The 55,330-nt window shown below is 70.4% G+C and carries 62 protein-coding genes (1 of these 62 cut by a window edge); 11 read left to right on the top strand and 51 right to left on the bottom strand.

Annotation, left to right across the window (positions count from 1 at the left end; translation table 11 throughout):
• The 3 genes from alr to QSK36_RS04730 all read right to left on the bottom strand — a co-directional run.
• A protein-coding gene (gene alr / locus QSK36_RS04740) for an alanine racemase (protein ID WP_183534292.1) crosses the window boundary here: on the bottom strand, positions 1–592 show its 5' portion. It extends 554 nt beyond the left edge of the window; only the first 592 of its 1,146 coding nucleotides appear in the window; its start codon is at positions 590–592; the stop codon falls past the left edge of the window.
• Between the two features lie 54 nt (positions 593–646).
• The gene (locus QSK36_RS04735) at positions 647–2,149 is read right to left on the bottom strand and encodes an NAD(P)H-hydrate dehydratase (protein ID WP_285781469.1); all 1,503 of its coding nucleotides are present in this window, start codon (positions 2,147–2,149) and stop codon (positions 647–649) included.
• A 106-nt stretch (positions 2,150–2,255) separates the two neighbouring features.
• Positions 2,256–3,110 carry a haloalkane dehalogenase gene (locus QSK36_RS04730; protein ID WP_285781468.1) on the bottom strand — a complete coding sequence of 285 codons (855 nt, stop codon included), beginning with the start codon at positions 3,108–3,110 and terminating at the stop codon, positions 2,256–2,258.
• Between the two features lie 93 nt (positions 3,111–3,203).
• Here QSK36_RS04730 and QSK36_RS04725 point away from each other — a divergent pair, with 93 nt between their 5' ends.
• Positions 3,204–3,698, top strand: a complete 495-nt coding sequence (locus QSK36_RS04725) for a MarR family winged helix-turn-helix transcriptional regulator (RefSeq protein WP_225897802.1) — start codon at positions 3,204–3,206, stop codon at positions 3,696–3,698.
• A gap of 30 nt (positions 3,699–3,728) precedes the next feature.
• Here QSK36_RS04725 and QSK36_RS04720 read toward each other — a convergent pair whose 3' ends face one another.
• A complete protein-coding gene (locus tag QSK36_RS04720; RefSeq protein WP_139573634.1) occupies positions 3,729–4,079 on the bottom strand; it encodes a holo-ACP synthase in 351 nt (116 codons plus the stop codon).
• Positions 4,080–4,202: 123 nt separating this feature from the next.
• On the opposite strand from QSK36_RS04720, the gene coaA reads away from it, so the two are divergent.
• From coaA to QSK36_RS04690, 6 genes are all read left to right on the top strand, one after another.
• Positions 4,203–5,144, top strand: a complete 942-nt coding sequence (gene coaA, locus QSK36_RS04715; RefSeq protein WP_183534286.1) for a type I pantothenate kinase — start codon at positions 4,203–4,205, stop codon at positions 5,142–5,144.
• A gap of 29 nt (positions 5,145–5,173) precedes the next feature.
• Positions 5,174–6,124 (top strand): DUF389 domain-containing protein, encoded by a 951-nt coding sequence (locus QSK36_RS04710; protein WP_285781467.1) that lies wholly within the window; start codon positions 5,174–5,176, stop codon positions 6,122–6,124.
• 64 nt (positions 6,125–6,188) lie between these two features.
• Positions 6,189–7,115: an ABC transporter ATP-binding protein gene (locus QSK36_RS04705; RefSeq protein WP_183534282.1), complete on the top strand. Its 927-nt coding sequence runs from the start codon at positions 6,189–6,191 to the stop codon at positions 7,113–7,115.
• Positions 7,112–7,978 (top strand): ABC transporter permease, encoded by an 867-nt coding sequence (locus QSK36_RS04700; RefSeq protein ID WP_285781466.1) that lies wholly within the window; start codon positions 7,112–7,114, stop codon positions 7,976–7,978. Before QSK36_RS04705 ends, QSK36_RS04700 begins: the two co-directional genes overlap by 4 nt.
• Positions 7,975–8,928, top strand: coding sequence for an ABC transporter ATP-binding protein (locus QSK36_RS04695; protein ID WP_285781465.1), 954 nt, complete (start codon positions 7,975–7,977; stop codon positions 8,926–8,928). The genes QSK36_RS04700 and QSK36_RS04695 overlap by 4 nt, the downstream gene beginning before the upstream one ends.
• Complete coding sequence (locus tag QSK36_RS04690) at positions 8,925–9,641, top strand: ABC transporter permease subunit (protein ID WP_183534278.1); 717 nt, start codon at positions 8,925–8,927, stop codon at positions 9,639–9,641. Before QSK36_RS04695 ends, QSK36_RS04690 begins: the two co-directional genes overlap by 4 nt.
• Before the next feature lie 21 nt (positions 9,642–9,662).
• On the opposite strand, the gene QSK36_RS04685 is transcribed toward QSK36_RS04690, so the two are convergent.
• Positions 9,663–10,622 (bottom strand): alpha/beta hydrolase, encoded by a 960-nt coding sequence (locus QSK36_RS04685; RefSeq protein ID WP_285781464.1) that lies wholly within the window; start codon positions 10,620–10,622, stop codon positions 9,663–9,665.
• A 73-nt stretch (positions 10,623–10,695) separates the two neighbouring features.
• Complete coding sequence (locus QSK36_RS04680; RefSeq protein WP_183534274.1) at positions 10,696–10,965, bottom strand: putative quinol monooxygenase; 270 nt, start codon at positions 10,963–10,965, stop codon at positions 10,696–10,698.
• Positions 10,966–11,018: 53 nt separating this feature from the next.
• Here QSK36_RS04680 and QSK36_RS04675 point away from each other — a divergent pair, with 53 nt between their 5' ends.
• A complete protein-coding gene (locus tag QSK36_RS04675) occupies positions 11,019–11,822 on the top strand; it encodes an AraC family transcriptional regulator (protein ID WP_285781840.1) in 804 nt (267 codons plus the stop codon).
• Positions 11,823–11,963: 141 nt separating this feature from the next.
• Here the strand turns inward: QSK36_RS04675 and QSK36_RS04670 are convergent, their stop codons facing one another.
• The 7 genes from QSK36_RS04670 to rplM all read right to left on the bottom strand — a co-directional run bounded on the left by QSK36_RS04670 (position 11,964) and on the right by rplM (position 21,305).
• Positions 11,964–13,223 (bottom strand): alpha/beta hydrolase, encoded by a 1,260-nt coding sequence (locus QSK36_RS04670; protein WP_285781463.1) that lies wholly within the window; start codon positions 13,221–13,223, stop codon positions 11,964–11,966.
• 77 nt (positions 13,224–13,300) lie between these two features.
• Complete coding sequence (locus tag QSK36_RS04665) at positions 13,301–13,954, bottom strand: response regulator (RefSeq protein ID WP_285781462.1); 654 nt, start codon at positions 13,952–13,954, stop codon at positions 13,301–13,303.
• The gene (locus QSK36_RS04660; protein ID WP_285781839.1) at positions 13,951–15,939 is read right to left on the bottom strand and encodes a sensor histidine kinase; all 1,989 of its coding nucleotides are present in this window, start codon (positions 15,937–15,939) and stop codon (positions 13,951–13,953) included. The genes QSK36_RS04665 and QSK36_RS04660 overlap by 4 nt, the downstream gene beginning before the upstream one ends.
• A gap of 102 nt (positions 15,940–16,041) precedes the next feature.
• Positions 16,042–18,819 carry a helix-turn-helix transcriptional regulator gene (locus QSK36_RS04655; protein WP_285781461.1) on the bottom strand — a complete coding sequence of 926 codons (2,778 nt, stop codon included), beginning with the start codon at positions 18,817–18,819 and terminating at the stop codon, positions 16,042–16,044.
• Between the two features lie 105 nt (positions 18,820–18,924).
• Positions 18,925–20,310, bottom strand: coding sequence for a phosphoglucosamine mutase (gene glmM / locus QSK36_RS04650; RefSeq protein WP_285781460.1), 1,386 nt, complete (start codon positions 20,308–20,310; stop codon positions 18,925–18,927).
• Entirely contained in the window at positions 20,310–20,831 is a 522-nt protein-coding gene (rpsI, locus tag QSK36_RS04645; protein ID WP_139573642.1) for a 30S ribosomal protein S9, read from the bottom strand. The genes glmM and rpsI overlap by 1 nt, the downstream gene beginning before the upstream one ends.
• A 30-nt stretch (positions 20,832–20,861) precedes the next feature.
• Positions 20,862–21,305: a 50S ribosomal protein L13 gene (rplM, locus tag QSK36_RS04640; protein WP_139573643.1), complete on the bottom strand. Its 444-nt coding sequence runs from the start codon at positions 21,303–21,305 to the stop codon at positions 20,862–20,864.
• Between the two features lie 337 nt (positions 21,306–21,642).
• Between rplM and QSK36_RS04635 the strand changes: the two genes are divergently transcribed.
• The 3 genes from QSK36_RS04635 (at position 21,643) to QSK36_RS04625 (ending at position 27,348) form a co-directional block, all read left to right on the top strand.
• A complete protein-coding gene (locus QSK36_RS04635) occupies positions 21,643–22,368 on the top strand; it encodes a CAP domain-containing protein (RefSeq protein ID WP_285781459.1) in 726 nt (241 codons plus the stop codon).
• A 41-nt stretch (positions 22,369–22,409) separates the two neighbouring features.
• Positions 22,410–23,567: a hypothetical protein gene (locus QSK36_RS04630; protein ID WP_285781458.1), complete on the top strand. Its 1,158-nt coding sequence runs from the start codon at positions 22,410–22,412 to the stop codon at positions 23,565–23,567.
• Between the two features lie 106 nt (positions 23,568–23,673).
• Entirely contained in the window at positions 23,674–27,348 is a 3,675-nt protein-coding gene (locus QSK36_RS04625; protein WP_285781457.1) for a hypothetical protein, read from the top strand.
• A gap of 121 nt (positions 27,349–27,469) precedes the next feature.
• Here the strand turns inward: QSK36_RS04625 and truA are convergent, their stop codons facing one another.
• From truA to QSK36_RS04435, 38 genes are all read right to left on the bottom strand, one after another.
• On the bottom strand, positions 27,470–28,360 hold the full coding sequence (truA, locus tag QSK36_RS04620; protein ID WP_183534261.1) for a tRNA pseudouridine(38-40) synthase TruA: 891 nt from the start codon (positions 28,358–28,360) through the stop codon (positions 27,470–27,472).
• Positions 28,361–28,454: 94 nt separating this feature from the next.
• Entirely contained in the window at positions 28,455–28,979 is a 525-nt protein-coding gene (gene rplQ, locus QSK36_RS04615) for a 50S ribosomal protein L17 (RefSeq protein WP_183534260.1), read from the bottom strand.
• A 148-nt stretch (positions 28,980–29,127) separates the two neighbouring features.
• Entirely contained in the window at positions 29,128–30,144 is a 1,017-nt protein-coding gene (locus QSK36_RS04610; protein ID WP_139573649.1) for a DNA-directed RNA polymerase subunit alpha, read from the bottom strand.
• Positions 30,145–30,299: 155 nt separating this feature from the next.
• Positions 30,300–30,926 carry a 30S ribosomal protein S4 gene (gene rpsD / locus QSK36_RS04605; protein WP_139573650.1) on the bottom strand — a complete coding sequence of 209 codons (627 nt, stop codon included), beginning with the start codon at positions 30,924–30,926 and terminating at the stop codon, positions 30,300–30,302.
• A gap of 20 nt (positions 30,927–30,946) precedes the next feature.
• Complete coding sequence (rpsK, locus tag QSK36_RS04600) at positions 30,947–31,351, bottom strand: 30S ribosomal protein S11 (protein ID WP_020542285.1); 405 nt, start codon at positions 31,349–31,351, stop codon at positions 30,947–30,949.
• A 36-nt stretch (positions 31,352–31,387) separates the two neighbouring features.
• A complete protein-coding gene (gene rpsM / locus QSK36_RS04595; RefSeq protein ID WP_139573651.1) occupies positions 31,388–31,768 on the bottom strand; it encodes a 30S ribosomal protein S13 in 381 nt (126 codons plus the stop codon).
• Positions 31,769–31,990: 222 nt separating this feature from the next.
• Positions 31,991–32,104, bottom strand: a complete 114-nt coding sequence (gene rpmJ, locus QSK36_RS04590; protein WP_003956441.1) for a 50S ribosomal protein L36 — start codon at positions 32,102–32,104, stop codon at positions 31,991–31,993.
• A gap of 45 nt (positions 32,105–32,149) precedes the next feature.
• Positions 32,150–32,371, bottom strand: coding sequence for a translation initiation factor IF-1 (infA, locus tag QSK36_RS04585; protein WP_030508344.1), 222 nt, complete (start codon positions 32,369–32,371; stop codon positions 32,150–32,152).
• Between the two features lie 420 nt (positions 32,372–32,791).
• Positions 32,792–33,241: a DUF1707 SHOCT-like domain-containing protein gene (locus QSK36_RS04580; protein ID WP_285781456.1), complete on the bottom strand. Its 450-nt coding sequence runs from the start codon at positions 33,239–33,241 to the stop codon at positions 32,792–32,794.
• Positions 33,242–33,310: 69 nt separating this feature from the next.
• Positions 33,311–34,141, bottom strand: a complete 831-nt coding sequence (gene map / locus QSK36_RS04575; RefSeq protein ID WP_183534258.1) for a type I methionyl aminopeptidase — start codon at positions 34,139–34,141, stop codon at positions 33,311–33,313.
• Between the two features lie 86 nt (positions 34,142–34,227).
• The gene (locus QSK36_RS04570) at positions 34,228–34,881 is read right to left on the bottom strand and encodes an adenylate kinase (protein ID WP_139573654.1); all 654 of its coding nucleotides are present in this window, start codon (positions 34,879–34,881) and stop codon (positions 34,228–34,230) included.
• Entirely contained in the window at positions 34,881–36,188 is a 1,308-nt protein-coding gene (secY, locus tag QSK36_RS04565) for a preprotein translocase subunit SecY (protein ID WP_183534257.1), read from the bottom strand. Before secY ends, QSK36_RS04570 begins: the two co-directional genes overlap by 1 nt.
• Positions 36,189–36,369: 181 nt before the next feature.
• Positions 36,370–36,825, bottom strand: coding sequence for a 50S ribosomal protein L15 (gene rplO, locus QSK36_RS04560; protein ID WP_183534256.1), 456 nt, complete (start codon positions 36,823–36,825; stop codon positions 36,370–36,372).
• A gap of 2 nt (positions 36,826–36,827) precedes the next feature.
• Positions 36,828–37,010 carry a 50S ribosomal protein L30 gene (gene rpmD / locus QSK36_RS04555; protein ID WP_079319858.1) on the bottom strand — a complete coding sequence of 61 codons (183 nt, stop codon included), beginning with the start codon at positions 37,008–37,010 and terminating at the stop codon, positions 36,828–36,830.
• Positions 37,011–37,012: 2 nt separating this feature from the next.
• The gene (rpsE, locus tag QSK36_RS04550) at positions 37,013–37,645 is read right to left on the bottom strand and encodes a 30S ribosomal protein S5 (protein WP_030508336.1); all 633 of its coding nucleotides are present in this window, start codon (positions 37,643–37,645) and stop codon (positions 37,013–37,015) included.
• 64 nt (positions 37,646–37,709) lie between these two features.
• Positions 37,710–38,093, bottom strand: a complete 384-nt coding sequence (gene rplR / locus QSK36_RS04545) for a 50S ribosomal protein L18 (RefSeq protein WP_079319860.1) — start codon at positions 38,091–38,093, stop codon at positions 37,710–37,712.
• Positions 38,094–38,095: 2 nt separating this feature from the next.
• On the bottom strand, positions 38,096–38,638 hold the full coding sequence (gene rplF / locus QSK36_RS04540; RefSeq protein WP_142563124.1) for a 50S ribosomal protein L6: 543 nt from the start codon (positions 38,636–38,638) through the stop codon (positions 38,096–38,098).
• 18 nt (positions 38,639–38,656) lie between these two features.
• Positions 38,657–39,055 carry a 30S ribosomal protein S8 gene (gene rpsH / locus QSK36_RS04535; protein ID WP_139573658.1) on the bottom strand — a complete coding sequence of 133 codons (399 nt, stop codon included), beginning with the start codon at positions 39,053–39,055 and terminating at the stop codon, positions 38,657–38,659.
• A gap of 111 nt (positions 39,056–39,166) precedes the next feature.
• The gene (locus QSK36_RS04530) at positions 39,167–39,352 is read right to left on the bottom strand and encodes a type Z 30S ribosomal protein S14 (RefSeq protein WP_030451489.1); all 186 of its coding nucleotides are present in this window, start codon (positions 39,350–39,352) and stop codon (positions 39,167–39,169) included.
• Between the two features lie 2 nt (positions 39,353–39,354).
• On the bottom strand, positions 39,355–39,927 hold the full coding sequence (gene rplE, locus QSK36_RS04525) for a 50S ribosomal protein L5 (protein WP_139573659.1): 573 nt from the start codon (positions 39,925–39,927) through the stop codon (positions 39,355–39,357).
• On the bottom strand, positions 39,927–40,226 hold the full coding sequence (gene rplX, locus QSK36_RS04520; RefSeq protein WP_143734084.1) for a 50S ribosomal protein L24: 300 nt from the start codon (positions 40,224–40,226) through the stop codon (positions 39,927–39,929). The genes rplE and rplX overlap by 1 nt, the downstream gene beginning before the upstream one ends.
• 8 nt (positions 40,227–40,234) lie before the next feature.
• Positions 40,235–40,603: a 50S ribosomal protein L14 gene (gene rplN / locus QSK36_RS04515; protein ID WP_030508330.1), complete on the bottom strand. Its 369-nt coding sequence runs from the start codon at positions 40,601–40,603 to the stop codon at positions 40,235–40,237.
• A gap of 188 nt (positions 40,604–40,791) precedes the next feature.
• Positions 40,792–41,079, bottom strand: coding sequence for a 30S ribosomal protein S17 (gene rpsQ / locus QSK36_RS04510; RefSeq protein ID WP_079319862.1), 288 nt, complete (start codon positions 41,077–41,079; stop codon positions 40,792–40,794).
• Positions 41,072–41,308 carry a 50S ribosomal protein L29 gene (gene rpmC, locus QSK36_RS04505; RefSeq protein WP_030508328.1) on the bottom strand — a complete coding sequence of 79 codons (237 nt, stop codon included), beginning with the start codon at positions 41,306–41,308 and terminating at the stop codon, positions 41,072–41,074. Before rpmC ends, rpsQ begins: the two co-directional genes overlap by 8 nt.
• Positions 41,308–41,727, bottom strand: a complete 420-nt coding sequence (gene rplP, locus QSK36_RS04500) for a 50S ribosomal protein L16 (RefSeq protein WP_030508327.1) — start codon at positions 41,725–41,727, stop codon at positions 41,308–41,310. Before rplP ends, rpmC begins: the two co-directional genes overlap by 1 nt.
• A 2-nt stretch (positions 41,728–41,729) precedes the next feature.
• Entirely contained in the window at positions 41,730–42,581 is an 852-nt protein-coding gene (rpsC, locus tag QSK36_RS04495; RefSeq protein WP_183534254.1) for a 30S ribosomal protein S3, read from the bottom strand.
• Positions 42,581–42,934 (bottom strand): 50S ribosomal protein L22, encoded by a 354-nt coding sequence (rplV, locus tag QSK36_RS04490; RefSeq protein WP_030508325.1) that lies wholly within the window; start codon positions 42,932–42,934, stop codon positions 42,581–42,583. The genes rpsC and rplV overlap by 1 nt, the downstream gene beginning before the upstream one ends.
• Positions 42,935–42,967: 33 nt before the next feature.
• On the bottom strand, positions 42,968–43,246 hold the full coding sequence (rpsS, locus tag QSK36_RS04485) for a 30S ribosomal protein S19 (RefSeq protein ID WP_182898488.1): 279 nt from the start codon (positions 43,244–43,246) through the stop codon (positions 42,968–42,970).
• Positions 43,247–43,257: 11 nt separating this feature from the next.
• Positions 43,258–44,094, bottom strand: coding sequence for a 50S ribosomal protein L2 (gene rplB, locus QSK36_RS04480; RefSeq protein WP_111699908.1), 837 nt, complete (start codon positions 44,092–44,094; stop codon positions 43,258–43,260).
• Positions 44,095–44,226: 132 nt separating this feature from the next.
• A complete protein-coding gene (gene rplW, locus QSK36_RS04475) occupies positions 44,227–44,529 on the bottom strand; it encodes a 50S ribosomal protein L23 (RefSeq protein ID WP_139573662.1) in 303 nt (100 codons plus the stop codon).
• Positions 44,529–45,179: a 50S ribosomal protein L4 gene (gene rplD / locus QSK36_RS04470; RefSeq protein ID WP_183534252.1), complete on the bottom strand. Its 651-nt coding sequence runs from the start codon at positions 45,177–45,179 to the stop codon at positions 44,529–44,531. Before rplD ends, rplW begins: the two co-directional genes overlap by 1 nt.
• Positions 45,176–45,832: a 50S ribosomal protein L3 gene (rplC, locus tag QSK36_RS04465; RefSeq protein ID WP_183534250.1), complete on the bottom strand. Its 657-nt coding sequence runs from the start codon at positions 45,830–45,832 to the stop codon at positions 45,176–45,178. The genes rplD and rplC overlap by 4 nt, the downstream gene beginning before the upstream one ends.
• A gap of 13 nt (positions 45,833–45,845) precedes the next feature.
• On the bottom strand, positions 45,846–46,154 hold the full coding sequence (gene rpsJ, locus QSK36_RS04460) for a 30S ribosomal protein S10 (protein ID WP_012887830.1): 309 nt from the start codon (positions 46,152–46,154) through the stop codon (positions 45,846–45,848).
• A gap of 245 nt (positions 46,155–46,399) precedes the next feature.
• Positions 46,400–47,593: an elongation factor Tu gene (tuf, locus tag QSK36_RS04455; protein ID WP_036328531.1), complete on the bottom strand. Its 1,194-nt coding sequence runs from the start codon at positions 47,591–47,593 to the stop codon at positions 46,400–46,402.
• A gap of 161 nt (positions 47,594–47,754) precedes the next feature.
• Positions 47,755–49,803 carry an elongation factor G gene (fusA, locus tag QSK36_RS04450; protein ID WP_221263494.1) on the bottom strand — a complete coding sequence of 683 codons (2,049 nt, stop codon included), beginning with the start codon at positions 49,801–49,803 and terminating at the stop codon, positions 47,755–47,757.
• An 84-nt stretch (positions 49,804–49,887) separates the two neighbouring features.
• On the bottom strand, positions 49,888–50,358 hold the full coding sequence (gene rpsG / locus QSK36_RS04445) for a 30S ribosomal protein S7 (protein ID WP_079319871.1): 471 nt from the start codon (positions 50,356–50,358) through the stop codon (positions 49,888–49,890).
• A gap of 1 nt (position 50,359) precedes the next feature.
• Positions 50,360–50,734, bottom strand: coding sequence for a 30S ribosomal protein S12 (gene rpsL, locus QSK36_RS04440; protein WP_030508316.1), 375 nt, complete (start codon positions 50,732–50,734; stop codon positions 50,360–50,362).
• Between the two features lie 559 nt (positions 50,735–51,293).
• Positions 51,294–55,169: a DNA-directed RNA polymerase subunit beta' gene (locus tag QSK36_RS04435; RefSeq protein ID WP_182898484.1), complete on the bottom strand. Its 3,876-nt coding sequence runs from the start codon at positions 55,167–55,169 to the stop codon at positions 51,294–51,296.
• Between the last annotated feature and the right edge of the window lie 161 nt (positions 55,170–55,330).

Below are 55,330 nucleotides of genomic sequence, written 5' to 3'. Positions count from 1 at the left end.
CGACGGCGAGCGCCTCCTCGAACGTCGCGAGCTGGCTCTCGATCGAGGGATGGCCCGGGATGTCCGCGCAGGCGAAGTGCGACCACAGCCCGGCGATCTCGATGGCCCCGCTCGCCCGCGCGGCGAGCGCGTGCTCGACCAGCGACGGCCAGTCCGCCGCCGTCGCGCCGCCGCGGGAGTTGCCGGTGTCGGCCTTCAGGTGCACGCGGGCGGTGCGCCCGGTGCGCCGGGCGGCCTCGACGATGTCGTCCACGACCCACGTCGCCCCGGCCGACAGCTCGACGTCCGCGAGCAGCGCGGCGTCCAGCGGCTCGCCGGGTGTGATGAGCCACGACATGACCGGCGCGGTGACGCCCGCCTCGCGCAGCGCCAGCGCCTCGCGGACGAAGGCCGTCCCGAGCCGGCTCGCGCCCGCCTCCAGGCACGCCTTCGCCACCGGCGCCGCGCCGTGACCGTACGCGTCGGCCTTGACGACGGCCATCATCTCGGCACCGGCGGCCGACTCGGCGAGCAGCCGCACGTTGTGCGTGATGGCGGACAGGTCCACGCGTGCCTCGGCCGGGGTGGCGGAGCGCACCGTTGAGAAGCTCATTTTTCCAGTGTGTCAGGTGGACCCGGGTGGATGCGCCCATCCTGACACCGCACGTCAGAGCGTACGCAGGGCCTCGGGCAGCGCCTGGGCGACGTCGAGGGCGGCGATCGGGGCCTGTCCGCCTCCCGCGACCCCGCCTCCGGCGGCCGTCCGCGCCGCCAGCCCGTGGACGTACGCCGCGCACGAGGCCGCGTCGTAGCCCGTCAGCCCGGCGGCGAGCAGGGCGCCCGCGATGCCCGACAGGACGTCGCCCGTGCCGCCCGTCGCCAGCCAGGGCGTCCCCGTGGTGTTGACCCGCACCGGCCTGTGCTCCTCCGCGACGAGCGTGGTCGAGCCCTTGAGCAGCACCGTCGCCCCCAGCTCCGCGGCGGCCCTGCGCACGTGTTCGAGCCGCCCGGCCTCGATGCGCTCGCGCGGCACGCCGAGCAGCCGCGACAGCTCCCCCGCGTGCGGCGTGAGCACGGTGGGAGCGGCCCGGCGCAGCAGCGTGCGGTCCTTGGCGACCAGCGTCAGCCCGTCGGCGTCCACCAGCACGGGCACCCCGGTGGACAGCACCGCGCGGGCCACCGCGTGCGCCTCCGGGCCCGTCCCGAGCCCGGGGCCGAGCACCCACGCCTGCACCCGGCCGACCTCGTCCAGCGAGCTCTTCAGCACCAGCGACGGGTCGAGCACGGTCGTGACGGCCTCCGGCCAGCGGGCCCTGACCAGCCGCACCGGCTCGGCGGAACTCGCGAAGCGGACCATCCCCGCGCCGGCGCGCACCGCGCCGCCGACCGAGAGCACGGCGGCCCCGGTGTACCTGTCGCTGCCCGCGGCGATCCCGACGACGCCCCGCCGGTACTTGTCGCTCTCCGCGCCCGGGCGGGGCAGCAGGTCGGCCACGTCGTCGGCGGTCAGCGCCGCCACCTCGGGATCCGGCAGGAAGGGCCCGAGGCCGATGTCCACCGGCTCGACCGCGCCCGCGTGGGCGGCGCCGGGATCGACCAGCAGACCGGCCTTGTACGCGCCGAACGTCACCGTCAGGTGCGCGCGGACCGCCGGTCCCTCGACCCGTCCGCTGCTCGCGTCCACCCCGCTCGGCACGTCGACCGCGACGACCAGGCCGCCGGCCTCGGCGGTCAGCTCCGCGAGCGTGCCGTACGGCTCCCGCAACGCCCCGCTGCCCCCGATGCCGACGAGGCCGTCCATGACGAGGTCGGCGTCGGCCAGCAGCTCGCGCGCCCCCGCGGCGTCGTAGGGATGCGCCCGGCCGCCCGCCTCCCGCAACGCGGCCAGGCCGCCCTCGTGGGTGCGCGAGCCGGCGAGGACCGCCTCCACCCGCGCTCCCCTGCGGGCCAGCCGGGCTCCGGCGTACAGGGCGTCGCCGCCGTTGTCGCCGCTGCCGATCAGCAGCGCCACGCGGGAGCCGTACACCCGGCCGCAGGAGCCGGTGAGCAGGTGCGCGCAGACCGCGGCGAGCCCGGCGGCGGCCCTGTCCATCAGCGTCCCCTCGGGGAGCCTCGCCATCAGCGCGAGCTCGGCGGAGCGGATCTGGTCGGAGGTGTAGGCGGTCCGCATGCGTCCGACGGTAGCCTGCCGGGTCGGCGATGGCGATCACCGTACGCCGGGCATCGGCGGGGAAATGCCGCTGCGGCACAAACGGCGGTCTTTCCCGCGGCCAGGCCTACAGCCCGTGCCGCTCCGTCCACGCGTTGATCGCCGCGGCGATGGCCTCCGGCCGGTCCTCCGGCGCGTGGTGGCCCGCCGGTCCGCAGTGCTCGACCTCCAGCCCCGCGATGTTCGCCGCGCACCAGGCGGCCATCTCCGGCCCGATGAGCAGGGTCGGCGAAGAGTCGAAGGTGAGCAGCAGTTTGGGAACGTCGTGGCTGCTCGCGAGCCACCCGCCGTACGTGCCGACGCGCTCGGCGACGTCGGCGGGCTCACCGTCGAGCGGCATCGAACGCGCCCACTCCAGCAGCGGGCGACGGCTGTCGCGCGTGGGGTACGGCTCCAGGTAGGGCCGCATGTCCTCCTCGCCGAGCGGCGTCAGCACCCCTCCGGTGAAGGCGGTCTCCACCATGAAGTTCCGGTCGAGCACGAGCGGCTCGCCCTCGAGGCTTCGGATGGCCCGCGCGCGGGCGCGCGGCGCCTCGCCCAGCTCGCTCCACGACATCGTGCGGACGATCGTCTCGAAGAAGGCGACGCCGCGGACCCGACCGGGGTGGCGGGCCGCCCAGTCGAAGGCGAGCGCCCCGCCCCAGTCGTGTCCGACGAGCACCACGTCCTCCAGCTCAAGCCGGTCGAACCAGGCGTCGAGGTAACGGGCGTGATCGGCGAATCGGTACGGCACATCGGGCTTGCCCGAGCGGCCCATGCCGATGAGGTCGGGGGCGAGCAGGCGGGCGCCGGCGCGGATCCCGGGTAGGACCTTGCGCCACAGGTGGGACGAGGCGGGGTTGCCGTGCAGGAAGACGAAGGGAGCACCGCTGCCGGTCTCCTCGTGGTACATGGCCGAGTCGAGCACGTCGATCGAAGGCATGGGAGGTCCTCACATTTCGTTCGTCCAACTAACGTTAGTAACACGAACAGATTAGATCGTTAGTCGGACTAATGCAATCGGTAAGATGAGGACATGAGCAGCGAGCCCGATATGGCCCCTCCCACGGCCCCCCGCATGGACGGGAGGACGGGAGCGGCCCGGTTGCGGAGCCTGCCGACCCGGCTTCTGTCACTGGCGGCGACGCACTCCGACCGCCTCGTCAACGAAGGACTCGCCGCCGCCGACGCCCGCAAGTGGCACTACGCGGTGCTCGCGACGCTGGAGGAGTCGGGCCCGGCCAGCCAGGCGGAACTGAGCCGCCGCACCGGCATCTACCGCAGCGACCTGGTCTCCGTCATCAACGAGCTGACCGATCGGGGCCTGGTGGAGCGCGCGCCGGACCCCGCGGACCGGCGCCGCAACGTCATCACGATGACCGAGCGGGGGCGCGCTCGCTTCGCCCGGCTCGACGAACTGCTCACCGAGCTGGAAGACGAGGTGCTCGCGCCGCTCGGCCCGGCCGAGCGCGACCAGCTCGCCCAGTTGCTCACCCGCATCGTGGACCACCACGCGCGCCGGGACGGCTGACTCCCCGGGATCCTCGCCCAGCGTTCCCGCTCAGGACTCGGCGACGACGTAGGCGACCGCCATGCCGCCGTCGTGCGACAGGGAGACGTGCCACCTGCGCACGCCGAGGTCACGGGCCACCTCGGCCGCCCGGCCCGTGATCCTCAGCTCGGGCCGGCCGTGTCCGCCGCGCACGACCTCCGCGTCCAGGTGCCGCAGGCCCGGCGGAACCCCGAGGGCCTTGGCCACCGCCTCCTTCGCGGCGAACCGCACGGCCAGCGACTCCAGCGGCAGCGCGCCCTCGGCATCGGTGAACAGCCGCCTCCGCAGCGCGGGCGTGCGCTCCAGGGCCGCGCCCAGGCGCGCCACCTCGACCACGTCCACCCCGATGCCCACGATCACAGCGCCAGCGTACGGCGCGACCAGTGACATGAAGTGAACGTCCTTCCCCGCCGCGCACCGAAGTAATCCATCGATTTTTGTCCACAGGCTGTGCACGACCCCGGGTGGGGGCACGGAAACGCCATGGCTACGCTTGCCGTCGTGGCAGATGGGGACGCGTACGTCGAGCTGAGCCGGGAGCAGTGGCGTGACCTGCGCAAGAACACACCGCTCACGCTCACCGAGGCGGAGCTGGAGGAACTGCGCGGCGTCCACGACCCGATCGACCTGTCCGAGGTCACCGACATCTACCTGCCGCTCACCCGGCTGCTGAACCTGCACTTCACCGGTTCGCGGCAGCGCGGCGCGGCCGTCGGCGCGTTCCTCGGCGAGCAGGACGCGCCTCCGCCGTACGTGCTGGGCATCGCGGGCAGCGTCGCGGTCGGCAAGTCGACCACGGCGCGGCTGCTGCACACGCTGCTCGCCCGCTGGCCCGAGCACCCCCGGGTCGACCTGATCACCACCGACAGCTTCCTGTACCCCAACAAGGTGCTCGAAGAGCGCGGGATCATGCACCGCAAGGGCTTCCCGGAGAGCTACGACCGGCGGGCGCTGGTGAGCTTCGTGGCCGACGTGAAGGCGGGCCGTCCCTCGGTGGAGGCGCCGGTCTACAGCCACCTGGAGTACGACATCGTGCCCGGCGCCGCGCAGACGGTGGACCGGCCGGACATCCTCATCGTCGAGGGGCTCAACGTCCTGCAGCCCGCGCCGCCGGACGCCCTGGCGGTCTACGACTACTTCGACTTCTCCATCTACGTGGACGCGCGGATGGAGGACATCCGCACCTGGTACGTGGAGCGCTTCCACAAGCTGCGCCGCACTGCCTTCTCCGACCCGAAGTCCTACTTCCGCCACATCGCGGCGCTGTCGCACGAGGAGGCGACGACGTTCGCCGAGAACGTCTGGCGGGAGATCAACGAACGCAACCTGGTGGAGAACATCGCCCCCACCCGTCACCGGGCCGGCCTGATCCTGCACAAGGGCTCCGGCCACTCCGTAAGACGGGTGCGGCTGCGCAGAACCTAAGTCGTGTCAGACACTCCTAGGATGCAGCCGTGCTGCATCTGCGGGTCATCTCCCCGTTCCAGCGGACCGACCAGGTCGTCGAGGTGTTCGACCGTACGCCGGGAGTCACGAACGTCGTGCTCCTGGCCAAGGCGGCCAGGAAACCGGAGGGCGACGTCGTGCTCGCCGACGTCGCCAGGGAGGCCGCCAACACGGTCATCGGCCGGCTCAAGGCGCTCGGCCTGGAGCAGGACGGCTCGATCACGGCCGAGGACATCGAGCTGTCGATCTCCCGGGGCGCGGCCGAGGCGGAGGAGCGGGCGCCCGGAGAGGGCGACGACGCGGTCGTGTGGGACCACTTCGAGCAGCGTGTGGCCCTCGACAGCCGCATCACGTGGGCGTTCCTGGCGTTCCTCGCCATCGCCACGCAGATCGCCGCGATCGGCGTCCTCATCCCCTCGCAGATCCTGATCGTCGGCGCGATGGTCCTCGGGCCGGAGTTCGGCGCGGTGGCGGCCGTCTCGTTCGGCCTGCTCCGCCGCCGGTGGCCGCTCGTCGGCACCGCGGCCCGCACGCTCGCCCTGGGCTTCGCGGCCGCGATCGCCGTCACCCTGGCCTGTGCCCTCGTCTCGCGGGGCCTCGGCTGGATCTCCCCCGACAGCCTGCGGCACCACGACGAGGTGCGCTTCATCGTGACGCCCGACCGGTGGTCGTTCATCGTGGCGCTGCTCGCCGGCGCGGCCGGGGTGCTCTCGATCACGGCGGGCAAGTCCTCCGCGCTGGTGGGAGTCTTCATCTCCGTCACCACCGTCCCCGCGGCAGGCTACATGGCCGTGGCCCTGGCGCTGTGGCGCTGGGACGAGGTCGGCGGCTCGGCGCTGCAGCTTCTCGTCAACATCGCCGGGATGGTCGTCGCCGGCACGCTGACGCTGTTCCTCCAGCGCGCGCTGTGGTCCCGGTATGGCGGCGGTCGGGCGACGGGCGCGACGAGGCATACCTGAGGCGTAGGCGGGTTCCTCCATCAGACGGAGGCCCGGCGGACGTCACGCCCAGTAGGGTCGGATCATGACAGCGAGCGCGACCCCATGCTTCGCGACCGAGGGGCTGACCAAGCGCTTCCCCCGCGTCACGGCGCTCGACGACCTCACGGTCGCCGCCGGAACCGGCGTGACCGGCCTGGTGGGCGCCAACGGCGCGGGCAAGTCGACGTTGATCAAGATCCTGCTCGGCCTGCTCCCCCCGACCTCCGGGCGTGCCTCGGTGCTCGGCTTGGACACGGCCACCCAGGGACTGGAGATCCGGCGCGTGGTCGGCTACATGCCCGAGCACGACTGCCTGCCCCCGGACATATCGGCGACCGAGTTCGTGGTGCACATGGCCCAGATGTCCGGGCTGCCGCGTACGGCGGCCCGCGAGCGCGCCGCCGACACCCTGCGTCACGTCGGGCTGGACGAGGAGCGCTACCGCCCGATGGGCGGCTACTCCACCGGCATGCGGCAGCGGGTCAAGCTCGCCCAGGCCCTCGTCCACGACCCGAAGCTGGTCTTCCTCGACGAGCCCACCAACGGGCTCGACCCGCAGGGCCGCGACGACATGCTCGCGCTGATCCGGCGCGTCGGCACCGAGTTCGGCATCAGCGTGCTGGTCACCTCCCACCTGCTCGGCGAGCTCGAGCGGGTGTGCGACCACGTCATCGTCATCGACGGCGGGCGGCTGCTGCGCTCCTCGGCGATCCGGGAGTTCACCCGGGCCGAGCAGACCATCGCGGTGGAGGTCGAGGAAGGGCAGCAGCGGCTCGCCGAGCGTCTGACCGCGGGCGGCGAGACGGTCGCCGCGCAGGGCAGGCTGCTGACGGTCCAGGTGTCCGCCGACGACCCCGGCCGCACCTACGACGCCGTACGCGACGCCGTCTGCGACCTCGGCCTCAGCCTCCTGCGGCTGGAGCAGCGCCGGGGCCGCATCGAGGACGTCTTCAAGGAGCCGGTGGCATGACGACAGAGCCGACCGCGGTCATCCACGACATCGGATACCGCCACTACGACGGCGTACGGCTGGGACGCGGCCGGGCGACGCTCGCCCTCGGCGTGCAGAGCCTGCGCGGCGTGTTCGGGCTCGGCCGCACGGTCCGCGCCAAGATCATGCCGTTGCTGCTAGTCGCGATCATGCTGATGCCGACGGTCGTGTCGATCGGCGTGATGGCGCTCGCCAAGCAGTTCGTCATGCCCTATCCGAACTACGCGGTCTTCATGCAGGCGGTGATCGCGGTCTTCCTGGCCGCACAGTCGCCGTACCTGGTCGCGCCGGACCTGCGCTTCCGTGTGCTGCCGCTGTATCTGTCCCGCCCGCTGACCGTGACCGACTACGTCCTGGCGAAGCTGGCCGCGCTCGCGGTCGCGCTGTTCGGCCTGCTGGCCGTGCCGCTGACGATCGAGTTCGTCGGCGAACTCCTGGTGGACCTGCCCGGGCCCCCGCACACCGCCGATTACCTCGGCGCTCTGGGCGGCGCGGTCCTCCACGCGGTGCTGCTGTCCTCGGTGGGCATCGCCCTCGCGTCGTTCACCCCGCGCCGCGGTCTCGGCGTCGCGTCGGTGATCGCGTTCTACATGTTCACCGCCGCCGTCTCGGGGATCTTCGCCGGCGTGCTGATCTCGTCGGGACGCGACGATGTCGCCGGATGGGCCCTGCTCCTCAACCCGTTCTTCCTCGTCGACTACGCCCAGTCGGCCCTGTTCGGCACCGAGCCCGTCAACACAGAGATGGCTCCGCCCGGCATCGCATCCTGCCTCATCCTGCTGGCCGTGGTCGTCCTGGCCGTGACGGGCGTCCTCCTGCGCTACCGGAAGGCGGCGTCGTGACCACCACAAGCTCTCCCGTGACCACCCGTCAGGGCGTGCTCGAACTCGCCCAGGTGTCCCGCTGGTACGGCAACGTCGTGGCGGTCAACGACGTCACGATGACGATCGGGCCCGGCGTCACCGGCCTGCTCGGGCCGAACGGCGCGGGCAAGTCGACGCTGCTGCACATGATGGCCGGGTTCCTCGCGCCGTCCAACGGCACGGCGACCCTCGACGGCCGGCGCATCTGGCACAACCACGAGATCTACCGGCAGATCGGCCTGGTCCCCGAGAAGGAGGCCGTGTACGGCTTCCTCACCGGATGGCAGTTCGTGCTGTCGTCGGCCCGGCTGCACGGCCTGCCCTCGCCCGCCGACGCGGCCCGGCGGGCCCTCGATCTGGTGGAGATGACGGACGCCTCCGGCCGCCGCGTCGAGACGTACTCCAAGGGCATGCGGCAGCGGGTCAAGGTCGCGGCGGCCCTCGTCCACGACCCCCAGGTGCTGCTCCTGGACGAGCCGTTCAACGGCATGGACCCCCGGCAGCGGCTCCACCTCATGGACCTCGTGCGCCGCATGGGCGAGGAGGGCCGGACGATCCTGTTCAGCTCGCACATCCTCGAAGAGGTCGAGCGGGTGGCCCACCACATCGAGGTCCTGGTCGCGGGGCGGCACGCCGCGTCGGGCGACTACCGCGAGATCCGGCGCCGCATGGCCGACCGGCCCCATCTGTTCCGGGTCAGGTCGAGCGACGACCGGCGCCTGGCCGCCGCGCTCATCGGCGACCCCTCCTCCAGCGCGGTCTCGCTGACCGAGCAGGGCGTCGAGGTCCAGGTGACCGACTACGCGCGCTTCACCGCGCTGCTGCCGCGGATGGCGCGCGACCTCGCCGTACACCTGTGGCAGGTCTCCCCCACCGACGAGGACCTGGAAAGCGTCTTCTCCTACCTCATTTCCGGGAGTTCTCGATGAACACGGTGGTGGCGGACATCACCTACCGGGCCATGCTCGGGCGCAAGCGGATCTGGCTGCTGATTCTGCTGCCGGTGGCGCTGGTCGCGCTCGCCGCGCTGCTCAGGCTGGTCAACGGCCAGGACGAGCAGACGGCCGTCCTTCTGATGAAGAGCTTCGCGATCGGCACGATGCTGCCGCTGCTCGGGCTGATCGCCGGGACGGGCGTGATCGCGCCGGAGATCGAGGACGGCACGATCATCCACCTGCTGGCCAAGCCGATCTCGCGACCGGTGATCGCGGTGACGAAGTTCGTGGTCGCGGCCTCCCTCGTCGCGGTGCTCGCGGCCGTCTCGACCTTCGCCGCCGCCTACCTCCTGACCGGCTCGGAGTCGGGCGTCGCGACCGGTTTCACCCTCGGGGCGCTGTTCGGCGGCATCGCGTACGCCGCGGTGTTCCTGCTGCTGGGCGTGCTCACCCGCCACGCGGTCGCGGTCGGCGTGATCTACGCCCTCGTGTGGGAGGGCGTGGTCGGCGGCTACGTGCCCGGCGCGCGGAAGTTCTCCATCCAGCAGTGGGCCCAGTCGCTCGCCGACCAGGTCTCCTCCTCGCCCTTCTTCTCCACCGAGGTGACGCTCGGCTTCGCCGTACCGGCGATGGTCATCGTCACGATCGGCGCCGTCGTCTGGACCGGCCAGCGCCTGCGCTCCCTCTCCCTGACCGGCGACGACTAGCTCTGCGGTGAGCCGGCGGCGCTATGCGGCGGGGTCCGGGGACAGGACCCGGGCGAGCCACTCCGTGCGTGTCCGCCGGGCCGTGGCCGAGATCCGCGCCTGCGGATACAGGGCGTCGAATCCGTGGAAGCCGCCCGCCCAGATGTGGAGTTCGGCCTGACCGCCGGCCGCCCAGATGCGGGTGGCGTAATCGGCGTCCTCGTCGCGGAAGACCTCGGCGGAGCCGGTGTCGATGTAGGTGGCCGGCAGGCCCGACAGGTCGTCCGCCAGCGCGGGCGAGACGTACGGGGGCACCTCGTCGCCGGTGAGGTCACCGAGGACGGAGCGCCATCCGAACTCGTTCATCTCGCGGGTCCAGACGCCGGGCCCGCCGGAGAACTGGCGGCTCGACGTGCTGGTGTTGCGGTGGTCGAGCATGGGGCAGATCAGCATCTGCGCGGCGATCGGCGGGGTGCCGCGGTCGCGGGCCAGCAGGGTGACGCCGGCGGCGAGGCCGCCGCCCGCGCTCGCGCCCGCGACGACGATCCGGGCCGGATCGATGCCCAGTTCGGCGGAGTGCCCGGCGGTCCAGAGCAGCCCCTGGTAGCAGTCGTCCACCAGGGCGGTGCCGGTCGCCTCCGGTGCGAGCCGATACTCAACGGAGACCACGACCGCGCCGAACCGGTCGAGCCACTCCAGCGGGATGTCGATCTGCGAGAAGCGGTCGCCCATGACCATTCCACCCCCGTGCATCCAGTAGACACAGGGCGCAGCGGTGGCGTTGTGGGGGCTGAAGATCGACAGGGGGATCGGGGTGCCGTCCGCGGCGGGCACGGTGACCTCGCGCCGGCCGGCCTGCCGGTGGGCGAGGAGGGCGTCGACGGGTGCCGACGGGAGCCGGCGCAGTTGCGCGAGTACTTCCGGGGTGAGCTGGGACATGAGGGGCATGCCGGCCAGCAGCTCGCGCAGTTCGGGGTCCAGGCCGGGTCGTGCCGGGGTCATGGTCGCTGCCTTTCATGGGGTGGTGCAGGACGGACGGTAGGGCGGGGCGAGGCCGGCTGAGCGATCGGCGGGGTCAGAAGGCGGCCTTGCCGAGCACCGGGACGTAATCGGCGTATTCGGACTCCTTAGCCAGCAGTCCGCCGATCCGCGCCACGATGGCCTGGGCGGCCTCGCCGGCGAAGATCCGGTGGTGGTCCTCCTCGCTGGTCCAGCCCTCGATGACGTGGACGACGTCCGGGTCGGACGCGGAACGGGAGACCAGGTAGACGACGCAGTGCTCGCTCGCGCCGGGGCTGCCCTCGTCCAGCCCGGTCAGCAGCACGTCGATCAGCCGGTCGCCCATTCCGGGTCTGGCGGTCAGGGTGGCGGCGAAGCCGTCCCGACGGGACCACCGCCATCGACGGCGTCCTCATCTCGAAGGTCGATCGGTCGGATCCGCCGGCGCCCTCGATGTCCGGCACCGTGCTGGCGGTCATCGCCCAGGGCGCCAAACGCCTCGCACTGGGCGACCGGATCTTCGAGTACGGCGCCGGGCAGTTCACCCAGGCGGACCCCGAGCGGCCGGCGCTGGGCTTCGGTCTCACCCTGGAACCGTCCGCCGTCGCCGAGTTGCTGCTGCGGGCCGGGCCCGGAGACGCTCCCCCCACCGGCGGAGGCGCGGCGCCGGGGATCGCCGTCAGCGACGCTCCGGCTCCGCTACTCGACGCGGTGGTCCGGCTGCTGCGCCTGCTCGACGAGCCCCGCGACCGGGCCGTGCTGGCCCCGCTGGTCAAGCGCGAGATCCTGTGGCGCCTGATCACCGGCGAGCAGGGCGCGACCGTTCGCCAACTCGGCCTCGCCGACAGCGGCCTCAGCCACATCTCCCGGGCCGTGCGCTGGATCCGCGAGCACTACGCGCGGCCCTTCCGCGTCGAGGATCTGGCGAGGCTGTCCGGCATGAGCGTCTCCGCCTTCTACCGCAACTTCCATGCGGTGACCGCGATGAGCCCTATCCAGTTCCAGAAGCCGATCCGTCTGCAGGAGGCCCGGCTGCTGCTCGCCACCCACCCGGGAGACGTCACCGGAGTCGGCCACCGCGTCGGCTATGACAACCCGTCACAGTTCAGCCGGGAATACCGCCGCCAGTTCGGCGCACCTCCAAGCCAGGACGCCGCCCGCCTGCGCCGAAGCGTCCACGGCCCCGCAGGCGTCCTTCCATGAGCGGAACTCGCGCCCGTTCAGCGCCTCGCCCCACACCGGCGCTCTCGTGTCCACTGGTCACCGGCGCTGCGCGGATCGCCAAGGGCGGCGGCGCGCGGTGCGAGATCGAGGTCCTCTCCTGAGTCAGGCGGGTCAGGCGGGTCAGGCGGGTTCGTCCGCCGACGTGACCGGCGGGAGGGGCAGCGGGCGGTCGAGAAGGAACGTCATGAGCAGGTCGCGGTAGAGGTCAGGTTGGCCGTTCGCGATCGAGTGCCCCGCGCCGCGCACGTAGACGAGGGTCGACTCGGGAAGCGTACGCCGGTACTCGTAGGTGACCGCCCATTTCAGGTAGTCGCACTCGCCGCGCACGATGAGCGTGGGCACATGAACGGTCCGCAGCTTCGGACGCGGGTCGGGGACGGTGGTGGCGTCGGCGGACGTCATCTGATTGGCGTAGAAGCCGGGCGGATTGTCGTGGACGGGGGCGGGCGCGCTTCCGGGGCATCCGGTGGCGTCCTTGGCCGTGATCAGCAGTTCGCGGAAGTACGCGTCGGCCTCGGCGTCGGGCACGAGTGCGTGCGCGGCAGCCGGGTTGACCTGGAGCAGGAGCGCTTGGAGGAGGAACCGGGGATCGGAGGTCAGCTCGTCGGCGCGTTCGGCCTGGGCCGGGGGGAGACGGTCCCAGGGACCGCCCGTCCCGTCGGGAAAGGCCGGTTCCCAGATCGCGCCCGGTGAGGTGAGCACGGCTTTGGCGACGTGGCTGGGATGGGCGGCCATGTACGCCGCCGAGAGGGTCCCGCCCCATGACCTGCCCACGAGGATGACCTTCTCGGCGTGTATCGCGCGGCGGATCGCCTCCAGATCGGCGACGTGCCGGGCGACGGTGTAGCCGGTCACGTCGGCCAGCCGGGTGGAGCGGCCGGCGCCGACCTGGTCATAGGCGTAAACGTCGAAACCGGCCGCGGCCAGCTCCTGCCCGGCCTCCGGGACGCCCTCTCCGGGGGTCCCGGGGCCGCCGTGCAGGAAGATCACGGGTGTCGGGCGCGGCTTACCGGACGCGGCGATCTTCACGTAGGCGATGCGGGATCCCGTGGGCAGGTCCCAGTGGGAGACGCCGGGCGGGGCCGCGGCCGTCGGCGGCACGGGGAAGGAGCGCATCACCGTGAGGGCCGCGGGCCCGGCCGTCACGAGCACGACGCCGGCGACGTACGGCCACAGCGCCCGCGGGCAGCCGAGCCGCCTTGTCGCGGCCCGCCCGAACACCCAGGCGGTCGCCGCCGCCGCAACGACGCCGGCCGCGGAGAACACCATCACGGCCGGGACGGCGGCGGCCGTCCCGGCGAAGGCCGCCGTCCCGGCCACGGCTGCCGCGATCACCCCGGCGAGCGACAACGCGCCGCCGGACAACAGATTGGATCTCATGCGAGCCACGCTAGGAAGCCGAACCCCCGTCGACCTCCTCCCGCGGAACCGTCGTCACCCCCGCCGTACGGCGGGGGTCAGCGCCTGCCCGGGCGGATCAGGCCGGTCTCGTATGCCGCGATGGTCGCCTGGAGGCGGTCGCGGACGCCGAGCTTGGCGAGGATCACGGCGACGTGATCCTTGACGGTCGAGGGGCTGATCCGGAGAACCTCGCCGATCTCGGCGTTGGTGAGACCGCGGGCGACATGCGTCAGCACCTCGGTCTCGCGCCGGGTGAGCGTCCCGAGGACGGCGGCGTCACGAGGTTCCGGCTCGGACGCGAACCGATCGATGAGGCGTCGGGTGACCCCCGGATCGAGGAGGGCGTCTCCGGAGGCGACCACCCGGACCGCGTCGGCGACCCGCTCCGGCTCGGCATCCTTGAGCAGGAATCCGCCGGCGCCGGCCCTCAGCGCCGAGAACACGTACTCGTCGAGGCCGAACGTCGTCAGCACCACCACCCGCGTGCCCGGCGCCTCTGCTCCGATCCGGGCGGTCGCCCGCAACCCGTCCAGGCCCGGCATCCGGATGTCCATGAGCGCCACATCGGGCCGCAGCGACACGGCCAACGCCACGGCGGCCTCCCCATCCGCGGCCTGGCCCACGACGCTCAGATCGGGTTCGGCGTCCAGGACCGCCGCGATGCCCGCCCGCACCACCGCCTGGTCGTCGGCGACCGTCACCCTGATCAAGGGAGCACCTCCGGAAGCCACACCCTCACCATCCCGTCCCCGGCGCCGGAGACGCTGCCCCCGGCCGCGTCGGCCAGCGCCCGAACCCGCCGATCCCCGCCCGTGGCGGCGGAAGGCCCCGAGACCGCGACGCCGTCGGCGCGGCAGGTCACGGTGATCTCCCGCTCATCCCGTGTGCAACCGCGCAGCATCGACTCGGCCACTCTGAACGCGGCGACCTCCACGCTGGGGGACGCTTCGCGGCGGGCTCCGGCGTACCTGACGGTGCCCTGGTGCCGCACGGCGAGCAGGGCGATTCCGGCGATGGTCGGGGGCGGGTCGTCGCCGCTTCGGCCGCGCAGTTCGCTGAGCGACTCCCTGAGCGCGGCCAGCCCGGCCCTGGCCTCGGCCAGCACAGTGTCCAGCCGGCCCGCGTCCGCCGCGACCACGATGGCTCCGGCATGTCGCAGGGCCGTACGGCGCAGGCCCGCCGCCAGCCGGTTCCGCTCCGCCAGCACGACCGTCGCCGTCTCGCGGCCGAGCAGATCCCGCTCCCGCGCCACGGCCGCATGGCGCCGCGCACGTCTTGACCTCATCGTCAGGCCGAGCGCCCAGGCCGCCGCCGACGGGACGGCGACCCCCAGGGCCAGCACCGCCCATGCGGCTGCCCGGTTTCCCACGATCCCCGGCCCGCACGCCAGAGCAAGCCCGCCTACCGCCCCCACAGCCGCCGTGGCGAGAGCACCCCACCGCCGGCGTTCGCGAGGGCCGTACGCGCCCAGCGCGTAGAGCAGCGCCAGCTCGACCCACAGGCACCACAGGAACACGTCCCCTGCGGGCTGCCTCGTCCAGCCGGCGAGTCCGGCGGCGAGCAGGACCGGATAGACCGACAACGCCGCCGTCAGGCTGAAAAGCGGCGCCCGCCTGCGCAGGCCGAGCGGCAGGGCGTGCGCGAAGAAGAGCGGCACCAGCAGGGCGGCCTCTCCGGGGAGGCTCTCGGGCGTGTCGGTCGTCAACAGGCTCGTGCCGATGGACAGCGCCACCGCGAGGATCGCAAGCGCGGCGTCGAACGCCTGCCGGCCACGCCATTCGTACAAGGTTGATGCCGGGCGGTCGTCAAGGGCGAGCGGGAGGTCGGCGCGCACGGCCCATCCCCGGCCTTCCGGGCCCGCGGACAGGAACCCTCCACAGGCGGCCACCGCCGTTCTGAGACCGGCAAGCCCGTATCCACCCCCCAGTCCACGTGCCACGTCCGCGTTGTCCACGGCCGGCTCGCCGAGATCGTTGACGATCGTGACGACGAGACGGCCGGGCTCACGGTCGACGCCCACCCGCACGTCGCCTCCCGGCGCGTACCGCAGGGCGTTGGTCAGCGCCTCGCGAACCACCCGGCATGCGACGGCGGCGATCTCGGGCGGGGCGCTCCCGGCTGTTCTGAGGTAGGTGAGACGCAGCTCCGGCCACGTGGCGACCAAGGCGTCCACGTCGGCGAGATCGGCCGAGCCGGCGCCGGCGTCGCTGGTGGTCAGCCGCTCCAGTTCCCGAGTGGCCAAGCGGCCGGTCTCAGCGGCATACCGGGCCGCCTCCGCCGCAAGAGCCGGGTCGGCGAGGTGCAAGGCGGAGGCGGCGCCGACCACGATGCCGGTAAGTCTGTGCGCGGCCGTGTCGTGAAGTTCGGCGGCGAGCCGGTGCCGCTCGGCCTCGGCGGCCACTCCCGGCACATCGGGCGCGGCCGCGCGGAAGACGGCCACGGCCCGGCGTGCCGCCCGTCCGCGCCTGCGCGCCCTGCCCAGGGCCCAGGTGACCGCGGCGAGGCCGGCGGCCAGCAGTGTCACACCGGTGACGGACCTGGGTGACTCCCCGAGGACGCCCGCCGTCCCCGCCGTCAGCGCCGACACGACCACGACACCCGCAGCGGCCACCCCTGCCGTCCGCCGCAGAGCCAGGCCGTACAGAGCCACGGTCACGATGAGCGGCACGACCCACACCAGCCAGCCCCACAGCACGTCGAGCAAGCCTAACCATCCCGCGCGTGACAGCACAGACGGGCGTACGGCCGTCTCCCTGTCAAGAGGCGCGGCAGCCGGTGTGCCAGGCCGTGGCCTGGCTCAAGACAGGACGCGGGTCAGTTCGACCCGGGAGCGCACGCCGAGCCTGGCGAAGATGTTCCTCAGGTGGTGCTCCACCGTGCGCGGGCTGATGAACAGCCGGGCCGCCACCTCGCGGTTCGTCGCGCCCTCCGCCACGAGGGTGGCGATCTGGAACTGCTGCGCCGTCAGCAGCCGGCCGGCCTCGGAGCGGGAACCCGAGGGCCGCACCGACTCCCCGGCCGCGCGCAACTCCGCGCGGGCGTGCTCGCTCCACAGGCGGGCGCCGTACCGCTCGAACGTCTCCAGGGCGCTGTGCAGGTGCTCGCGAGCCGCACTGGGGCGGCGCGACCGCCGGAGCACGCCGCCGTACAGCAGCCGCGTGCGCGCGGTCTCGAACGCGCACGCCCCCTGGCGGTGCAGTTCCAGCGCCTGTGTGAAGCGCTCTGCGGCCTCGGCCGGGGGCGCGAGCAGCGCGTGGCACCGGGCCGCCAGCGCCAGCCGGTCGGGGTCGCGGGTGCTGTCGGCCCAGCGCTCCAGCATGACCAGCGCGTCCCCTGCCTGACCGATGTCCCCGGTGCGTACGGCGCTCTCGACGAGCAGCGGCGTCGCCATCACCCGTACGACGAGGGGGTCGCCGGTGCGGGCCACCGTACGCAGGCGGTTCACCGCGTCGGCGTGGCGGTTCGCCGCGACGTCCAGATGGGCCAGGGCCAGCGTGCCGAGCGCCTCGGCCACGCTGACGCCGTGGGCGGCGGCCAGCTCGACGGCGCGCGCCGCCCGCAGGGCGCAGGTCTCCTCGTCGCCCGCGACGGCGGCGGTGAACGCGAGCCAGGCGAGATGCTGGGCGCCGCTGGTGGCCCGGCCCGTCTCCTGTGCCAGGCGCAGGCCGTCCATGGCGTTGGCCGCGACCGCGTCGTAACGGCCGCTCCACAGCTGGGCCTGGATCAGGATCTCCAGCATCTGCGGCATGCTGGCGACCGCGCCGTGGGCGCGCGCCACCTCGACCGCCCGGGACGCCAGTGTGAGCGCGTCGGCGCCGTTGCCGAGCAGGAGGTTCGCGACGCCGCCCCACACGAGCACCGAGGGGCTGCCGGCCGAGGGCGGCACCATCACCTCGGTGGCGACGCGGCGCAGCGAGGCGGTCGCCTCGCGGTGCCGGCCCCGGAACGTCGCGGCCATGCCGGCGAGATACTCCAGCGCGAGGCGTGTGACGTGGTCGTCGTCGGGCCGCCGCAGGGTCTCGGCCCGCCGTGCGATCGCCAGGAACCGGCGGTTGTCCCCCGCCAGGTAGCTCGCCTCGCCCGCCCGGACCAGCGCGCGTACGGCCTGCTCCCGGTCGGTGTGCAGCAGCCGCTCCGCGGCGGCGAGCAGCGTGTCGCAGGCGCTGTCGGTCTTGCCCGCGCGCAACTCCAGACTGCCCCTGACCAGTTCGGCGCGGCCGCGCACCTCGGCGCCGGCCGCGAGCGTGTCGATCCTGGACAGCAGCGACCTCGCCCGCTGCGGCTGTCCCGCCTGCCAGGCGTGCCGGGCGGCGGCGGCCAGCCGTGCGGCCTTGGCCTCGCCCTGCCCGGTGAGCTCGGCCGCCCGTTCGAGGGCGCGGAACGGCTCGGGGAAGGCCGCCGCCTTCGGCGCCGCCGCGAGCGCGCGTACGAGGTCCTCGGCGAGCCTGTCGGGGGGACCGTCGAGGGCGGCGGCGCGGTGCCAGGCCCGCCGCAGCCGCTGGTGTTCCCCATCGAGAAGGCTCGCCAGCAGGCGGTGGGCGGCCCGCCGCCGGACGAGGGACGCCTCGGCGTACGCCACGTGCCGCAGGATCGGGTCGGCGAGGTCGAAACCGCCGTCCGGCGACTCGACGACGACGCCCGCGGTCTCCGCCGCCTCCAGGGCCGCCAGCCCCGACCGCGACTCCGCCGCGCGCACCAGCGTGACCGCGTCGATGCCGGGATCGGCCGCGACCAGCAGGACGAGGTCGGCGGTGTCGGCGGGCAGGCCGCGGAGCCGGTCGGCGTGCGCCCGCCACAACCGCCCGCCGCGCGGCGGCGTCTCGGGCGGCGGCGCCGAGCCCTTGCGGTGCGCGTCGGTCAGCGAGCCGGCGAGTTCGGCCAGCGCGAGCGGGTTGCCCCGGGCCGCCCGGACCAGCGCCGCGCGCAGGTCCCCAGGAACACCTTCGGGGATCAGGTCGTCGAGCACCTGCAGGGACGCCCGCTCGTCGAGCGGGTCGAGCGGCAGCGACGGCAGGTCGCCGGGGGCCGTCCCGGGCTCCGCGGAGGTGAGCAGCACGGCGACGGGGGCCGCGACGGCTCGGCGGGCCACGAAACAGATCGCCTCCCGGCTGGGGGCGTCGAGCCACTGGAGGTCGTCGGCGCACACCAGCACCGGGCGCCCGGCGGTCTGCAGGAGCCGCAGCAGCGCGGCGGGCAGCGCCAGGCCACCCGTGCCGGTGCCCGTCCGCAGCGCCTCGACGAGCATCGCCGAGGCGGCCGCCGACGCCGAATCGGCCGCGTCCAGCCGGTCCGCTATCGGGCGGAGCAGGGCGTGCAGCCCGGCGTACGGCAGGTGGGTCTCGGCTCTGGCGCCCTGGGCACGGAGCACGAGGAACCCCTGCTCGTCCGGGGTTCCGGTGGCCGCGTGCGCGGCGGCGACGTCGAGCAGCGCGGTCTTGCCCGCACCAGGTCCACCGAGGAGGAGCAGGCATCCGCCCGCACCGGCCCGGGCCCGGTCCACGAGCGCGCGCAACGCGTCCGACTCCTTGTCACGACCCCTTAACGCCCCCGACCGAACACCGGTCAAATAAGACATGAATCAGTGTTACGCGCATATTACGCAATTGAGAAGGGCTTCCAATTAGGAACCCCGCCGGGCACGCACCCGGCGGGGTCCTTGGGAGTGGTGACGCGTGGGGCGTCAGCCGCAGACCGCGCGGACGACCTCCGCGAGGCGGTCCGCCACGGCCTTGGCCTGGTCGTGCGACTCGGCCTCGACCATGACCCGGATCATGGGCTCGGTGCCGCTCGGGCGGATCAGCACGCGGCCGGTCTCCCCGAGCTCGGCCTCCGCCTCGGCGACGGCCGCCCGCAGTTCGGGTGCGGACGCCTTCGCCTTCGCCACGTCCCGGACGTTGACGAGCACCTGCGGCAGCTTCGTCATCACCGACGCGAGGTCGGCGAGGGAGCGGCCCTGGCGGGCCACCTCGGCCATCAGATGGAGCGAGGTGAGCAGGCCGTCCCCGGTCGTGGCGTGATCCAGCATGATCACATGACCGGACTGCTCGCCGCCGAGGGTGTAGCCGCCGTCCTGCATCGCCTCCAGGACGTACCGGTCGCCGACCGCGGTCTCCACCACGGACAGGCCGGCCTCCCGCAGGGCGAGCTTGAACCCCAGGTTGGACATGACCGTCGCGACGACCGTGTCCTTGGCGAGGCGGCCGTCGGCGTGCATCGACAGGGCCAGGATCGCCATGATCTGGTCGCCGTCGACCTCCTCGCCCGCGCCGGTGACGGCGAGGCAGCGGTCGGCGTCGCCGTCATAGGCGATGCCCAGGTCGGCGCCGCCTTCGAGGACGGCCTTACGCAGCGCGGCCAGGTGGGTCGAGCCCACGCCGTCGTTGATGTTCAACCCGTCCGGGGCGGCGCCGATGGTCTCCACGGCCGCGCCGGCGCGCAGCAGCGCCTCCGGGGCGACCATGTGCGCCGCGCCGTGCGCGCAGTCGACGACGACCCGCAGCCCGTCGAGCCGGTGGGGCAGGGTGGTCAGCAGGTGAGAGACGTATCGATCGGCCTCGCCGTACGCCTCGCGGACCCGGCCGACCGACGAACCGACCGGACGGTCCCACTTCTCCCCGAGCCGTTGCTCGATCTCGTTCTCCACCGCGTCGGGCAGCTTGTAGCCGCCGCGGGTGAAGAACTTGATGCCGTTGTCCGGCGCGGGGTTGTGCGACGCGGAGAGCATGACGCCGAGGTCGGCCCCCAGCGCGTTGGTCAGGTACGCGACCGCCGGGGTGGGCAGCACGCCGAGCCGCAGGACGTCCACGCCAGACGACGCGAGGCCGGCGACCACGGCGGCCTCCAGGAACTCTCCTGAAGCCCGCGGGTCCCGGCCTACGACGGCGATCGGGCGGCCGCGCCGCCCGACACTGCCATGGAACGCCCCGGCGTCGCCGAGCACATGCGCGGCGGCCACGGACAGGTCCATGGCCAGCTCCGCGGTGAGGTCGCGCCCGGCGACCCCACGTACCCCGTCGGTGCCGAAGAGGCGCCCCCGAGAGGAGGCGCCTACGGGCTCCTGCGACATTAACGCTTGCTGTACTGAGGAGCCTTGCGGGCCTTCTTGAGGCCGTACTTCTTCCGCTCCGTGGCGCGGGCGTCACGGGTGAGGAAGCCGGCCTTCTTCAGCGGCGGGCGGTTGACCTCGGCGTCCAGCACGGCGAGCGCGCGGGACAGGCCCATGCGCAGCGCGCCGGCCTGGCCGGTCACGCCACCGCCGTCGATGCGGGCGATGACGTCGAACGCGTCCTCGGCGCCGAGCACGACGAACGGCTCGTTGATCAGCTGCTGGTGGACCTTGTTCGGGAAGTAGCTGTCCAGCGAGCGGCCGTTGATCGTCCACTTGCCGGTGCCCGGCACGATGCGGACACGGGCGATGGCCTCCTTGCGGCGGCCGGTGCCGTACGAGTTGCCCGTGGTGACGGGCTTACGCACGGCGCCCTCGCCGGCCGGGGCCGACTCGGTGGTGTACTCGGAGGGGAACTCCTCCGCGGTGTAGTCTTCCGGCTCGCCCTCGACGAGCGTCTCGATACCGGTGGGCTCGGCCACGGTTCTCCTCTTAACTTTCCTGGCTCGCGATTACTGGGCGATCTGGGTGATCTGGAAGGGCACCGGCTGCTGGGCCTGGTGCGGGTGCTCGGTGCCGGCGTAGACCTTGAGCTTCTTGGCCATCTTGCGGCCCAGGGCGTTCTTGGGAAGCATGCCGCGGACGGCCTTCTCCACGGCCCGGTCCGGACGCTTCTCCATGAGCTCGCCGTAGCTGACGGCACGCAGACCGCCGGGGTAACCCGAGTGGCGGTACGCCTTCTTCTGCTCGAGCTTGTTGCCGCTCAGGGCGATCTTCTCGGCGTTGATGACGATGACGAAGTCACCCGTGTCGACATGCGGGGCGAAGATCGGCTTGTGCTTCCCGCGGAGCAGGGTCGCCACCTGGCTGGCCAGCCGGCCGAGCACGACGTCGGTCGCGTCGATGACGTACCACTGACGTTCGACGTCGTTGGGCTTCGGTGAGAACGTGCGCACGGCAGTGCCTTCTGTCGGAATGTGAACTCTCGGTAGGTTGCGCAGGCACGGCGACAACCTCCGTCTCCACATGTACGGGAGAAGACGCCGGACGCGCCGTGCACCGGTCTGCGGACAGACCGATCCACACACAACGAACTAGCAGACTACCGACCCGATGGCGCCTGGTCAAAACGGCGAGGGGCACGGGGCATTGGAACGACTCATTTGAACGTTCATCAAATCCATACCCATTCGCCTCTTCTTCCCCATGGCGCAGATCTCTATATTTGACTGCGGTATGTGGCAGACCCCTCACAAAAAACACACCTTCCGTGGCCCCTTACGGGGGACTCAGATGGGTCTGCTGGCGTGCGCCGTGGCCATCCTGCTCACCGGTGTCGTGATCGGCAGGATGAGCACCCGGTCGAGCGAGGTCGACGACGTCTATCTGCGCAAGTCGGAGCCGTCCGCGTCGCCGAGTGTGAGCGCGGCGGGCGCGGTGCCGCGCGACCGGCCCACCCTCGACCACGTGCTGCGCACCGTGGCTCCGGTCGTCCCCCGGCAGGTGCCGCAGCGCCGGCCCCGGAAGGAAAGGCCGCCCTCCACGCTGATCGACGGCTCCGACAGCGGCTCGCGGCACACCGTTATCACGCCCGGGACGGACGGCGGCGACGACACGTACGACGCCGACTCGATGCGGTCCGCCTCGATGGAGGCCGAGGTCGTGCGCCTGGTCAACGCCGAACGCCGCAGGCACGGCTGCCGGCCCCTGCGTGTGGATCCCCGCCTCGTGGAGTCCGCCCGCGCGCACTCGGACGAGATGGCGTCGAGCAGGCTGTTCCGGCACAGCTCCCCTGGGGGCGCCTCTCCCTGGGACCGCATGGGCGCGGCGGGCTACTCCGACGGCGGGGCCGAGACGATCGCCAGGGGCTACCAGACCGCCGAGGCGGTCGTACGCGGCTGGATGGCCGGGCAGAGCGACCGCGCCACGCTGCTCGACTGCCGCCTGGTCGCGACCGGGGTCGGCGTGAGCACGGGCGAGGGCGGCCCGTGGTGGACCGAGGACTTCGGGTATTCCTGACGCTTCCTCATCTGTCCAAATAGCCGACTAATCTCAGCGCCATGGGTTATCCCGGCGACCAGCAACCACCTCCGCCGCATCATCCCCCCGATCCCCGCAGGCGGGACCTGCCGCCGTACTCCGGCGGGGACGACTCTCCCCTCGCCGGCCGTCGCGACGCGCCGCCCTACGGCGGGGGGCAGCCGCCGTACCAGCGCGAGCAGTCGCCGTACGCCCGCGAGCAATCGCCATACGAACGCGAACAGGCGCCCTACCAGCCCTACCCGCAGCAGCCCTACCCGCAGCAGCCCGAGCAGCAGCCGTACGCCGGACGCGGGCCGTACGAGCAGGAGAGCCCCCACCGGGTCGAGGAGCTCGCGTCGGGCCCGTACGCGTCCCCGCCCGGCGGCCAGGCGGGCGGCGACTGGGACGTGCGGCGGCAGCCGACGGCGCCGCGGGTGCCTCCGCCGCCGGAGCCCGTGTGGGATCCGGACGCGAAGGGCCCCTGGTGGCGTCGCCCCTGGGCTCTCGGCCTCGCCCTGCTGGCCCTGATCGGGGCGCTGTTCACCGGCCTGTGGTACGCCGCGCGCACCGAGAAGCCGCCGGTCGTCGCCCCGACGCCCACCACCCGCCCCTCACAGCTCGTCTCCGAGGGTCCGCCGGGCAAGTTCGGCTACACCGCCTCACGGGCGACCGACAAAAGCCCGCTGTCGCTGCGGGAACTGTTCCCCAAGGGCAAATTCGTCAAGAACAAGCGTTCGTACGTCCGCACGGCGTTCCGTAAGGAGAAAAAGTGCGCGGACGGCGTTACCGGCGACAAAATCACCAAGGCGCTCAAGGCGGGCGGATGCACGCAACTGCTGCGGGCGAGCTTCGCGGACTCCAAGGGCACGGTCATCGGCACCGTGGGCGTCGCCAACCTCAAAACCTCCGCCACGGCGAAGAAGGTCGCCTCCGCCGGAGGCGGCGGCGAGCGCAAGGACTACCTCAAGCCGCTGCCGGGCAAGGACGAGGCCACCAAGCACCTCGGCACCGGCGAGGCGTACGCGGGCGGCTGGACCCACGGCCACTATGCGGTGCTGCTCTGGTTCCAGTTCAAGGACGGCCACAAACCAGCCAAGAACGAGCTGAAACGGCTCTACCAGACCGCGGTGGACGTCACCGACGCGACTGTTTTCCCTGCCCTCGACACCCGTTCGCTGAACGGTGGTCCCAGCTGAGGCCGGGCGTTCACTGAGGTGAAAGCCGGTGGGCGACCCGGGGCGGCTCGGACCGAAACGCCCATAGGGGCACGCCGATCGCGCCCACGCCGTTACGCTTCCGGCTATGCGTGGCAAGGATTCCGGTTCCGAGCACGAACACGAAACGGCGTGGGCCCGCCGCGAGGCGGACGCCGAGGGCTCGGCGACACCTCCGACGCCACCTCCGAGCTTCGGCCAGACCCCGCCGCCCGGGTTCGGGCAGCCCCCGGCGGACGACGGCACGGCCTGGGCCCCGGACGCCGCCGGTGCGGCGGACCGGCTTCCGGCCGTGCCCCACCCGACGAGGTACGGCCCTCCTGGCGGTCTCGGGGCACCGGAACGGCCCGATGACGACCCGGAGAGCACGAACAGGTTCAGGGCCGTTCCGGCGTACGGCCCTCCGCCCGCCGCCCCCGGCGTAGCGGGAGACGCCGCCGTGCCCGGGAATGCCGGAGCATCGGAGGAAGCCGGGGGCCTTCCCGCGCCGCGCCGCCCCGGCGACGAGGCCCTCGGCCTGCCCGCGCCCGGTGAGCCGCAGCCCGGCGCCGGCCACGGAGCCGGCCCCGGAGCCGGTCACGGCGCCGTGCCTCCGCAGCCCGCGTACGGCGCGGGCACGCCCTCCTGGCCGCAGCCCGAGGGCCAGGGCATCCACTCGTGGCAGCCGACCGGCCACGGCGACCAGCAGCAGCCCGGCCACGGCGCACAGGGACATCCCGGATACGGCCCGCCCGCGTGGCAGCCCCCGGCTCCGGCCACGCCTCCGTGGCAGCCTCCGGCGGAGCACGCCGATCCGCGCCCGCCCGCCCCGGGCCCGGGCGCGCCCTCGTGGCAGCCCGAGGGCCAGGCGGTCCACTCGTGGCAGCCTCCGGCCGACCCGAACGCCGTGCGCTGGGAGCACCCCCCGGGCCCGGACGCGCCCTCCTGGCAGCCCGCGCAGCCGCCCTGGCAACCCGCACAGAGCGCGGGCGGCCCCGCGTACCCCCAGACTCCCCCGCCGCCAGGCTCGCAGCAGCCCGCGTACGGCCCCGGAACGCACCCCTGGCAGCCGCCGGCCGAGGGTGCGAACCCGGCGTGGCAGCCGCCCGCGGACGGGCCCAACCCGGCGTGGCAGCCGCCGGCCGGCACGGGAGCGCAGCCGTGGCCTCCGCATGGCCCCGGAACGCCGGCCTGGGAGCCGCCACCGCCCCCGGGCTCGGCCCCGCAGCCGTGGCAGCAGCAGCCGCCCTCCGCGGAAGCGGGAGCCCCGCACATGTGGCCCGCCCCCGTCGGCGATCCCGGCGCACAGCCCGGCCCCCAGACAGGCCCCCAGCACGGCGCACAGCCCGGCCCCCAGCACGGCGGCGTCACCTCCTGGCCCCACCCGGGCAACGAGTCGCAGTGGCCGCAGGGCCCCGCTCAGGCCGGAACGGGCGACTCCGGCCCTGCCCCGTGGCCGACCTCGCCAGGCGGCGAACCGGCCGCGCCCGGCGCGTTCGGCACGTCCCCCTCGCCGTACGACGAGGGATCTCACGGCGGGGCGTGGCAGGGCCCGGCCGGGCCCCCTGCCTGGTCGCAGCCCGGCGGCCCTCCCGCGGCGCCGGCCTCTTACGGGCCGGATCAGCAGAACACCGGTGGTCCCTGGGCCGCCCAGCCCGGCGAGGCGGCGCCCGGCGTGCCGACGTTCCACGAGTGGGGGCCCGCCCCCGCCGCGGGGCAGCCGTCCGGCGGAGAGGCCTGGCCCCAGGCGCCGGCGCCCCACCAGGGGTATCCACCCGCCGCCCCACCGCAGTACGGCCCCCAGTACGTGCCGCAGCCCGGCCCGGAATTCCCGGCCGGCCAGCCGGAGATGTACGCACAGGGAGCCGTGTCCCCGGAGGCGGTCCGCCCCGGGGAGCCCGGCGACGTGCCCGTGTGGCCGCCGCGGCTGCCCGGCGAGCCGTACCCGCAGGGGGAGATGCCGGCGGGCACCTCCTGGCCCCCGACGAACGCCTACCAGGACGAGCCCGGCTCGGCGCGGGCGCTCGAGGGCCCGTCCGGCGACCGGGCGGGCACGAACGAGTCAGGCGGCGCGCCCGGCGACGCGCCCACTCCCACCGGCACACCCGGCCACACCGCTTCGCCCGAGCACGGCACAGCACCCGACCACAGCACTGCACCCGACCACAGCACAGCACCCGACCACAGCACTGTGCCCGGCCACACCGGCATGCCCGCGGACACGGCGCATCACGCCGATGTGCCTGCCGACGGTGGTTCGCCCGCCGAAGGATCAGGACAGACGGGCGCACCCGCCGGCGAGCCCGCGTCGGGCACTTCCGGGCATTCCGGGCAGGACGCTCTCGCTGGGAGCATCCCCTCACCGGACGCGCCGGCGTCGTACCCTGCCGCTCCGGGTCACGCCGGGCCGACCGAGGGCTTCGGGACCGAGATGGCCCATTCGGTGACCCCGATCGAGGGGTTCCCTGTGCCCGGCGCACCGTACGAACCCGGCCAGGCCCTCGCGCACTCCGAACAGAGCACCCCGCACAGCTCACAGAGCACTCCGCACAGCGCACCGCAGCACCCGGCCTACGACAGGACGACGCAGCCGCTGCTCCCGCCGCAGCTCGAGGAGCCGTTCCAAGCGCCCACGCAGACACCGAACGCGCCCGGTCAGGCGCAGGACAGCGCACCGTCCGGGACACCGCTGGGGAGACAGGACGAGACACAGGGTCAGACCGCGTCTCAGTCCCCGTTCCAGTCGCCGTCCGCGACGTTCCCCTCGGATGTCCCGCCATCCGCCGCGCCCCCCGGTGTGGCGTCATCCGACACGCCGCCCCCGGGCCCGTCCACGAGCGACGGCGTCATCGGGGCGGTCTCTCCCGACCCCAATTCAGGACAGATGGCGACAACCTCTCCCACGACCGGTTCGCCCTCGCAGCCGACCGGTGAGACCCCGTTCGCGTTCACGCCGGTGACACCGGCCAAGGCGGGCAAGCCGACGCCTCCACCCGGATTCGGGCCGAACCCCTCCGCCCCCTCCCCGGAGGGCAACCTCCCGGCGACGCTGGGCCCCACCAGCCCTCCGCCCTCCGGCGGGAAGGTCAAGCGGATCCTGATGGCCGCCGGTGCGGTGGTCGTCGTGGGGGCGATCGGCACCGCGGCCTACTTCGCGTACTCGGGCGAGCCTGACGGTAATCAGGCCGCCCGTACGCCGGCGGCCACCACGGCGCCCCCCTCAGCCGAGCCGCAGCCGACTTCCGCGGTCTCCTCCGCCATCCTCGACTCGGAGCAGACCGACCCCAAGACCCTGAAGCCGGGAGAGGCGTTCCCGGACGAGAAGGTGACGCTGGCGGGCACGACGTACCGCCGGGTCAAGGTCGACGTGACCGACGACTGCGGGAAGGCGGCGGCGGGCGCGTTCGCGCAGGCCCTCAGCGAGCAGCAGTGCCGCAGGGTGCTCAGGGCCACCTACGTGGACGGCAAGCGCCAGTACGCGGTGACCACGGGCATCGCCGTGCTGCCCGGCAAGACCGAGGCCCTCGCCGTGGACCAGGCCAAGGATCTCGGCGCGAATGTCTGGTTCCGCGGCCTCGACGGCGACAAGGCGAGCCGAGCGGACAAGGTGTCGATCTCCGGCGGGTACGCCGCCGGCATGGTGTGGGGACGCTACATCGTGTTCAGCTACGCCACCTACGCCGACGGGCACACGCCGGACGCGAACGACAAGAACCTCGCGCCGATCAGCGGCGCCTTCCGCGACAACATGGCGAAGGTGATCGAAAAGCGCGCCTCACGCTGACGATCCCGGCGCGTGGCCTCCCATGCGGGGACCACGCGCCACCTCGGCCCCGGCGATCAAAGCAGGGGGCGTCGGAGCAGGTGCGTCGGGCTCGGGTGCGCAAGCCTCAGGTGCGCAGGGGTCAGGTGCTCAGCGTGCGCACGCGCCGGGTGGCGGCGGCCCGCCGCGCCAGTTCCTCCGGCCCGGGGTAGCGCACCTCCTCAAGCGTGAGACCGTGCGCGGGCGCGACGTGCACACCCGAGTCCCGTACCGCTGTCGCCAGCACCTCGGCGGGCCACTCGACGGGCCTCCTGCCCTCCCCCACGGTCAGCAGCGAGCCGACCAGCGCCCGGACCATCGAGTGACAGAAGGCGTCGGCGACCACGGTCGCGAGGAGGATCCCGTCCTCGTCCCTGACCCAGTCGAGCCGCTGCAGCTCACGGATCGTGGTCGCGCCCTCGCGTCTGCGGCAGAAGGCGGCGAAGTCGTGCTCGCCCAGCAGGCGGGCGGCCGCCGCGTTCAGCAGGTCCACGTCCAGCGGCCGGGCGTACCACAGCACCTCGCGCCGCCGCAGCGGGTCCACCCCGCCGGGGGCGTCGCCGACGCGGTAGCCGTAGCGGCGCGACAGCGCGGAGAACCGGGCGTCGAAGCCCTCGGGCGCGACGCTGACGGCGTGCACCCGCACGTCGAGGGGTAGCACCCCGGCCAGCCGCCTCGTCAGCGCAGCGAGCCACTCAGCGCCGCGCTCCCCCCACGCCTGTTCCGGATCCTCGGGGACGGGGGCACGCCCGGACGAGGCGGCGGCCAGCGCGGCGAGCGGGAGGTCGACGTGCGCCACCTGCCCCCTCGCGTGGACACCGGCGTCGGTGCGGCCCGCGACGGTGAGCGACGGCGGGGCGTCCAGGCGCAGGATGCGGCCCAGCGCGTCCTCGATCTCCCCCTGCACGGTGCGCCGCCCCGGCTGGCGCGCCCAGCCCGAGAAGTCCGTGCCGTCGTAACCCAGGTCCAGCCTCAGCCGCAGTTCTCGCTCCACGCCATCCCTCGTACGGTGCCTCGTACGGTGCACAAACGAAGAGCGGGCCCAGCATCCCCGGAAGGGAAACTGAGCCCGCTCACAGAGCCTGGGATCAGGCCTCGTCCTTCTTGTCACCCTCAACCGGCTCGGCGGCGGCCTCGGGAGCCTCCGCCGTCTCGGCGGCCTCGTCCTGCGCGGCCGGCGTCTCCTCGACCTCGGCCGGAGCGGCCTCGGCGGCGGGCGCGGCCGGAGCCGTACGGGAGACCCTGACCGGGTTCAGCTGCTCGGTGACCAGCTCGATGACCGCCATCGGAGCGGCGTCGCCCTTGCGCGGGCCGAGCTTGGTGATCCGGGTGTAGCCACCGGGACGCTCGGCGTACGTGGGGGCGATCTCGGTGAAGAGGTGGTGGACGACGCCCTTGTCGCGGACGACCGTCAGCACCTGGCGACGGTTGTGGATGTCGCCCTTCTTCGCCTTGGTGATCAGCTTCTCCGCGAGCGGGCGGAGACGCCTGGCCTTGGCCTCGGTGGTGGTGATCCGGCCGTTCTGGAACAGCGAGGTGGCGAGGTTCGCCAGGATCAGCCGCTCGTGGGCCGGGCTGCCGCCGAGGCGGGCGCCCTTGGTGGGCTTGGGCATTTCATGCTCCTCATGGATAACCCGCTCCGGCCGTGTCAGGTACCGGGGTCGGGCCGACCGGCGTACCGGTCGTGACTTGTCATCGCCGCCTCATGCCGCCCTCGACGGGCGGCACGAGACGGTGGTGCCGCTGCTGGAAGACGAGCGATCAGTACTGCTCGGTCTCGATGAACCCGCCGTCCTCGTCGTCGTACCCGCCGCCGGCGACGGCGGAGGGGTCGAACCCGGGCGGGGAGTCCTTGAGAGCCAGGCCCATCTCGTGCAGCTTCTGCTTGACCTCTTCGATCGACTTGGCGCCGAAGTTGCGGATGTCCAGCAGGTCCTGCTCGCTGCGGGCGACGAGCTCACCCACGGTGTGGATGCCCTCGCGCTTGAGGCAGTTGTACGAACGGACGGTGAGGTTGAGCTCCTCGATCGGCAGCGCCAGGTCGGCCGCGAGAGCCGCGTCCGTCGGCGACGGGCCGATGTCGATGCCCTCGGCCTCGACGTTGAGCTCACGGGCCAGGCCGAACAGCTCGACCAGGGTCTTGCCGGCCGAGGCCACCGCGTCGCGGGGCTTCATGGACGGCTTGGTCTCGACGTCGAGGATCAGGCGGTCGAAGTCCGTGCGCTGCTCGACACGGGTGGCCTCGACCTTGTAGGTGACCTTGAGGACCGGAGAGTAGATCGAGTCGATCGGAATCCGGCCGATCTCCTGGCCAGGCTGCTTGTTCTGGGCGGCGGAGACGTAGCCGCGGCCGCGCTCGACGGTCAGCTCCATCTCCAGCTTCGCCTTGCCGTTCAGCGTGGCGATGTGCAGGTCGGGGTTGTGCACCTCGACACCGGCCGGAGGCGCGATGTCGGCGGCGGTGACCTCACCCGGGCCCTGCTTGCGCAGGTACATCACCACGGGCTCGTCGTGCTCGGAGGAGACGACCAGCGACTTGAGGTTCAGGATGATGTCGGTGACGTCTTCCTTGACCCCCGGCACGGTCGAGAACTCGTGGAGCACGCCCTCGATGCGGATGCTGGTGACCGCCGCCCCCGGGATGGAGGACAGCAGCGTCCGCCGCACCGAGTTGCCGATGGTGTAACCGAAGCCCGGCTCGAGCGGCTCGATGATGAACCTGGACCGGTGCTCCTCGAGCGACTCCTCCTGGAGGCTCGGGCGCTGTGCGATGAGCATCAGGATCTCCTGGATCCGGGACGGCCCCGTCACGGTGGACGAGGAGTCCCTGGGTTACGGCGACGCCCGCTATTTGACGCCGCTCGCCTACAACCATGATGCCGTACGGCCGGGAGTGTACCGGCCGCACGGCGTCATGAACTGCCCGGGCCCTACTACTTGGAGTAGAGCTCGACGATCAGCTGCTCCTGGACCAGCGTGTCGATCTGCTGGCGGACCGGGAGCTGGTGCACGAGGATGCGCATGTTCTCGGTGGAGACGCCCAGCCAGGCCGGGACGGTCTTGTCGCCGGCGCTCGCGCGGGCCACCTCGTACGGAAGCAGGTTGCGCGACTTCTCGCGGACCTCGATGATGTCGTGCTCGCGCACGCGATACGACGGGATGTCGACCTTCTTGCCGTTCACGAGGAAGTGGCCGTGGCGCACCTGCTGGCGGGCCGCGTCACGCGACTCGGCGAAGCCGGCGCGGTAGACCACGTTGTCGAGACGGCTCTCCAGGATCTGGAGCAGGTTCTCACCCGTCTTGCCGGCCTTGCGGTTGGCTTCCTCGTAGTAGTTGTGGAACTGCTTCTCGAGGACGCCGTAGATGCGGCGGGTCTTCTGCTTCTCACGAAGCTGGAGCTGGTACTCCGACTCCTTCGGACGGCCGCGGCCGTGCTCACCCGGCGGGTACGGGCGGATCTCGATGGGGCACTTGGCGGACTCGCACTTCTTGCCCTTGAGGAAGAGCTTGGTCTTCTCACGGCGGCAGAGCTTGCAGTCCGGACCCGTGTAACGAGCCATTTCTTTCTACTCTCCTGAGCTCAGACGCGACGGCGCTTGGGCGGACGGCAGCCGTTGTGCGGGACCGGGGTCACGTCCTGGATGGACCCGACCTCGAGACCGGTCGCCTGCAGCGAACGGATCGCGGTCTCACGGCCGGAGCCGGGGCCCTTGACGAAGACGTCGACCTTGCGCATGCCGTGCTCCATGGCACGACGGGCGGCGTTCTCGGCAGCCATCTGCGCGGCGAACGGGGTGGACTTGCGAGAGCCCTTGAACCCGACGTGGCCGGCGCTGGCCCAGGAGATCACGTTCCCGTTCGGGTCGGTGATCGAAACGATCGTGTTGTTGAACGTGCTCTTGATGTGGGCGTGCCCGTGAGCGACGTTCTTCTTTTCCTTGCGGCGCACCTTCTTCGGTGCGCCCTGGCGGCTCTTCGGCGGCATTGAAGCGCTAACTCCTGGAAATGTGGCTGCTAAGGACTACTTCTTGCCCGGCTTCTTCTTGCCGGCGACGGTCTTCTTCTTACCCTTGCGGGTGCGCGCGTTCGTCTGCGTCCGCTGACCGTGGACAGGCAGCCCCTTGCGGTGCCGGATGCCCTGGTAGCAGCCGATCTCGATCTTGCGTCGGATGTCGGCCTGAATCTCGCGCCGGAGGTCACCCTCGATCTTGTAGTTCGCCTCGATGTAGTCACGCATCGGGACGAGCTCGGCATCCGTAAGCTGGTGGACGCGCAGGTCGGGGCTGATACCGGTCGCGTCAAGGATCTCCTTGGCGCGGGTGCGGCCGATTCCGAAAACGTAGGTGAGAGCGATCTCCAGCCGCTTGTCGCGGGGGAGGTCGACGCCAACCAGGCGGGCCATGGTCGGGCATTCTCCTTCAGTGTGGCGGAGGTCTTGCGCAACACTTCCCCTCCCATGCCCGGGCGAGGGCCCCGGCCTCCGACCGGGGGTCTCCCGCGTGGTACGGCTTTCGCCGCCTGCGCGGGTGTGTCACGCGATTTCGTTTTCCGGCCCGTTGCCGGTCGAGCCCGCCGCAGGGACGGACTCAGCAGGGGCCCGGTGGCGACGTACTGAGAGCTGGGCTCAGCCCTGGCGCTGCTTGTGGCGCAGGTTGTCGCAGATCACCATGACGCGACCGTGCCGGCGAATCACCTTGCACTTGTCGCAGATCTTCTTGACGCTCGGCTTGACCTTCATAGTCCTTATTCGTTCCGCATACGGCCCGTCCCGCTGACGGGGGGGCTACTTGTACCGGTAGACGATCCGCCCACGACTCAGGTCGTAGGGGCTCAACTCCACGACAACCCGGTCGTCGGGCAGGATCCTGATGTAGTGCATCCGCATCCGCCCGCTGATGTGGGCCAGGACCTTGTGACCGTTGTCGAGTTGCACCCGGAACATGGCATTCGGGAGCGACTCAATAACAGTGCCCTCAATCTCGATGGCGCCGTCTTTCTTGGCCATGGCCCTCGCGTTTCACTGATCGGATCGTCTGAGGCTTCGGAACACTAAGCAGCCGCGACCTTCGGGGCGCTTCCAGAGAGCGGCGACCAGCAAGGCCGCCTAGGCGCAAAGGTCATAGTGAACCGACAAAGGAGTGTACGGCAACCCGGGCCGAATTGCGAAACGACGGCAGGGGTCCCGACACAACCAGATCACAGAGTACCCCCCACGGGGGCATCCGGCCAATTCGGTGCCGGCCGTTCCTCGGGCCGATTCCGGGGGAAGCCGCCGCACCCGCCCGCCCGGCACCGCCGAAATGCCGGGACGGGTGGGTGCGGCCTGATCACCGCGGGGGCACGGCCCGAGCGGGGCCGTACGTCGCGACACCGGGCACCTACCCGCCCGCGGCTCCCGCGACGGCGGCCCTCCGGTAAAGAACGCTCAGGTGTCGCGCCGCGACTGTCCGCCCCTGCCGGAAATCGTGTTGATGAGGAGGATGACGCCCCAGGGACCCATGACCCACATCGGCCAGGGAGGGATCATATGCCCCGAAGTGAGCATGGTGAGGAGCCAGATCATCCAGCTCACGGCGCTGGCGGCCGCCCAGGCGGACCATGCGCCCTTCAGGCTCCCCCGCGTCTTCTCGTCACGCCGGGCGGGGTGCGGCCGTTGTACGGACTCGCTGGCGGCGGGCAGCCGGTGCAGATCGATCTCGGGCAGGTCGGAGGTGAGCTTGGCCAGTTGCCCGTACGTACGGCTCTGGTAGACCTGCTCAAGCCGCTCGTTGAACTCGTCAATGGTTAGCCTGCCCTCGGCCACGTGCTCGCGCAGTGCCGCGGCGACCCGGTCACGGTCGCCGTCGGAGGCCCGCATCTCCGGCGCTGCCGCCATCACCATCTCCCGGTCATTCGAGCGATACGACCATTATTGTTCACGCGCCGCCGGAACGGGCGCACCGGCTCAGGAGGCGCTCTCCCCCGCCTCCGCACCGACGCCGGGGAAACGGGAGGTTCCGCCGTCGAGCGCCGTGAGTACCAGGGGACCGTTCTCCGTCACTGCGACGCTGTGCTCGAAATGGGCGGAGGCGCGGCCGTCGAGCGTCACGACCGTCCAGTCGTCGGCCAGCACCTTGGTGCGGTCGGTGCCGAGGTTCACCATCGGCTCGATCGCGAAGCACATGCCGACCTCGAAACGGGGGCCGCGCCCCGGCCGGCCGTGGTTGGCCACCCAGGGGTCCATGTGCATCTCGGTGCCGATGCCGTGCCCCCCGTACTCCTGGGGGATGCCGTAGCGGCCCTGAGAGCGCACGTACTGCTCGACCTGGTGGCCGATGTCGGACAGGTGCCCGCCGACCCGCAGGGCGGCGATGCCGCGCCACATGGCCTCCTCGGTCACCCGCATGAGCTCGGTCAGCGCGGGGTCGACCTCGCCGATCCCGACGGTGATCGCCGAGTCGCCGTGCCACCCGTCGAGGATCGCGCCGCAGTCGATGGAGATGACGTCGCCCTCGCGGAGCGGACGGCGGTCGGTGGGGATGCCGTGGACGACCTCGTCGTTCACGGAAGCGCAGATCGTGGCGGGGAAGCCCTGGTAGCCCTTGAACGACGGGATCGCGCCCTCGCCCCTGATGGCATCTTCGGCGATGGCGTCGAGGTCGAGCGGCGTCATCCCGGGCCGGACCGACGTCCGGAGCAGTTCCAGCGTCCGGGCGACGACCAGGCCGGCCGCACGCATCTTCTCCAGCTGCTCGGCGCTCTTGATCTGAATTCCGTGCCGATTCTTCTTGAACACGTAACGCACCCCCTCCCGAAATTGTCCCATATAAGCCTGAACGCCACCCCATGGAGTGGAGTGGCGTTCCCGGCTGCGGTAATGAATCAGTCGGCGAACCGCCGCAGCGCCGACATCGCCCGCTGGGTGATCTCCTCGACCGGCCCGGTCGCGTCGACCCCCTGCAGGATCCCCTCGTCGGCGTAGAACGAGATCAGCGGCGCCGTCTGCTCCTGATAGACCTCCAGGCGCCGCCTGATGGTCTCCTCGCGGTCGTCGTCCCGCTGGAAGAGCTCCCCACCGCAGGCGTCGCAGACGCCCTCCACGGCGGGCGGGTCGAACACGACATGCCACACCTTGCCGCAGGAACGGCACGTACGGCGACCCGCCAGGCGGCGCACGACCTCGTCGTCCTCGACGACCAGGTTGAGGACCACGTCGAGCCCCGTGCCGAACTCGGCCAGCATCTTCTTGAGGACCTCGGCCTGGGGCACGTTGCGGGGGAAGCCGTCCAGGAGGAAGCCCTCCTGCGCGTCGTCCTCCGACAGCCGGTCACGGACCATGGCCACGGTCACCTCGTCGGGGACGAGGTCGCCACGGTCCATGTACTCCTTGGCGAGCTTGCCGAGCTCCGTGCCGCCCGAGACGTTGGCACGGAAGATGTCGCCTGTCGAGATTTTCGGGATCGACAGGTGCGAAGCGATGAACTGGGCCTGCGTCCCCTTACCCGCTCCGGGGGGCCCTACCAGGACGACGCGCACTATCTCAGGAAGCCCTCGTAGTTGCGCTGCTGAAGCTGGCTCTCGATCTGCTTGACCGTGTCCAGACCAACACCAACCATGATCAGAATGCTGGTCCCTCCGAACGGGAAGTTCTGGCTCGCTCCGGCCACCGCCAGCGCGATGATCGGGATGAGCGAGATCACACCCAGATACGGAGCGCCTGCGGCCGTGAGCCTGTTGAGCACGTAGCTCAGATACTCAGCGGTCGGCCGGCCCGGACGGATGCCCGGGATGAACCCACCGTACTTCTTCATGTTGTCAGCCACTTCAGGGGGGTTGAAAGTGATGGACACGTAGAAGTACGTGAAGAAGACGATCAGCAGGAAGAACGTGGCCATGTAGACCGGGTGGTCACCCCTGATCATGTTCTGCGCCAGCCACTCGACGACCATGTTGGGCTTCTGGCTGTTGCCGAACAGCGTGACCAGAAGCTGCGGCAGGTACAGCAGCGACGAGGCGAAGATGACCGGGATGATGCCGGCCTGGTTCACCTTGAGCGGGATGTAGGTCGAGGTGCCGCCGTACATACGGCGACCGACCATCCGCTTGGCGTACTGCACCGGGATGCGGCGCTGCGCCTGCTCGATGAACACGACGACGCCGATCATCACGACGCCGACGACCATCACGACGACGAACTTGAACGGGCTCTGCCGGAAGATGTTCACGAGCTCCGACGGGAACACCGCGATGACCTGAGTGAAGATCAGGATCGACATGCCGTTGCCGACGCCGCGGTCGGTCACCAGCTCGCCCAGCCACATGATCACGGCGGTGCCGGCGGTCATCGTGATGACCATGGTGACCAGCGGGAAGACGTCCTGGCTGAGCAGGATCTCCTGGTTGCAGTTCTGGAAGAGCTGCCCGCTGCGGGCCAGCGCGACGAACGCGGTCGACTGCAGCACCGCCAGCCCGATGGTCAGGTAACGGGTGTACTGCGTGATCTTCGCCGTCCCCGCCTGGCCCTCCTTCTTCAGGGCCTCGAGCCGGGGAATCACCACCGTCAGCAGCTGCAGGATGATGCTCGCGGTGATGTACGGCATGATGCCGAGCGCGAACACTGAAAGTTTCAACAGGGCGCCGCCGCTGAAGAGCTGCACCATCCCGTAGATGTTGGCAGCGTCTCCCGCCTGGGCCTGCTCCAGACACAGGGCCACGTTCTTGGCGTTGACCCCCGGAGTGGGAAGCACCGAGCCAAGCCGGAACAGCACGATGATGCCCAGTGTGAAGAGCAGCTTCTTGCGCAGGTCAGGCGTTCGGAACGCCCGGGTAATCGCGGTCAGCACGGTCCCTCCTGCGCGCCAGTGACGCGGTAACGGTCGGTGATGGCCCGCAAGGCGTCCATCGACATGTCTTCCTGCCAGAGTGCTTGGTCGGACACGGGTTTAGCTCCGTGCCAGGCGAACTCTAACGCACTACGGGCGCGGAGGCTCATAACGAACCTCCGCGCCTCGTGCAGCGTCATGCCTACAGCTCGGAAACCGAGCCACCGGCCGCGGCGATCTTCTCCTTCGCGCTGGCGGAGAAGGCGTGCGCCTGCACGTTCAGCGCCACGGAGATCTCGCCGGTGCCCAGCACCTTCACGGGCTGGTTCTTGCGGACCGCACCCTTGGCCACCAGGGCGTCGAGCGTGACGTCGCCGCCCTGGGGGAACAGCTCCCCGAGCCTGTCCAGATTGACGACCTGGTAGGTCGTCTTGAACAGGGCGTTGGAGAAGCCCTTCAGCTTCGGCAGCCGCCGCTGGAGCGGGACCTGGCCACCCTCGAAGCCCGGCATCACTGCCGTACGGGCCCGGGTGCCCTTGGTGCCACGGCCGGCCGTCTTGCCCTTGGAGCCCTCGCCGCGGCCCTTGCGGGTCTTGGCCTTGTTGGCGCCGGGAGCCGGACGGAGGTCGTGAATCTTGAGCGGAGCGTTCTCGGTCATGACTAGTCGACCTCCTCAACCTCGACGAGGTGCGACACCTTGGCGACCATGCCCCGGATCTCCGGGCGGTCCTCCTTGACGACGACGTCGCCGATTCGCTTCAGACCCAGCGAGCGCAGCGAGTCACGCTGGTTCTGCTGACCACCGATCTTGGAGCGGGTCTGGGTGATCTTCAGTCGAGCCACCGTCAGCTCACCGCCTTCGCGGCCGCCGCGGCCTCGGCCAGACCCTCGGCGCGAGCCTTCAGCATCGCCTTGGGCGCCACGTCCTCGATCGGCAGGCCACGCCGGGCCGCGATCTCCTCGGGGCGGCTGAGGCCCTTCAGAGCGGCCACGGTGGCGTGCACGATGTTGATCGGGTTGTCCGAGCCGAGCGACTTGGACAGCACGTCGTGGATCCCGGCGCACTCCAGGACCGCGCGAACCGGGCCACCCGCGATGACGCCCGTACCGGGCGAGGCCGGACGCAGGAGGACGACGCCGGCGGCGTCCTCGCCCTGCACCGGGTGCGGGATGGTGCCCTGGATCCGCGGAACCTTGAAGAAGTGCTTCTTGGCCTCCTCGACGCCCTTGGCGATCGCCGCGGGCACCTCCTTGGCCTTGCCGTAGCCGACCCCGACGAGACCGTTGCCGTCGCCGACGATGACCAGCGCGGTGAAGCTGAAGCGCCGGCCACCCTGGACGACCTTGGCCACTCGGTTGATCTTCACGACGCGCTCGATGTACGAGACGCCCTTGTCTGCGGCGCCGCCGCGGCGGTCATCACGACGGTCACGCCGCTCGCCACCGCCGCCGGCACCGCGACGCGGAGCTGCAGCCATCAGTGGTTCCTCTTCTCGTTGCTCTTGGGACGGGTCGCCGGTCGCGACCCATGGACCGGAGCCATCAGAACTCCAGCCCGCCTTCACGGGCGCTGTCCGCGAGAGCGGCGATACGCCCCGCGTAGCGGTTGCCACCGCGGTCGAACACGACAGCGGTGATCCCGGCGGTCTTGGCCCGCTGAGCGAGAAGCTCGCCGACCTTCTTCGCCTTCTCGGTCTTGTCACCCTCGGCGCCGCGCAGCGAGACGTCCATCGTGGACGCGCTCACCAGCGTGTGGCCCTGAGTGTCGTCGACGATCTGCACGAACAGGTGACGCGTGGACCGGTTGACGACCAGGCGCGGACGCTCGGCCGTGCCGAAGACGTTCTTGCGGACACGGCGGTGCCGGCGGGCCCGGGAGACCGTGCGGGCGGCCGTGTGCTTGCCGAACGCAGTCTTTCCAGCCATGCCTACTTACCAGCCTTTCCGACCTTGCGGCGGACAACCTCGCCCTGGTAGCGCACGCCCTTGCCCTTGTACGGGTCAGGCTTGCGCAGCTTCCTGATGTTGGCGGCGACCTCGCCGACCCTCTGCTTGTCGATGCCGTCCACGTGGAACAGGGTCGGCCTCTCGACACGGAAGCTGACGCCCTCGGGAGCCTTGACGATCACCGGGTGGCTGAAGCCCAGCGAGAACTCCAGCTCCGTCGGACCCTTGGCCTGGACGCGGTAACCGACGCCGACGATCTCGAGCGTCTTCGTGTAGCCCTGCGTGACACCCGCCACCATGTTGGCGATGAGTGTGCGGGACAGGCCGTGCAGCGCACGGACCTTGTTCTCGTCGTTCGGGCGGGTGACGGCGATGGCGCCGTCCTCGCCGCGCGAGACCTCGATGGGCTCGGCGACCGTGTGAGTGAGCGTGCCCTTGGGCCCCTTGACCTGGACTTCCCGGCCGTCGATCGTGATGTCGACACCCGCCGGTACGGGGATGGGCAGCCGTCCGATTCGCGACATGCTGAGTGCCTCCCCTCGTTACCAGACGTAGGCGAGGACTTCCCCGCCCACTCCACGCTTGCTCGCCTGCCGGTCCGTCATCAGGCCGCCGGACGTCGAGATGATCGCGACGCCCAGACCGCCCAGAACGCGGGGCAGGTTGTCCTTCTTTGCATAGACCCGCAGACCGGGCTTCGACACCCGGCGCAGGCCTGCGATGGAGCGCTCGCGGCTGGGGCCGAACTTCAGCTCCATCACGAGGTTCTTGCCAACCTTCGCGTCCTCGACGCTCCAGCCCTGGATGTAGCCCTCCTGCTGGAGGATCTCCGCGATGTGCGCCTTGATCTTGGAGTAAGGCATGCTCACGGTGTCGTGATAGGCCGAGTTCGCGTTACGCAGACGCGTCAGCATGTCTGCGATCGGGTCGGTCATCGTCATGGCCGGTGGCCTTCCTCACCGCGGTTTCCCGATGGGACCTTCGGTGTGGTCGTGGGCGCTGCGGTCAGCGCCCGGTTGATATGACTTATGTACGGCTGGCCCGCGGCGGGCTTACCAGCTCGACTTCGTGATGCCGGGCAGCTCGCCCCGGTGCGCCATCTCACGGAAGCACACGCGGCACAGCCCGAACTTGCGGTAGACAGCGCGGGGACGGCCGCAGCGGGAGCACCGAGTGTACGCCCGGACCTCGAACTTCTGCTTGCGCGCTGCCTTGACCTTCAGCGACGTCTTCGCCATGATCAGGCCTCCTTGAAGGGGAAACCGAGGAGCTTCAGCAGCGCCCGGCCCTGCTCGTCGTTCTTCGCGGTGGTCACGACCGTGATGTCCATGCCCCGCTGCCGGTCCACCTTGTCCTGGTCGACCTCGTGGAACATGACCTGCTCGGTGAGGCCGAAGGTGTAGTTGCCGTTGCCGTCGAACTGCTTCGGCGACAGGCCGCGGAAGTCACGGATACGCGGCAGCGCCAGGGACAGCAGGCGGTCGAGGAACTCCCACATGCGGTCGCCGCGCAGCGTCACGTGCGCGCCGATCGGCATGCCCTCACGCAGCTTGAACTGCGCGATGGACTTGCGGGCGCGGGCGACGGCCGGCTTCTGGCCCGTGATGGCGGTCAGGTCGCGCACGGCGCCCTCGATGAGCTTCGAGTCGCGAGCGGCCTCGCCGACACCCATGTTCACCTTGATCTTGGTGATCGTGGGCACCTGCATGATGTTCTCGATGCCGAACTCCTCGCGCAGCTTCGCGATGATCTCCTCGCGGTAGCGCTGCTTGAGGCGCGGAACGATGCGCTCGGTCTCAGTGGTCGCGGTCATCAGCTGTCCTCACCCGTCGCCTCGGCGTCGCCCTTGTCGGCGGCCTTCTTCTCGGGCTTCTTCTCGTCATCCTTGAGCTTCTTGACGTTGCTCACGTGGATGGGAGCCTCCATGGTCTGCACGCCGCCTTCCTTGGCGCCGCGCGGGCCCTGGTTGGTGACCTTGGAGTGCTTCTTGATCATGTTGACGCCCTCGACCACCACGCGCTCGTCACGCGGGTAGGCGGCGATGATCCGGCCCTTGGCGCCCTTGTCCTTGCCGGCGATGACCTGGACGAGGTCGCCCTTCTTCACGTGCAGCTTCGACATCACAGCACCTCCGGCGCGAGCGAGATGATGCGCATGAACTTCTTGTCGCGCAGTTCACGGCCCACCGGGCCGAAGATGCGGGTGCCCCGGGGGTCACCGCTGTCCTTGATGATGACCGCGGCGTTCTCGTCGAAGCGGATGTAGGAGCCGTCGGGGCGGCGGCGCTCCTTCACGGTGCGCACCACGACAGCCTTGACAACGTCGCCTTTCTTAACGCCCCCGCCGGGAATGGCGTCCTTCACCGTGCCCACGATGATGTCGCCGATTCCCGCGTAGCGCCGACCCGAGCCGCCGAGCACGCGGATGCAAAGAATCTCCTTGGCACCCGTGTTGTCGGCGACCTTGAGCCGCGACTCCTGCTGGATCACGTCTACTCCTGTGTGTCGTGCCGGTTCTCACCCTCGCGGTGAGCCTGGCCGAACCTGATGTGGTCTTTTTCCCTCGGCGACAGCCGTACGACCGCCGCCGCGGGCGGACGGGACCGATGGCCGGCCCCGCCCCTTGGACACCATCATGGGGGGCGGTCTCCCACCCCCCACGAGGCGCGTCTGTGGTGCTACTTGGCCTTCTCGAGGATCTCGACGACCCGCCACCGCTTGGTGGCCGACAGCGGCCGGGTCTCCATCAGGAGGACGCGGTCGCCGACGCCGCAGGCGTTCTGCTCGTCGTGGGCCTTGTACTTGGTCGTACGGCGGATGACCTTGCCGTACAGCGGGTGCTTGACGCGGTCCTCGACGGCGACGACGACGGTCTTGTCCATCTTGTCGCTGACGACCAGGCCCTCACGGGTCTTGCGGTAGTTCCGCTGCGTCTCAGTGGTCGGGGTCTCGGTTGCTTCAGACATCGCTCGGCTCCTTCTCGACCGTGACGATTCCGAGCTCGCGCTCGCGCATCACGGTGTAGATGCGGGCGATCTCGCGGCGGACGGCGCGCAGCCGCCCGTGGCTCTCCAGCTGACCCGTCGCCGACTGGAAGCGGAGGTTGAACAGCTCCTCCTTGGCTTCCTTCAGCTTCTGGACCAGCACCTCCTGGTCCTCGACACGCAGCTCCGCGGCGGTCAGACCCTTAGCCATCACGCCTCACCCACTTCACGCTTGACGAAACGGCACTTCATGGGGAGCTTGTGCATCGCGCGCCGCATGGCCTCGCGGGCCACGGGCTCGGCGACACCGGACAGCTCGAACATGACACGGCCGGGCTTGACATTGGCGATCCACCACTCCGGAGAGCCCTTACCGGAACCCATGCGGGTCTCGGCCGGCTTCTTCGTCAGGGGGCGGTCCGGGAAGATGTTGATCCACACCTTGCCGCCACGGCGGATGTGCCGGGTCATGGCGATACGCGCGGCCTCGATCTGGCGGTTGGTCACGTAGGAGTGCTCAAGCGCCTGGATGCCGAACTCGCCGAAGACGACCCGGGTGCCGCCCTTGGCGGCGCCGCTGCGGTCGGGCCGGTGCTGCTTGCGGTGCTTGACCCTGCGCGGGATCAGCATGGTCAGCTCCCTTCAGCACCCGGCTGCTCCGCCGGGCCGGTCTCGGGGGCGGCCTGCGCGGCCGCCTCATTCCTGGGTGCACGGTCGCCGCGGCCCGCGCCGCCACGACGGGGACGGTCGCCGCCGCCGCCGCGACGCGGACGCTCGCCCGCGCCACCGCGACGGTCGTCGCGCTCACGACGCTGGCCCGCGCGGGCGCCGGCCGCGGCCGCCTCCCGCTCGGAACGGCTGGTCGGGGCCTCGCCCTTGTAGATCCACACCTTCACGCCGATGCGGCCGAAGGTGGTGCGGGCCTCGTAGAAGCCGAAGTCCACGTCGGCACGGAGCGTGTGCAGGGGCACACGGCCCTCGCGGTAGAACTCCGAGCGCGACATCTCGGCGCCGCCCAGACGGCCGGAGCACTGGACACGGATGCCCTTGGCCCCGCTCTTCATGGCGGACTGCATGGCCTTGCGCATGGCCCGGCGGAACGAGACGCGGCTGGACAGCTGCTCGGCCACGCCCTGCGCGACGAGCTGCGCGTCGATCTCGGGGTTCTTCACCTCGAGGATGTTCAGCTGGACCTGCTTCTTGGTCAGCTTCTCCAGGTCGCCGCGGATGCGGTCGGCCTCGGCGCCGCGGCGGCCGATGACGATGCCCGGCCGGGCGGTGTGGATGTCGACCTGAACGCGGTCGGTCGTGCGCTCGATCTCGACCTTGGAGATGCCGGCCCGCTCCATGCCCTTCTGCAGCATGCGACGGATCGCCACGTCCTCGGCGACGTACGACTTGTACAGCTTGTCGGCGTACCACCGGCTCTTGAAGTCGGTCGTGATGCCGAGGCGGAACCCGTGCGGGTTAACCTTCTGGCCCACTAGCGGGTCCTTCCCTTCGGCTCGCGGGACTCCACGATCACGGTGATGTGGCTGGTCCGCTTGTTGATCCGATAGGCACGACCCTGGGCGCGCGGGCGGAAACGCTTGAGGGTCGGCCCCTCGTCGACCCACGCGCGGCTCACGAAGAGCGTCTCACGGTCGAGCTTGAAGTTGTGCTCCGCGTTCGCGATCGCGCTCGAGAGCACCTTGTAGACGGTCTCGCTCGCCGACTGGGGAGCGAACTGCAGCACGGCCTGCGCCTCCGAAGCGGGCAGCCCGCGAATGAGGTCCACCACACGGCGGGCCTTCCGGGGCGTGTGGCGCGCGTACCGCGCCTGTGCCCTGGCTTCCATCGCTTTCTCCTCTAACTGCTGGCTTGAAGGCGCTTACCGCCGGCTGCGGCGGTCTTCCTTGACGTGGCTGCGGAACGTCCGCGTGGGGGCGAACTCACCGAGCTTGTGACCGATCATCGAGTCGGTGATGAACACCGGAACGTGCTTGCGGCCGTCGTGCACGGCGATCGTGTGGCCGATCATGTCGGGCACGATCATGGAGCGCCGCGACCACGTCTTGATGACGTTCTTGGTGCCCTTCTCGTTCTGGGCGTCCACCTTCTTCTGCAGGTGGTCGTCCACGAAGGGACCCTTCTTAAGACTACGTGGCATATCGGCTGCTCCTACCGCTTCTTCCTCTTGCTCCGACGACGGATGATCAGCCGGTCGCTCGGCTTGTTCGGCTGCCGCGTGCGGCCCTCGGGCTTGCCCTTCGGGTTCACCGGGTGGCGACCACCGGAGGTCTTGCCCTCACCACCACCGTGCGGGTGGTCGACCGGGTTCATGGCGACACCGCGGACCGTGGGGCGCTTGCCCTTCCAGCGGTTGCGGCCGGCCTTGCCGATGTTGATGTTGGACTGCTCGGCGTTGCCCACCTGGCCCACCGAGGCCCGGCACCGCACGTCGACCTGACGCATTTCTCCGGACGGCATACGCAGCGTGGCGTACATGCCCTCCTTGGCGAGCAGCTGGATCTGCGCGCCGGCGCTGCGGCCGAGCTTGGCGCCGCCACCGGGACGCAGCTCCACCGCGTGGATGAAGGTACCGGTCGGGATGTTGCGCAGCGGCAGGCAGTTGCCCGGCTTGATGTCGGCCGTGGGGCCGTTCTCGACCTGGTCCCCCTGCTTGAGGCCGGCCGGGGCGAGGATGTAGCGCTTCTCACCGTCGGCGTAGTGCAGCAGCGCGATGCGGGAGGTGCGGTTCGGGTCGTACTCGATGTGCGCGACCTTGGCCGGGATCCCGTCCTTGTCGTGGCGGCGGAAGTCGATGATCCGGTAGGCGCGCTTGTGCCCGCCTCCCTGGTGCCGGGCGGTCACCCGGCCGTGGACGTTGCGGCCGCCCTTGCTGTGCAGTGGGGCAAGCAGCGACTTCTCCGGCGTGCTGCGCGTGATCTCGGCGAAGTCCGAGACGCTCGCGCCGCGCCGACCCGGAGTCGTCGGCTTGTACTTACGGATGCCCATCTTTTTCGTTCATCCTTCGTCGGTTCGTACCGGTCGGGGTCCGCCTCACGGCGGTCCCCCCGGTGCTTTCTTCCTCGGGGCCGGTCCCTCGCACTGTGGCGAGGGGCCCCTCTCCCCGCTGCGGCAGGTGTGCTAGCCGATCTGACCGAAGATGTCGATCCGCTCGCCCTCGGCCAGGCTCACGATCGCACGCTTGGTGGTCGGGCGCTGGCCGTAGCCGTGCTTGGTCCGCTTGCGCTTGCCCTGGCGGTTGATCGTGTTCACGCCGGTCACCTTGACGCCGAAGATCTGCTCGACGGCGATCTTCACCTGCGTCTTGTTGGCACCCTTGCGCACCAGGAACGTGTACTTGTTGTGCTCATCGATCAGGCCGTAGCTCTTCTCAGAGACGATCGGCTTGAGGATGATGTCACGCGGGTCGGCGATCTTCTGCATCAGGCCTCTTCCTTCCCGCTGTTCGCCAGCCGGGCCACGACCTGGTCGTAGGCCTCACGGGTGAAGACCACGTCGTCGTGGCACAGCACGTCGTAGGTGTTCAGCTGTCCCGCGTCCAGCAGGTGGACCTCGGGCGCGTTGCGCAGGCTGAGCCAGGTGAGCTCGTCGTTCTCGTCGACCACGACGAGCACGCTGCGGGCCTGCGTGATCTTCCGCAGCGCCTCCAGAGTGGCCCTGGTCTTGGGCGTGTCACCCGTGACAAGGCTGCTCACCACGTGGACGCGGCCGCCGCCGGCGCGGTCGGACAGCGCGCCCTTGAGGGCGGCCGCCTTCATCTTCTTGGGCGTCCGCTGCTCGTACGAGCGCGGCTGCGGGCCGTGGACGACGCCACCGCCGGCGAACTGCGGAGCGCGGGTCGAGCCCTGGCGGGCGCGGCCGGTGCCCTTCTGCCGGTACGGCTTCTTGCCGCCGCCGGAGACGTTGCCGCGGGTCTTGGTGGCGTGGGTGCCCTGCCGGCGCGCGGCGAGCTGGGCGACGACCACCTGGTGGATCAGCGGGACGTTGACCTTGGTCCCGAAGACCTCCTCGGGGAGGTCGACGGTCCCCGTCTTGGCGCCGCTGGCGTCGAGGACGTCAATGGTCGTGGTCACTTCGCAGCAACCCCCTTCTTGGCAGCGGTGCGGAGGAGGACCAGGCTGCCGTTGGCGCCGGGGATCGCACCCTTGATCAGGATGAGGCCCTTCTCGGCGTCCACGGCGTGCACCTTGAGGCTCTGGACCGTCGTGCGGACGTTGCCCATCCGGCCGGCCATGCGCACGCCCTTGAAGACCCGGCCCGGGGTGGCGCAGCCACCGATGGAGCCCGGGGAGCGGTGCTTGCGCTGGGTACCGTGCGAAGCGCCCAGACCACGGAAGTTGTGGCGCTTCATGACACCGGCGTAGCCCTTGCCCTTGCTCTTGCCCGTGACGTCGATGTACTGCCCGGCTTCGAAGGTGTCGGCGAGGAGCTCCTGGCCGACCGTGTACTCGGAGGCGTCGTCGGTGCGAACCTCGGCGAAGTAGCGGCGCGGGGTGATGTCGTGCTTGCGCAGGTAGTCGCCCAGGGGCTTGTTCACCTTGCGCGGGTCGATCTGTCCGTAGCCGAGCTGGACGGCGGAGTAGCCGTCGTTCTCCGGAGTGCGGACCCGGGTCACCACGCACGGACCGGCCTCGACGACGGTGACCGGGATCACCCGGTTCGCCTCATCGAAGACCTGGGTCATGCCGAGCTTCTTGCCCAGGACGCCCTTGATCTGCTTAGCCATGTCAGTGCGTTCCTTAGAGCTTGATCGAGATGTCCACGCCGGCGGGAAGGTCGAGACGCATGAGCGAGTCGACCGTCTTCGGCGTCGGGTCGATGATGTCAATCAGCCGCTTGTGCGTACGCATCTCAAAGTGCTCGCGGCTGTCCTTGTACTTGTGCGGCGACCGGATGACGCAGTACACGTTCTTCTCGGTCGGCAGCGGCACCGGGCCAGCGACCTTGGCGCCGGTCCGCGTCACCGTCTCGACGATCTTCTTGGCCGAGCTGTCGATGACCTCGTGGTCATACGCCTTGAGCCGGATGCGGATCTTCTGTCCCGCCATAATGGCCTCGGTGTCCTTCGCTGTCGTCCTATAAAGCTTCACGCGGCCTGGTGCCGCAGGTCGTTTCCACGCGACCGACGTTCCGGATCCCGTCCGGTGCTCCGTGATCTGGCAGTGGCTTCGGTCGAGGTGCGGCCGAAAGCACTGCGAGATCACGGTCTCGTCGTCCGTGGGGGGCCGTTTCCGGCCCCTCCGTGGTGCGGCGGTCAGGCCCTCACGGGCCCGACCGCCGCCCAGCGGTGCTACTACTTGATGATCTTCGTCACACGGCCGGCGCCGACGGTGCGGCCGCCCTCGCGGATCGCGAACTTGAGGCCTTCCTCCATCGCGATCGGCTGGATGAGCTGGACGGTCATCTCGGTGTTGTCACCGGGCATGACCATCTCGGTGCCCTCCGGCAGGTTCACGACACCGGTCACGTCCGTGGTACGGAAGTAGAACTGCGGCCGGTAGTTGTTGAAGAACGGCGTGTGGCGGCCGCCCTCGTCCTTGGACAGGATGTAGACCTGCGCCTCGAACTCGGTGTGCGGGGTGGTCGTGCCCGGCTTGATGACACACTGGCCGCGCTCGACGTCCTCGCGCTTGATGCCGCGCAGGAGCAGACCGACGTTGTCACCGGCCTGGCCCTCGTCGAGGAGCTTGCGGAACATCTCGACGCCGGTGACGGTCGTCGTGGTGCTCTTCTCCTTGATGCCGATGATGTCGACGGTCTCGTTGACCTTGACGACACCGCGCTCGATACGGCCGGTGACGACGGTGCCACGACCGGTGATCGAGAACACGTCCTCGATCGGCATGAGGAACGGCTTGTCGGTGTCACGAACGGGCTCGGGGACGTTCTCGTCCACGGCGTTCATGAGCTCGATGATGGAGTCGCCCCACTTCTCGTCGCCCTCGAGCGCCTTGAGCGCCGATACGCGCACGACCGGCAGGTCGTCGCCCGGGAACTCCTGGGCGGACAGCAGCTCGCGGACCTCGAGCTCGACGAGCTCCAGGATCTCCTCGTCGTCCACCATGTCGGCCTTGTTGAGGGCCACGACGATGTAGGGGACGCCGACCTGGCGGGCCAGGAGGACGTGCTCCTTCGTCTGCGGCATCGGGCCGTCGGTCGCCGCGACCACCAGGATCGCGCCGTCCATCTGGGCGGCACCGGTGATCATGTTCTTCACGTAGTCGGCGTGACCGGGGCAGTCCACGTGGGCGTAGTGGCGCTTCTCGGTCTGGTACTCGACGTGCGCGATGGAGATGGTGATTCCGCGCGCCTTCTCCTCGGGCGCCTTGTCGATCTTGTCGAACGGGGTCGCCTCGTTGAGCTGCGGGAAACGGTCGTGAAGCACCTTGGTGATCGCCGCGGTCAGAGTGGTCTTGCCGTGGTCGATGTGCCCAATGGTGCCGATGTTCACGTGCGGCTTGTTCCGCTCGAACTTGGCCTTGGCCACTGGTCTGTCTCCTTAGAGATTCTGACTTGACTTGCGTCTTTTCCTCAGGCTGTGCACGGCGGAGACACTCCCCCGCCGTGCACCGAGCGGAACAATTCGTCCCGAGCCCCTCTGGCTACGGGGCGACGATCTCTACGGCGCCCCGCCACAGTGGTGCGGAACTATTCGCCCCGAGCCTTCGCGACGATCTCCTTGGCGATGCCCGGGGGCACCTCCGCGTAGGAGTCGAACTGCATGCTGTAGCTCGCCCGCCCCTGAGTGCGGCTGCGCAGGTCGCCCACGTAGCCGAACATCTCGGAGAGCGGAACGAGCGCCCTGATCACACGGGCGCCGGACCGTTCGTCCATTGCCTGGATCTGTCCGCGACGACCGTTCAGGTCGCCGATGACGTCTCCCATGTAGTCCTCGGGCGTGGTGACCTCGACGGCCATCATCGGCTCGAGGAGTACGGCGTCTGCCTTGCGCGCGGCCTCCTTGAAGGCCATCGAGCCGGCAATCTTGAAGGCCATTTCCGACGAGTCGACCTCGTGGAAGGCACCGTCCTGAAGCGTGACCTTGACGCCGACCATCGGGTAGCCGGCGAGCACGCCGAACTCGGCCGCCTCCTGCGCGCCCGCGTCCACCGACGGGATGTACTCCCGCGGGATGCGGCCACCGGTGACCTTGTTCTCGAACTCGTAACCGTCGTTGCCCTCGCCCAGCGGCTCCAGGTCGATGATCACGCGCGCGAACTGGCCGGAACCACCGGTCTGCTTCTTGTGCGTGTACTCGACCTTGGCCACCTTGCGGCGGATGGTCTCCCGGTAGGCGACCTGCGGGCGGCCGACGTTCGCCTCGACCTTGAACTCGCGGCGCATCCGGTCGACGAGGATCTCCAGGTGGAGCTCACCCATGCCCCAGATGACCGTCTGGCCGGTCTCCTCGTCACGGCGGACCTGGAAGGACGGGTCCTCCTCGGCCAGCCGCTGGATCGCGGTCGACAGCTTCTCCTGGTCGCCCTTGGTCTTGGGCTCGATGGCCACGTTGATGACCGGCGCCGGGAACGTCATCGACTCGAGGACGACCTGCTTGACCGGGTCCGAGAGGGTGTCACCCGTGGTGGTGTCCTTCAGACCCATGACGGCCACGATCTGACCAGCGATCGCGGTGGGGCGCTCCTCGCGCTTGTTCGCGTGCATCTGGTAGATCTTGCCGATCCGCTCCTTCTTGCCCTTGACCGAGTTCACCACAGTGGTGCCGGCCTCGAGCGTTCCGGAGTAGACGCGGATGTAGGTGAGCTTGCCCAGGTGCGGGTCACTCATGATCTTGAAGGCCAGCGCCGCGAAGGGCTCGCTCGGGTCCGCGTGGCGCTCGATGGTCTCCTCCTCGTTGCCCACCGCGTGGCCCTTGAAGGCCGGGATGTCGGTGGGAGCCGGGAGGTAGGCGACGATCGCGTCGAGCAGGGGCTGCACGCCCTTGTTCTTGAACGCGGTGCCGCACAGGACCGGGTTGATCGAGCCGGTGATGGTCGCCCGGCGGATGGCCGCGACGAGCTGCTCCTCGGTGGGCTCGACGCCCTCCAGGAAGAGCTCCATGAGCTCGTCGTCGTTCTCGGCGACGGTCTCGACGAGCTTGTCGCGCCACTCACGAGCGGCGTCGGCGTGGTCGGCCGGGATGTCGACGGTGTCGTACATCTCGCCCTTGGCCGCCTCGGCGCTCCAGAGCAGACCCTTCATCCTCACCAGGTCGATGACGCCCTTGAAGTCGGCCTCGACGCCCCAGGGAAGCTGGATGACCGCCGGGGTGGAGCCCAGCCGGTTGATCATCATGTCGACACAGCGATGGAACTCCGCGCCGACCCGGTCCATCTTGTTCACGAAGCAGATGCGGGGCACGCCGTACCGGTCGGCCTGGCGCCAGACCGTCTCCGACTGCGGCTCCACGCCGGCGACGCCATCGAACACCGCGACCGCGCCGTCGAGAACACGCAGCGACCGCTCGACCTCGATGGTGAAGTCCACGTGTCCGGGCGTGTCGATGATGTTGATCGTGTGATCAAGCCAGCTGCAGGTGGTCGCGGCGGAGGTGATGGTGATGCCGCGCTCCTGCTCCTGCTCCATCCAGTCCATGGTGGCAGCGCCCTCATGGACTTCACCGATCTTGTAGTTGATGCCGGTGTAGAACAGGATGCGCTCAGTCGTCGTGGTCTTGCCCGCGTCGATATGGGCCATGATCCCGATGTTGCGGACCCTGGCCAGGTCAAGAGCGGTCGTGGTGGCCACTTCTTCGCGTCCTTAACTCGTCGTCGGTGCTCACTACCAGCGGTAGTGGGCGAAGGCCTTGTTGGACTCGGCCATCTTGTGCGTGTCCTCGCGCCGCTTGACGCTGGCGCCGAGGCCGTTGCTCGCGTCGAGCAGCTCGTTCATGAGCCGCTCGGTCATGGTCTTCTCGCGGCGCGCGCGGGAGTACTGGACGATCCACCGCAGCGCCAGCGTGGTGCTGCGCGAGGCCTTGACCTCGACCGGCACCTGGTAGGTGGCGCCACCGACGCGACGGCTCTTCACCTCGAGCGTCGGGCGGACGTTGTCGAGAGCGCGCTTGAGGGTGACGACCGGGTCGTTGCCGGTCTTGTCCTTGCAGCCCTCGAGGGCGCCGTAGACGATCGACTGCGCGAGGGAGCGCTTGCCGTCCAGGAGAACCTTGTTGATAAGCGCGGTGACCAGCGGCGAGTTGTGCACCGGGTCAGCGACCAGCTGGCGGCGGCCAGGGGAACCCTTGCGCGGCATGTCAGCTCTTCTCCTTCTTAGCGCCGTAACGGCTGCGGGCCTGCTTGCGGTTGCGGACGGCCTGGGTGTCCAGCGAACCACGGATGATCTTGTAGCGAACACCCGGCAGGTCCTTCACACGACCACCACGCACGAGCACCATCGAGTGCTCCTGGAGGTTGTGGCCCACCCCAGGGATGTAAGCCGTGACCTCGATGCCGTTGGTGAGCCGAACACGGGCCACCTTGCGCAGCGCCGAGTTGGGCTTCTTGGGGGTCGTCGTGTAAACGCGGGTGCAAACGCCGCGCCGCTGCGGGCTCCCCTTGAGGGCAGGAGTCTTGGTCTTGCTGACCTTGTCCTGCCGGCCCTTACGGACCAACTGCTGAATGGTGGGCACCGCGTCTCCGTTTCGTGCCTAGCCGGTGATACGTAGAACCCGATCGAGGTGGCGATGCCGCCTCCCACAGGCTTGCAGGTACTGCCGGTGTCATGACCTGCTGGTTTTCCATCCCCTTCGACCCCCGCGCTCGGGCGTGTCGCGCTCTTGTCGCATCACACCCGGGCGGACCCGGTCGATCTGGAGGAGTCACGCGGCGCCCCCGCACACCCCTCTCGTCGAGAAGTGGCATTCAAGCGCACGCATGCGAGCCCACAGACGGGCACGAAGGTAAAGCCTACCCGCCCCCGTACAACACGTCAAAACAGAGGAGGACGCCCCGGAGGGACGTGCCCCGCTGTCTCGACGTGTCGCTGCGCCGACGGCCCAAGCAGGACCGCCGAAGGACTCGGCCTCCCATCATACCGTCCCCACGAGCCGCTTCTCACGGTTTCCACGCCGTCCCCGCCCGGCACCGCGCGCGGACGCGGACGCGGACAACGGAAAGCGGCCCGGGACGGGATGCCCCGGGCCGCTTCCGTACGTCCCCGCCGCGGCGATCGCTCACCGCGGCGACCTGTCAACGGCCGTACTGACCGAAGTCGTACTCCTCCAGCGGGACGGCCTCGCCGCTGCCGGAGCCGAAGGTGTAGTCCGCAGCCGAGCCGTCGTAGCCGCCGACCGTGTACATCGCGGCCTTGGCCTCCTCGGTCGGCTCCACCCGGATGTTGCGGTACTGGGGCATGCCCGTACCGGCCGGGATGAGCTTACCGATGATGACGTTCTCCTTGAGGCCGAGCAGCGAGTCCGACTTGGCGTGGATCGCCGCGTCGGTGAGGACTCGCGTCGTCTCCTGGAAGGACGCCGCCGACAGCCACGACTCGGTGGCCAGCGAGGCCTTGGTGATGCCCATCAGGACCGGACGGCCGGAGGCCGGCTGGCCGCCCTCCGCCACGGTCTGACGGTTGAGCGCCTCGAAGCGCGGCCGCTCGACCAGCTCACCGGGCAGCAGCTCGGTGTCGCCGGACTCCAGCACGTTCACGCGCTTGAGCATCTGCCGGACGATGACCTCGATGTGCTTGTCGTGGATCGACACGCCCTGCGAGCGGTAGACCTGCTGCACCTCGTCCACCAGGTGGAGCTGGACGGCGCGCGGGCCGAGGATGCGCAGGACCTCGTTCGGGTTGCGCGCACCGGCGATCAGGAGCTGGCCGACGTCCACGTGCTGCCCCTCGGAGACCAGCAGCCGCGACCGCATCGACACCGGGTAGGCGACCTCGTCGGAGCCGTCGTCCGGGGTGACAACGATCTTGCGCGTCTTGTCGGTCTCGTCGATCCGGACCCGGCCGGCGACCTCGCTGATCGGGGCCACACCCTTGGGGATGCGGGCCTCGAACAGCTCCTGGACACGCGGCAGACCGTGGGTGATATCCGCACCCGCCACACCACCGGTGTGGAAGGTACGCATGGTCAGCTGGGTGCCGGGCTCACCGATCGACTGGGCCGCGATGATGCCGACGGCCTCGCCGACGTCCACGAGCTTGCCGGTGGCCAGCGAACGGCCGTAGCAGGTCGCGCAGACACCGATCTTGGCCTCGCAGACGAGCGTGCTGCGGGTCCTGACCGTCTCGATGCCGACGTTCACCAGCGCCGTCACCACGTCGTCGTTGATGTCGACGCCCGCGGACGCGATGAGCTTGCCGTCCACCTCGACGTCCTCGGCCAGGATGCGGCCGTGCACGTTGCTCTCGGCGTTCTCGGCCTTGACCAGGTTGCCCTGAGAGTCGCGCTCGCCGACGTGCAGCGGGACGGCCCGGTCGGTGCCGCAGTCGATCTCGCGCACGATGACGTCCTGCGCGACGTCGACCAGACGACGGGTCAGGTAACCGGAGTCGGCGGTCCGGAGGGCGGTGTCCGCCAGACCCTTCCGCTGACCGTGGGTCGAGATGAAGTACTCCAGCACCGACAGGCCCTCACGGAAGGAGGACTTGATCGGCCGCGGGATCGTCTCACCCTTGGTGTTGGACACCAGGCCGCGGATGCCGGCGATCTGCCGGACCTGCATGCGGTTACCGCGGGCGCCGGAGTTGACCATCATCCAGACCGGGTTGGTCGCCGGGAACGCGTTGACCATGTCGGTCTCGACGTCCGCCGTCGCGTGGGTCCAGATCTCGATGAGCTCCTGACGGCGCTCCTCGTCGGTGATCAGACCGCGGTCGTACTCCCGCTGGACCTTGTCGGCCCGCCTCTCGTACGACTCCATGATCTCGGCCTTGTTCGGCGGCGCCACGACGTCCTCGATGGAGATCGTGACACCGGCGCGGGTCGCCCAGTAGAAGCCGGCGTCCTTCAGCGAGTCGAGCGCGTTGGCCACCTCCACCTTCGGGTACCGCTCGGCCAGCTCGTTGACGATCGCCGAGAGCTGCTTCTTGCCGACCTGGTAGTTCACGAAGGGGTAGTTGGCGGGCAGCGTCTGGTTGAACAGGCACCGGCCCAGCGTGGTCTCCAGCCGGATCGGGTCGCCGGACTCCCAGCCCTCGGGGGCCTCCCAGCCGCGCGGCGGCGGGACGTCCTTGAGCCGCACGTGGACCTTGGCCTGGATGTCCAGCTCGTGGCGGTCGAAGGCCATGAGAGCCTCCGACACCGTGGCGAACACCCGGCCCTCGCCGACGCCGCCCTCCTTCTGGGTGGTCAGCCAGTACAGACCGATGACCATGTCCTGGGTGGGCATCGTCACCGGCTTGCCGTCCGCCGGCTTGAGGATGTTGTTCGTGGACAGCATCAGGATCCGGGCCTCGGCCTGGGCCTCGGCCGACAGCGGCAGGTGCACCGCCATCTGGTCGCCGTCGAAGTCCGCGTTGAACGCGGTGCAGACGAGCGGGTGGATCTGGATGGCCTTGCCCTCGACGAGCTGCGGCTCGAAGGCCTGGATGCCCAGGCGGTGCAGGGTGGGCGCGCGGTTGAGCAGCACCGGGTGCTCGGTGATGACCTCTTCGAGCACGTCCCACACGACCGGCTTGGACCGCTCGACCATCCGCTTGGCGGACTTGATGTTCTGCGCGTGGTTGAGATCGACCAGGCGCTTCATCACGAACGGCTTGAACAGCTCCAGCGCCATCTGCTTGGGCAGGCCGCACTGGTGGAGCTTGAGCTGCGGGCCGACGACGATGACCGAACGGCCGGAGTAGTCGACGCGCTTGCCGAGCAGGTTCTGCCGGAAACGACCCTGCTTACCCTTCAGCATGTCGCTGAGGGACTTCAGCGGACGGTTGCCGGGGCCCGTGACCGGGCGGCCGCGGCGGCCGTTGTCGAACAGGGCGTCGACGGCCTCCTGGAGCATCCGCTTCTCGTTGTTCACGATGATCTCGGGCGCGCCGAGGTCGAGCAGACGCTTGAGGCGGTTGTTCCGGTTGATGACCCGGCGGTACAGGTCGTTCAGGTCCGAGGTGGCGAAGCGGCCACCGTCGAGCTGGACCATCGGCCGCAGGTCCGGCGGGATCACCGGGATGCAGTCGAGGACCATGCCGCTCGGCGAGTTGCGGGTGTTGAGGAACGCCGCGACGACCTTGAGCCGCTTGAGGGCGCGGGCCTTCTTCTGGCCCTTGCCGCTGCGGATGGTCTCCCGCAGGTTCTCCGCCTCGGCCTCCAGGTCGAAGCCGGTCAGCCGCTCCTGGATGGCCTGGGCGCCCATGCCGCCGCGGAAGTAGCGGCCGAACCGGTCGCGCATCTCGCGGTAGAGCAGCTCGTCGCCCTCAAGGTCCTGGACCTTGAGGTTCTTGAAGCGGCTCCAGACCTCCTCGAGCCGGTCCAGCTCGCGCTGGGCCCGGTCGCGGAGCTGGCGCATCTCACGGTCGGCGCCCTCACGCACCTTGCGGCGGGCGTCGCCCTTGGCGCCGGCGGCCTCCAGCTCGGCCAGGTCGGCCTCGAGCTTCTTCTGGCGGGCCTCGATGTCGGCGTCGCGGCGCTGCTCGATGTGCTGCCGCTCGACGGAGATCTTCGCCTCCAGCGACGGCAGGTCGCGGTCACGCATCTCGGTGTCGACATGCGTGATCATGTACGCCGCGAAGTAGATGACCTTCTCCAGGTCCTTCGGGGCCAGGTCGAGCAGGTAACCGAGGCGCGACGGGACGCCCTTGAAGTACCAGATGTGGGTGACCGGAGCGGCAAGCTCGATGTGGCCCATCCGCTCGCGGCGCACCTTGGCGCGCGTGACCTCGACGCCACAGCGCTCACAGATGATGCCCTTGAAGCGGACGCGCTTGTACTTGCCGCAGTAGCACTCCCAGTCCCGGGTCGGACCGAAGATCTTCTCGCAGAAGAGCCCGTCCTTCTCCGGCTTGAGGGTCCGGTAGTTGATGGTCTCCGGCTTCTTCACCTCGCCGTGCGACCACTGCCTGATGTCGTCGGCGGTCGCGAGGCCGATGCGCAGCTCGTCGAAGAAGTTGACGTCGAGCACTAGATAATCCCCTTTTGAATCAGACCTCGTCGACGGTCATCGCGCCCTCGTGGGGACGCCGGGACAGGTCGATGCCGAGCTCCTCCGCCGCGCGGAAGACGTCCTCGTCGGTGTCCCTCATCTCGATCGACATGCCGTCGCTGGAGAGAACCTCGACGTTC

The organism is Microbispora sp. NBRC 16548 (assembly GCF_030268985.1).
GTDB classification, from domain to species: Bacteria; Actinomycetota; Actinomycetes; order Streptosporangiales; family Streptosporangiaceae; genus Microbispora; species Microbispora catharanthi.
Note: the sequence above shows the minus strand (reverse complement) of the source record. Positions and strands in the feature narration are given on the sequence as shown.

Bases quoted from the DNA above. Each gene is read 5' to 3' on its own strand.
- QSK36_RS04735 (WP_285781469.1), bottom strand. From the start codon at position 2,149: ATGCGGACCGCCTACACCTCCGACCAGATCCGCTCCGCCGAGCTCGCG.
- QSK36_RS04730 (WP_285781468.1), bottom strand. From the start codon at position 3,110: ATGCCTTCGATCGACGTGCTCGACTCGGCCATGTACCACGAGGAGACC.
- QSK36_RS04725 (WP_225897802.1), top strand. From the start codon at position 3,204: ATGAGCAGCGAGCCCGATATGGCCCCTCCCACGGCCCCCCGCATGGAC.
- coaA (WP_183534286.1), top strand. From the start codon at position 4,203: ATGGCTACGCTTGCCGTCGTGGCAGATGGGGACGCGTACGTCGAGCTG.
- QSK36_RS04705 (WP_183534282.1), top strand. From the start codon at position 6,189: ATGACAGCGAGCGCGACCCCATGCTTCGCGACCGAGGGGCTGACCAAG.
- QSK36_RS04700 (WP_285781466.1), top strand. From the start codon at position 7,112: ATGACGACAGAGCCGACCGCGGTCATCCACGACATCGGATACCGCCAC.
- QSK36_RS04690 (WP_183534278.1), top strand. From the start codon at position 8,925: ATGAACACGGTGGTGGCGGACATCACCTACCGGGCCATGCTCGGGCGC.
- QSK36_RS04685 (WP_285781464.1), bottom strand. From the start codon at position 10,622: ATGACCCCGGCACGACCCGGCCTGGACCCCGAACTGCGCGAGCTGCTG.
- QSK36_RS04680 (WP_183534274.1), bottom strand. From the start codon at position 10,965: ATGGGCGACCGGCTGATCGACGTGCTGCTGACCGGGCTGGACGAGGGC.
- QSK36_RS04670 (WP_285781463.1), bottom strand. From the start codon at position 13,223: ATGAGATCCAATCTGTTGTCCGGCGGCGCGTTGTCGCTCGCCGGGGTG.
- QSK36_RS04655 (WP_285781461.1), bottom strand. From the start codon at position 18,819: ATGTCTTATTTGACCGGTGTTCGGTCGGGGGCGTTAAGGGGTCGTGAC.
- glmM (WP_285781460.1), bottom strand. From the start codon at position 20,310: ATGTCGCAGGAGCCCGTAGGCGCCTCCTCTCGGGGGCGCCTCTTCGGC.
- QSK36_RS04635 (WP_285781459.1), top strand. From the start codon at position 21,643: ATGGGTCTGCTGGCGTGCGCCGTGGCCATCCTGCTCACCGGTGTCGTG.
- QSK36_RS04630 (WP_285781458.1), top strand. From the start codon at position 22,410: ATGGGTTATCCCGGCGACCAGCAACCACCTCCGCCGCATCATCCCCCC.
- QSK36_RS04625 (WP_285781457.1), top strand. From the start codon at position 23,674: ATGCGTGGCAAGGATTCCGGTTCCGAGCACGAACACGAAACGGCGTGG.
- rplQ (WP_183534260.1), bottom strand. From the start codon at position 28,979: ATGCCCAAGCCCACCAAGGGCGCCCGCCTCGGCGGCAGCCCGGCCCAC.
- QSK36_RS04610 (WP_139573649.1), bottom strand. From the start codon at position 30,144: ATGCTCATCGCACAGCGCCCGAGCCTCCAGGAGGAGTCGCTCGAGGAG.
- rpsD (WP_139573650.1), bottom strand. From the start codon at position 30,926: ATGGCTCGTTACACGGGTCCGGACTGCAAGCTCTGCCGCCGTGAGAAG.
- rpsK (WP_020542285.1), bottom strand. From the start codon at position 31,351: ATGCCGCCGAAGAGCCGCCAGGGCGCACCGAAGAAGGTGCGCCGCAAG.
- rpsM (WP_139573651.1), bottom strand. From the start codon at position 31,768: ATGGCCCGCCTGGTTGGCGTCGACCTCCCCCGCGACAAGCGGCTGGAG.
- rpmJ (WP_003956441.1), bottom strand. From the start codon at position 32,104: ATGAAGGTCAAGCCGAGCGTCAAGAAGATCTGCGACAAGTGCAAGGTG.
- infA (WP_030508344.1), bottom strand. From the start codon at position 32,371: ATGGCCAAGAAAGACGGCGCCATCGAGATTGAGGGCACTGTTATTGAG.
- QSK36_RS04580 (WP_285781456.1), bottom strand. From the start codon at position 33,241: ATGGCGGCAGCGCCGGAGATGCGGGCCTCCGACGGCGACCGTGACCGG.
- rplO (WP_183534256.1), bottom strand. From the start codon at position 36,825: ATGACCGAGAACGCTCCGCTCAAGATTCACGACCTCCGTCCGGCTCCC.
- rpsE (WP_030508336.1), bottom strand. From the start codon at position 37,645: ATGGCTGCAGCTCCGCGTCGCGGTGCCGGCGGCGGTGGCGAGCGGCGT.
- rplR (WP_079319860.1), bottom strand. From the start codon at position 38,093: ATGGCTGGAAAGACTGCGTTCGGCAAGCACACGGCCGCCCGCACGGTC.
- rplF (WP_142563124.1), bottom strand. From the start codon at position 38,638: ATGTCGCGAATCGGACGGCTGCCCATCCCCGTACCGGCGGGTGTCGAC.
- rpsH (WP_139573658.1), bottom strand. From the start codon at position 39,055: ATGACGATGACCGACCCGATCGCAGACATGCTGACGCGTCTGCGTAAC.
- QSK36_RS04530 (WP_030451489.1), bottom strand. From the start codon at position 39,352: ATGGCGAAGACGTCGCTGAAGGTCAAGGCAGCGCGCAAGCAGAAGTTC.
- rplE (WP_139573659.1), bottom strand. From the start codon at position 39,927: ATGACCGCGACCACTGAGACCGAGCGCATCGTTCCGCGCCTCAAGCAG.
- rpsQ (WP_079319862.1), bottom strand. From the start codon at position 41,079: ATGTCTGAAGCAACCGAGACCCCGACCACTGAGACGCAGCGGAACTAC.
- rpmC (WP_030508328.1), bottom strand. From the start codon at position 41,308: ATGGCTAAGGGTCTGACCGCCGCGGAGCTGCGTGTCGAGGACCAGGAG.
- rplP (WP_030508327.1), bottom strand. From the start codon at position 41,727: ATGCTGATCCCGCGCAGGGTCAAGCACCGCAAGCAGCACCGGCCCGAC.
- rplV (WP_030508325.1), bottom strand. From the start codon at position 42,934: ATGGAAGCCAGGGCACAGGCGCGGTACGCGCGCCACACGCCCCGGAAG.
- rpsS (WP_182898488.1), bottom strand. From the start codon at position 43,246: ATGCCACGTAGTCTTAAGAAGGGTCCCTTCGTGGACGACCACCTGCAG.
- rplB (WP_111699908.1), bottom strand. From the start codon at position 44,094: ATGGGCATCCGTAAGTACAAGCCGACGACTCCGGGTCGGCGCGGCGCG.
- rplW (WP_139573662.1), bottom strand. From the start codon at position 44,529: ATGCAGAAGATCGCCGACCCGCGTGACATCATCCTCAAGCCGATCGTC.
- rplC (WP_183534250.1), bottom strand. From the start codon at position 45,832: ATGGCTAAGCAGATCAAGGGCGTCCTGGGCAAGAAGCTCGGCATGACC.
- rpsJ (WP_012887830.1), bottom strand. From the start codon at position 46,154: ATGGCGGGACAGAAGATCCGCATCCGGCTCAAGGCGTATGACCACGAG.
- fusA (WP_221263494.1), bottom strand. From the start codon at position 49,803: ATGGCCCATATCGACGCGGGCAAGACCACGACGACTGAGCGCATCCTG.
- rpsG (WP_079319871.1), bottom strand. From the start codon at position 50,358: ATGCCGCGCAAGGGTTCCCCTGGCCGCCGCCAGCTGGTCGCTGACCCG.